We start from the raw sequence: 56,080 nt of genomic DNA on the forward strand, positions 1-56,080 counted from the left end.
TTCTTCAGCCCGGGCACCATGCGCAGCGCCTTGGTCTTCGTCAGCTGCTTGTGGCGCGGGACGGAGCGGGCGCCGCCCATCGAGTCGTAGAGGGTGAGGCCGGCGGTGACGTAGGGCCGCTCCCACACGCGGTGCTTGAGCGGGTAGAGGAACGACACCGGCTTCACGAGGTGTGGGCAGATGCGGGTGAGCATGAGCTCGCGCTCCTTGAGCGCCTCGCGCACCAGCGTGAAGTTCATCTGCTCGAGGTAGCGCAGACCGCCGTGGAACAGCTTGGAGCTGCGCGAGGACGTGCCGGAGGCGTAGTCGCGCTGCTCCACCAGGAGCACGCTGAGGCCGCGCGTCGCGGCGTCGAGCGCCACGCCGGCACCGGTCACCCCGCCGCCGATCACCAGCACGTCCACCGGCTGGTCGGCCAGGGACTCCCAGGTCTGCTCGCGTCGGTCCAGGTCGAGCCGTGCCGGTGCCACCATCGCGCCGTCTCCTTCACGAGAGGGATCACGTCGCCGCGCGGTCCGCGGCCTCGCTGCGCCCAACCTATGCCCCGAGGCCAGCCGGGTGAACCTCCCAGGATTTCCCAGGGGCAACCCTGGCGCTCCGCCCACACATGTCTCTACGGTGAGTCCCGCGGAGTGACTCCGCTCACACGTCCCCTGTCCCACGGGGGAGGACGAAAGGACAGCATGTTCACCGACATCTTCCTGCCCGAGGTCCTGGGCACCGCGACGCTGCTGCTCCTCGGCTGCGGAGTCGTGGCCAACGCCGTGCTGCCGAAGACCAACGGCTTCGGCGGCGGCTTCCTGATGATCAACTTCGGCTGGGGCATCGCGGTGTTCTCCGGCGTCTACGTCGCCGTCAAGTCCGGTGCGCACCTCAACCCGGCCGTGACGCTGGGGCTGTGGGCCGCCGGCGACTCGGGGCTCTCGGTGGGCGACATCCTCGTCTACATCCTGGCCCAGGTCATCGGAGCGTTCATCGGCGCCGTGCTGGCGTGGGCGGCGTACAAGAAGCACTTCGACGACCCCGAGGCCGACGAGGGCTCCAAGCTCGGCGTCTTCTCCACCGGTCCGGGCATCGCCGCACCCGCGTGGAACGTCGTCACCGAGGTCATCGGCACCTTCGTGCTGGTCTACGTGATCATCGCCTTCGGGTCGACCCCGAGTGGCCTCGGGCCGTTGCCCGTGGCCCTGCTGGTCGTCGGCATCGGCGCCAGCCTCGGCGGGCCGACCGGCTACGCGATCAACCCGGCTCGTGACCTCGGACCCCGCATCGCCCACGCGATCCTCCCGATCCCGGGCAAGGGCTCGAGCAACTGGGGCTACCAGTGGGTGCCGATCGTCGGCCCCATCGTCGGCGGCATGCTCGGCGGGTTCGTCGCGGCCGCCGTCGGCTACCCGGCCGCCTGAGGACCGGACCACCGCCCCGGCAAGGACTCACCGCACGCACCGCTCGTCCGACCGCACACCAACCGACCTCATCGGAGGCTTCACCGCATGGCTGACAAGACATACATCCTCGCGATCGACCAGGGAACGACCAGCACCCGCGCCATGGTGTTCGACCACAGCGGAAGCGTGGTGAGCGTCGACCAGGTGGAGCACGAGCAGATCTTCCCCAAGGCCGGCTGGGTCGAGCACAACGGCATCGAGATCTGGGAGAACACCCGCAAGGTCATCGGCGGCGCGCTCTCGAAGGCGAACCTCAACAGCAAGAACATCGCGGCGGTGGGCATCACCAACCAGCGCGAGACCGCGATGGTCTGGGACAAGAACACCGGGGAGCCCGTCTACAACGCCATCGTCTGGCAGGACACCCGCACCCAGAAGATCGTCGACAAGCTCGCCGGCGACGCGGGCCCGGACAAGTACAAGGAGACCGTCGGCCTGCCGCTGGCGACGTACTTCTCGGGCCCGAAGGTGATGTGGATCCTCGAGAACGTCGAGGGCGCGCGTGAGAAGGCCGAGGCCGGCGACCTGCTCTTCGGCAACACCGACACCTGGGTGCTGTGGAACCTGACCGGCGGCGCGGAGAACGACGGCGTGCACGTCACCGACGTCACCAACGCCAGCCGCACCATGCTCATGGACCTCGAGACGCTGTCGTGGGACGAGTCGATCGCGAGCGACATGGGCATCCCGATGTCGATGCTGCCCGAGATCAAGTCCTCCTCCGAGGTGTACGGCGAGTGCAAGCCCGGCGTGCTCAACGGCACCCCCGTCGCCGGCATCCTCGGCGACCAGCAGGCCGCGACCTTCGGGCAGGCCTGCCTGGAGAAGGGCACCGCCAAGAACACCTACGGCACCGGCAATTTCATGCTGCTCAACACCGGCGAGGAGAAGGTCCCGAGCGAGAACGGCCTGCTGACGACCGTCTGCTACAAGATCGGCGACCAGAAGCCGGTCTACGCGCTCGAGGGCTCCATCGCGGTCACCGGCTCGCTGGTGCAGTGGGTGCGCGACAACCTCAAAATGATCAAGGACGCCTCGGAGATCGAGGAGCTCGCGGCCAGCGTCGACGACAACGGCGGCGCCTACTTCGTGCCGGCGTTCTCCGGTCTGTTCGCCCCGCACTGGCGCTCCGACGCCCGCGGCGCGCTGGTCGGTCTGACCCGCTACGTCAACCGCGGCCACATCGCCCGGGCGGTGCTGGAGGCCACGGCCTTCCAGACCCGCGAGGTGCTCGACGCCATGAACGCCGACTCCGGGGTGCCGCTGACCGAGCTCAAGGTCGACGGCGGCATGGTGGTCAACGAGACCCTCATGCAGTTCCAGGCGGACATCCTCGGCGTCGACGTGGTCCGGCCGAAGGTGGCCGAGACGACGGCCCTGGGCGCGGCGTACGCGGCCGGTCTGGCCGTGGGCTACTGGGAGAACGACGAGGACATCACCAACAACTGGGGCGAGGACAAGCGCTGGACCCCGAACATGGACGACGACGAGCGCGAGCGGCTCTACCGCAACTGGAAGAAGGCGGTCACCAAGACGCTCGACTGGGTCGACGACGACGTCGACTCCGACTGACCGCTCCCCCGGGCACCAGACCCCGACACGGCCCCGCGTCGGCGCGCAGAGAACGGCGCACCACTCTCGAGGTGGTGCGCCGTTCGCGTGTCCCGGGCTGCCCGGTCGCGCGACGGATCAGTCGGAGCCGAACTCGAACGCGGCGGCGTCCAGGGCGGCCTGCTCCTCGTCGGTGGCGGCGGCCGGGTTCACCGCGATCAGCTCCGCGCCACCCCGCTCGAGGCCCTTGAGCAGGGTGCCGTGCTCGACGAGCACGTTGCCCTGGTCGAGCGGCTGCGCGGCGTACTGCTCGAGCTTGGCGCGGGAGTCGGCGATGTCGAGGTTGCGCATCGTCAGCTGGCCGATCCGGTCCGTCGGGCCGAAGGCGGCGTTGTCGGTGCGCTCCATCGACAGCTTGTCGGGGTGGTAGGAGAACGACGGGCCGTCGGTGGCGATCACCGAGTAGTCCTCGCCGCGCCGCAGCCGCAGCGTGACGTCGCCGGAGACGAGCGAGGCGATCCAGCGCTGCACGGCCTCGCGCAGCATCATCGCCTGCGGCTCGAGCCAGCGGCCCTCGTAGAGCAGCCGCCCGAGACGACGGCCCTCGAGGTGGTAGCTCTCGATGGTGTCCTCGTTGTGGATGGCGTTGAGCAGGCGCTCGTAGGTGATCCACAGCAGCGCCATGCCGGGTGCCTCGTAGATGCCGCGCGACTTCGCCTCGATGACGCGGTTCTCGATCTGGTCGGACATGCCGAGCCCGTGGCGGCCGCCGATGGCGTTGACCTCGCGCACCAGCGCCACCGGGTCGTCGTACGACGTGCCGTTGACGGCGACCGGGCGTCCACCCTCCCACCGGATCGTGACGTCCTCGGTCTCGATGGCCACCGAGGGGTCCCAGAACTTCACACCCATGATCGGCTCGATGCTCTCCAGGGAGACGTCGAGGTGCTCGAGGGTCTTGGCCTCGTGGGTGGCGCCCCAGATGTTGGCGTCGGTGGAGTAGGCCTTCTCCTGGCTGTCGCGGTAGGGCAGGCCGCGCTCGGTGAGCCACTGGCTCATCTCGGCGCGGCCGCCGAGCTCGCTGACGAAGTCGGCGTCGAGCCACGGCTTGTAGATCCGCAGCGCGGGGTTGGCCAGCAGGCCGTAGCGGTAGAACCGCTCGATGTCGTTGCCCTTGAACGTCGAGCCGTCGCCCCAGATGTCGACGCCGTCCTCGTGCATGGCCTGCACCAGCATGGTGCCGGTGACGGCGCGGCCGAGCGGGGTGGTGTTGAAGTACGTGCGGCCCCCGGAGCGCAGGTGGAAGGCCCCGCACGCGATCGCGGCGAGCCCCTCCTCGACGAGCGGGCGGCGGCAGTCCACCGCGCGCGAGATCTCGGCGCCGTAGGCCTTCGCGCGTGCCGGCACGCCGGAGACGTCCGGCTCGTCGTGCTGGCCCAGGTCCGCGGTGTAGGTGCACGGCACCGCGCCCTTCTCGCGCATCCAGGCCACGGCGACGGAGGTGTCCAGCCCGCCGGAGAAGGCGATGCCGACGCGCTCGCCGACGGGGAGGGAGGTGAGGACCTTGCTCATGGGGTGGGGGTCTCCAGACTGTCGGTGGTGAGCTCGGGGGGTGTCTCGGGGGTGGCCAGCTGCACGAAGCGGCGGGCCAGGGCGTCGCCGCCGGCGGGGTCGCGGCCGATGACGAGCACGGTGTCGTCGCCGGCGATGCTGCCCAGCACGTCGGACCACTCGACCCGGTCGATGGCCGAGGCCAGGAACTGCGCCGCGCCCGGCGGGGTGCGCAGCACGACGAGGTTGGCCGAGGAGTCGGCGGTGGCCAGCAGCTCGCCCAGCAGTCGGCCCAGCCGGGCCTCGGCGGCGCCGGTCTCACCGGCCGCCCGCGGGGTGCGGTCGCCGCCCTCGGCGGGCACGGCGTACACCAGCGAGCCGGAGGCGGTGCGAACCTTGACGGCGTCGAGGTCGAGCAGGTCGCGCGACAGGGTGGCCTGGGTGACGTGGAGGCCGTCGCCGGACAGCAGCTCTCCGAGCTCGCCCTGGCTGCGGACCTCGTGGCGGGTCAGCAGCTCGACGATCTTCTGCTGGCGCGCGTTCTTGGTCGTCGGGACCAGCGCGGGGGTGGTCACGAGGCGCCTCCCGCGGCTGCGGCCCGCAGCAGCCAGACCAGCACCGCCTTCTGGGCGTGGAGCCGGTTCTCGGCCTCGTCCCAGACGACGCTCTGCGGTCCGTCGATGACGTCGGCGGCGATCTCCTGGCCACGGTAGGCGGGCAGGCAGTGCAGCACGATCGCGTCGGGCTTCGCGTGGGCCAGCAGGGCGGCGTCGAGGGCGTAGGGGAGGAACGGCGCGCTGCGCTCGGCCGCCTCGTCCTCCTTGCCCATCGACACCCAGGTGTCGGTGGCGACGACGTCGGCGCCGGTCACGGCGGCGACCGGGTCGGGCTCGACGGCCACCGAGCCGCCGGTCGTCGCGGCGATCTCCTGGGCGCGGCCCACGATCGCGGGGACCGGCCGGAAGCCGTCGGGGCCGGAGACGGTGACGTGCATGCCGGCGGTGGCGCCGGCGAGCAGGTAGGAGTGGCCCATGTTGCAGGCCGCGTCGCCGAGGAAGGTCAGGCGCTGGCCGGCCAGGTCGCCGCGGTGCTCGCGGACGGTCAGCAGGTCGGCCAGCAGCTGGCACGGGTGGAACTCGTCGGTGAGCGCGTTGACGACCGGCACCCCGGCGTACGCCGCCATGGCGTCGATGCGCTCCTGGCCGTAGGTCCGCCACACGACCGCGGCGACCTGACGACCCAGCACGCGCGCCACGTCCGGCACGGACTCGCGGGTGCCGATCTGGGCCAGCGAGCCGTCGACGAGCATCGCCGAGCCGCCGAGCTCGGCCACCCCGGCGCTGAAGGAGACCTGGGTGCGCAGCGTCGGCTTGTCGAAGATCAGCGCGACGGCCCTGCGTGCTCCGAACGGGGACTCCGGGACACGGTCGGCCAGACGCGCGGCCTTCAGCTCGAGCGCGAGGTCGAGCACCTCGGCCTGCTCGGCAGGGCTCAGGTCGTCGTCACGCAGGAAGTGCCTCATGCGGTCTCCTCCTCGTACGCAGCGGCGAGGATGCCGGGCCAGGCGGCCAGCAGCTCCTGGCCCTGCTCGTCGGTCAGCACCAGCGGCGGGGCCATGCGGATCCGGTCCGGGGCGCAGTCGTTGACGATGAAGCCGGCGTCCATCGCGGCGCGGGCGACAGCGGTGGCACGGGGCTCGGACAGCGACAGCCCGATGAACAGCCCCGCGCCCCGGACCTCGGTCACGTGCGCGTGGGCCAGCCCGCGACGCAGGGTCTCCCCCAGCTCGGTGGCGTGCGCGAGCAGCCCCTCCTTCTCGACGGTGTCGAGCACGGCGAGGGCGGCGGCGCAGGCGACCGGGTTGCCGCCGAAGGTGGTGCCGTGGTTGCCGGGGCCGAGCAGCCGCCCGGCCTCGCCGAGCCCGATGCAGGCGCCGATCGGGAAGCCGCCGCCCAGCCCCTTGGCCAGGGTCACCACGTCGGGCGTCACGCCGCTGGCGGTGTGGGCCAGCCAGGCGCCGGTGCGACCCATGCCGCTCTGGATCTCGTCGAACCACAGCAGCGCGCCGTGCGCAGAGGTGATGCGGCGCGCGGCGGCCAGGTAGCCGTCGGGCGGCGAGACCACGCCGGCCTCGCCCTGGATCGGCTCGAGCACCACGGCCGCCGTCTCCTCGGTGACCGCCGCCTCGAGGGCCGCCTCGTCGCCGTACGGCACGAAGGTGACGTGTCCGGGCAGCGGCTCGAAGGGCTCGCGATAGGCCGCCTTCGACGTCAGCGCCAGCGCGCCCATGGTGCGCCCGTGGAAGGCGCCCGCGGCCGCCACCAGGTGGGTGCGACCGGTCCGCCGGGAGAGCTTGATGGCGGCCTCGTTGGCCTCGGTGCCGGAGTTGGTGAGGAAGACCCGGCCTCCGTCCGGGGCGTCGAGGAGCGCGAGCAGGCGCTCGGCGAGCTCGACCTGCGGACCGGAGGTGAAGAAGTTCGAGATGTGCCCGAGGGTGCCGAGCTGCTCGGTGACCGCGGCGAGCAGCGCCGGGTGGGCGTGGCCCAGGGCGTTGACGGCGATGCCGCCGAGAAGGTCGACGTAGCGGCACCCGTCCTCGTCCCAGACCTCCGCGCCGCGGCCGCGTGCCAGCACGAGCCGGGGCGTGCCGAAGGTGTTCATGACGCTCTCGGAGTAGCGCTCGAGGGTGGTGCTCATGCCGAGACCTCCTTGGTCGGGGCGGGGGCCGGTGCCGGGTCGGGGGCGACGCTGGTGGCGTACTTCGCGCTGCGGATCTTCGTCGGTACGCCGGGCAGCACCTGGGTGCCCACGCCCTCGTCGGTGAAGATCTCCAGCAGCACGGCGTGGGGCTCGCGGCCGTCGATGACGGTGGCCCGCGGGACGCCGGCGGTGACGGCCTGGAGCAGGGCCTTCATCTTCGGCACCATGCCCGACGACAGCGACGGCAGCAGCTCGCCCAGCGCCTCGGGGCTGATCTCCCCCACCACGTCGGTCGAGCTCGGCCAGTCCTGGTAGAGCCCCTCCACATCGGTGAGGACGAGCAGCTTCTCGGCCCCCAGCGCGGCGGCCAGCGCGGCCGCGGCGGTGTCGGCGTTGACGTTGTGGACGACCCCGTCGACGTCGGGCGCGACCGACGAGATGACCGGGATGCGTCCGGCCTCGACCAGGTCGAGCACCGCCTCGGGGCGGACGTCGCTGACCTCGCCGACGAGGCCGAGGTCGACCTCCTCGCCGTCGACCACGGTGTTGGTGCGGGTGGCGGTGAAGAGGCCGGCGTCCTCGCCGGAGAGGCCGACGGCCAGCGGGCCGTGCTCGTTGATGAGCCCGACCAGCTCGCGCTGCACCTTGCCGACGAGCACCATGCGGACGACGTCCATGGCCTCCTCGGTGGTCACCCGCAGGCCGCCCTTGAACTCCGAGGCGATCCCGAGCCGGTCCAACATCGAGGAGATCTGGGGGCCGCCGCCGTGCACGACGACCGGCCGGAAGCCGGCGTACCGCAGGAAGGCGACGTCCTCGGCGAAGGCGCGCTTGAGGGTCTCGTCGGTCATGGCGTTGCCGCCGTACTTCACCACGATCGTCTTGCCGTGGTAGGTCTTCAGCCACGGCAGCGCGCCGGCCAGCACGGCCGCCTGCGCCGTCGCGCGGCTCCAGCTCTCGCTCTGCTGCTCGTCCATCTCGGTGCTCCTCCGCTCGGCCCTCGGGCCGGCTCCTGCTCGGTCAGCTGCTGTAGGCGCTGTTCTCGTGGACGTAGGCGTGGGTCAGGTCGTTGGTCCAGACGGTCGCGCGCTCGGTGCCCGCCTTCAGGTCCACGGTCACCGTCACCTCGCGACCGGACAGGTCGACCGCGTCCGGCGGCTCGTGGGGCGTGGACTGCCTGCACACCCAGACGCCGTTCATGGCGACGTCGAGGTCGGCGGGGTCGAACGCCGCCTGCGTCGTGCCGACGCTGGCCAGCACCCGGCCCCAGTTGGGGTCCTTGCCGAAGACCGCCGCCTTGAAGAGGTTGCTGCGCGCGATGCTGCGGCCCACCTCGAGGGCGTCGGCCTCGCTCGCGGCGTGCAGCACCGTGATGGCGATCTCGTGGTCGGCGCCCTCGGCGTCGGCCAGCAGCTGCATGGCCAGGTCGGTGCAGGCCCGGGTCACCGCGGCGGTGAAGTCCTCCGGCGAGGGCGTGATGCCCGAGGCGCCGCTGGCCATCAGCGTGACGGTGTCGTTGGTCGACATGCAGCCGTCGGAGTCGAGGCGGTCGAAGGACACGCGCGTGGCGGCCCGCAGCGCCGCGTCGGCTTCCGCGGCCGGCACGACGGCGTCGGTCGTGAGCACGACCAGCATGGTCGCCAGCTGAGGGGCCAGCATCCCGGCACCCTTGGCCATGCCGCCGACCGACCAGCCCGCGCCCTCGACGACGACCTGCTTGGCGACCGAGTCGGTGGTCATGATCGCCTCGGCGGCCGCGAGACCGGCGTCGGCGTCCAGCGCCGCGGTGGCCGCGTCCACCCCGGCGAGCAGCAGCTCACGCGGGTTGGCCAGCCCGATGAGGCCGGTGGAGCAGACGACCACGTCACCCGCCCCGATGCCGAGGACGTCGGCGACGCGCTCGGCGACGGCGTGCGTGGTCTGGAAGCCCTCCGGCCCGGTGTAGCAGTTGGCTCCCCCGGAGTTGAGGACGACGGCGCGCACGACGCCGTCCTTGACCACCTCCTGGCTCCACAGGACAGGGTTGGCCTTGCAGCGGTTGGCGGTGAAGACGCTGGCGGAGTCGTGGGTGGGGCCGTCGTTGACGACGAGGGCGAGGTCCTTGGCGCCGGTGCTCTTGAGGCCGGCGGGCACGCCGGCGGCGCGGAACCCCTGCGGGTGGGTGATGCTCATGGTGGTGTCGTTCGCTCTCGGGTGGGGTGGTGCTCGTGGCTGGTCAGGACCGGAGGTCGAGGGGCGCGTCGCGCACCTCGACGCCGGATCGTCGCCACGCCTCGACCGCCCGGTCCGCGGCGTCGACCGGCACCAGGAGCCAGTCGGTGTCGTACGTCGACTGGGTGAAGACGCTGATGCCGTCCTCGGCGAGCGGCCCGAGCAGACGGTGCAGGATGCCGGTCAACGCGAAGTCGAGCGTGCCCTCGACGGCGAAGGCCAGGAACGGCCCGGCCTGGGTGGCCTTGCGGGGCACCGCCCGCCGGGCACACACGATCGAGGTCTCGCTCGCCGTCGCAGTGATGCTGTAGACCGTCGCCGAGGTGGCCCAGGCCGGTACGTCGGTCCCGGGCCCGAGCCGGACCACGGCCAGGTGCTCGGGGTAGCGGAGCAGGACCGTCCCGGGCTGGGGCGGGGTCACGGCGCCGTCGGTGCCGTCGGTGTCCGGGGAGCCGGTCGGCTCGGTCGGCTCGGTCACGGCGCCATCCCCACGCTCGAGAGGCCGGCGGTCTCGGGGAGACCCAGGGCCAGGTTCATGCACTGCACGGCGGCGCCGGCGGTGCCCTTGGCGAGGTTGTCGACCGCGCCGACCACGACGGCCCGACCGTGCGGACCGGCTGCCTCGTCGACGGTCACCTGCAGGTGCACGGCGTTGGAGCCGAGCACGGCCTGGGTCTGGGGCCAGGTGCCCTCGGGCAGCAGGTGCACGAACGGCTCCTTCTCGTAGGCCGCGACGTACGCGCTGCGCAGGGACGCGGTCGTCGTACCGGGGGCGACGGGGGCCGAGCAGGTGGCGAGGATGCCGCGGCTGGTGGGCACGAGGACCGGGGTGAAGCTGACGCGGACGTCGGCGTCGGTCAGGGAGCGGAGGTTCTGGACGATCTCGGGGGTGTGGCGGTGGACGCCGCCCACGCCGTAGGCGCTGACGTTGCCCATGACCTCGCTGCCGAGGAGGTTCGCCTTGAGGGCCTTGCCGGCGCCCGAGGTGCCGCTGGCGGCGACCACGACGACGTCGCTGGCGTCGACGAGACCGGCGGCGACGGCCGGGGCGAGGGCGAGGGTGGAGACGGTCGGGTAGCAGCCGGGGACGGCGACGCGGCGCGCGCCCTCGAGGGCGGCGCGCTGGTCCCCGAGCTCGGGCAGGCCGTAGGGCCAGGAGCCGGCGTGCTCGCCGCCGTAGAACCGCTGCCAGACGTCGGCGTCGGTGAGCCGGAAGTCGGCGCCGCAGTCGACCACCAGGGCGTCGTCGCCCAGCTCGGCCGCCAGCGCCGCGGACTGCCCGTGCGGCAGGGCCAGGAACACGACGTCGTGCCCGGCGAGGGTGGCGGCGTCGGTGGCGCCGAGCACCCGGTCGGCCAGCGGCAGCAGGTGCGGCTGCAGGGAGCCCAGCGTGGCGCCGGCGTTGGAGCCGGCGGTCAGCGCGCCGATCTCCACCTCGGGGTGGGACAGCAGCAGCCGGAGGAGCTCTCCCCCGGCGTACCCGCTCGCGCCGGCCACGGCGACCCTGATCGTCATGTCGCATGACTATACAGAGATCCGCAACTTCATGCATCTCGCACGCCGCTGGGCTGCCCGGAGTCGACAACACCCCAGTGGCTCGCGTGGCCGACCAGTGGCAGGGTCGGGACCGTGACCCTCCCCTTCCTGGACCACCTCCGTCGCGAGTCGGACCGCTTCCTCGACCTCCTCGCCGAGGCCGACCCCTCGGCGCGCGTGCCCTCCTGCCCCGAGTGGTCCGCGGCCGACCTGCTGTGGCACCTGGCCGAGGTGCAGTGGTTCTGGGCCACGATCGTCGAGGAGCGACGCAGCAGCCCCGACGGCCTCGAGCACCCGCCGCGGCCCACCGACCGCGACGCGCTGCTGACCTTCGCGGCCCAGCAGACCGACCGGTTGCTCCGGGTCCTGACCGAGACCTCGCCGGACACGGAGGTCTTCATGTGGGCCGAGGACAAGACCGTCGGCTACATCCGCCGGCGCCAGGCCCACGAGGCGCTCATCCACCGCCTCGACGCCGAGCTGACCGTCGGCGACGTCACCCCGCTCGACGCCGACCTGGCCGCCGACGGGGTCGACGAGTGCCTGGCGATCATGTACGGCGGGATCCCGGAGGGCTGGGGAACCTTCACGCCGGCCGTGGCACCGGTGCGGTTCCACCTGACCGACCGGCCGGACGCCGACCGGGTCGTGCGGTCCGGCCGCTTCGTCGGCACCGACCCCGACAGCGGCACGTCGTACGACGAGGACGCGCTGGACCTGGTCGGCAGCGAGGGCTCTGGGGGCTCCGGGGGCTCCGAGGCCGCCGCGACGATCACCGGCACCGCCGACGACGTCGACGCGTGGATCTGGCACCGCCGCGGCAACGACGTCCTGACGTTCGACGGCGACACGGCGGCGCTCGACGCCGTGCGGGCCGTCCTGCGCCGCCCGCTCACCTGACGCCGTGGACGTCTCACGACTCGACCTCGAGGTCGACACCTCCGTGCCACAACGGCCCGAGGTGCGGGTGCTCATCGGCGGCGACGAGCTCCTGCGGACGGACGGGGAGGAACGCAACGGCCCTGCGGGCCTGCTCGACAACGGCGCCCTGGTGCCGCAGGACCCGCCACGGCGCATCGCGCTCTACGGCTGTGGGTGTGGCGAGTTCGGGTGCTTCGTGGTGGCTCCGCTCGTCGAGCGCGACGGCGCACTCGTCGTCTGGCGGGACTTCCGCACGGTCACCGGCGAGTACCACGACGCCCTGCCCTCGCCGGACTCAGGACCCGACCCTGTGCAGGTCGACGACGTCTCCTCGCACGCCCTGCCGGTGCCGGACCTGGTCTTCGACGCTGAGCAGTACGACGCCGAGGTCGCCCGGGCGAGCGCCGACCGTTCGTGGGAGACCCGCGAGCATGCCGTCCGCAGGATGTCCGGCGGCCGACTCGACGGCTGGGCGCTGCTCTGGCCCGTGCGCGAGGGCGTCGTGGCGATGTCACGTGACTTCCACGGCGCCACGGTGGAGCTCGGCCTGCCCGACGGCGAGCCGACGGACCTCGTGGCCGCGCTGGCCGGTGTGCTGCGGACCCCCGAGGTGGAGGCGATGCTGGCCGCGACGCGCTGGACGCCCGAGACCGGGCGTCGCGGGCACGAGCGACGCGTCGAGGGCGCGTCCCGGGTCCTCACCCGGCTGTGGGCAGACGCGGCCGTCCACCGGCACGTCTGACGCCCCGGACCGTGGTCGCCGGAGGTGACCCGGTCCCGAAGGCTGCCCGACGGCCGTCCGCTAGGCGCGCTGGGTGGCGCCGTGCCGCTCGGCGGCCAGGGCGACCGCGGCGTCGCGGGCAGCCTTGACCTCCTCGTCGGTCAGCGTCCGGTCGGGCGCACGCAGGCGCAGGGCGAAGGCCAGCGACCGCCTGCCCTCACCAACCTGCTCGCCGGTGTAGACGTCGAAGAGCCGCACCGACTCCAGCAGCTCGCCCGCGCCCTCGCGCAGCGTGGCCGTCAGCGCCGCCACGCTCACCTCGTCGGGCACGACCAGGGCGATGTCGACCTTCGCCACCGGGAAGGAGGAGAAGACCGGCCCGCGGGGTGCGGTCGCGTGCTGGAGCAGCACGTCGAGGTCGATCTCGGCCGCCACGGCCCGGTCCGGCAGCCCGAAGGCCTTGCAGACGTTGGGGTGCAGCTCACCGGCGTGGCCCACGACGTGCTCACCGAGCACGATCTCCGCACAACGGCCCGGGTGCCACGGTGCCCGTGCGGCCGCGCGGACGTCGACGTCGAGGCCGAGGGCACGCGCCACCGACCGCACCGCGGCGACGGCGTCGCTCCACTGCGCGGGACGCCCTGCGCCCCACCACCCGCCGCGCTCCCGCTCACCCGTCGCCACCACGGCGAGGTGGAGCGGCTGCTCGGGCAGCGCCTTCTGCAGGTCGTCCCACTCCCCCTCGGTGGGTCGGCGGTCGACGCTGAGGATCGGTGCCGCGACGGCACCGCGCGGCAGCGTGACGGTCGCGGCCTCGAACAGCGCCAGGTCGGACTGGCCGCGCCCGACGTTGCGGGCCGCGGCCTCCAGCAGACCCGGAAGCAGCGTGGTGGTCATGAACGGCTGCTCGCTGCTGATGGGGTTGGCGATCCGCATGCTCGCGCGTCGCGGGTCGTCGGCGTCCAGCCCCAGCCGGTCGAGCTCGGCCGTGCCCACGAACGGGAACGAGACGACCTCGACGTACCCCTCACCCGCGAGGGTGCGACCCACCCGCCGGCGCAGGGACTGGCTCGGGGTGAGGCCGCGCCCTGACGGCGGGGTCGGCAGCACCGACGGCACGCGGTCGTAGCCGACGATGCGCGCGACCTCCTCGACGAGGTCGAAGGGGTCGGCCAGGTCGGGGCGCCACGGCGGCACGACGGCGGACAGCGTCGGCCCGTCCTCCGTCACCTCGCAGCCCACGGCCCGCAGGTGCGCGACCGTGGTCGCGGCGTCGATCGGCATGCCGGTGATGCGGGCGGGGAGGTCGGCGGGCAGGGTGACGGTCGGTCGCGCGGGCGGCGTGCCCACGACGGTCACGCCCGGCTCGGCCGTGCCGCCGCCGTACGTCGTCAGCAGCTCGACCACGCGGTCGGCCGCGGCCTCGCAGATCGTCGGGTCGACACCGCGCTCGTTGCGCTTGCCGGCCTCGGAGGTCAGCTTGTGACGGCGACCGGTGCGGAACATCGTGGTGGCGTCCCAGTGCGCGGCCTCGACCAGCACCCGGGTGGTGGTCGCCGACATCTCGGTCGTCTCGCCACCCATGACGCCACCGAGGCCGATGAGGCCGGAGTCGTCGGTGACGACGAGGTCCTCGGTCGACAGGGTGCGCTTGGTGCCGTCGAGCGTGGTGAGGCGCTCACCCGCGCGGGCACGGCGTACGACGAGCGGGCCCTGGAGCCTGTCGAGGTCGTAGCCGTGGATCGGGCGGCCGGTCTCGAGCATCACGTAGTTGGTGACGTCCACGGCCAACGAGATCGGGCGCATGCCGGCCAGGCGGATGCGGCTGGCCATCCACGACGGCGTCGGCGCAGCGGGGTCGAAGCCCGAGACCGTCCGCGCGACGAAGACCGGGCAGCCCTCGGGGTCCTCGACCCGCACGGGGTAGCCGGCGTCGTCGGCCGCCGGCACGTCGCGGTCGGTCGGGTCGGTGAAGGAGCCACCGAAGCCGAGCGCGACCTCGCGGGCCACGCCGCGCAGCGACAGCGCGTAGGCCCGGTCGGGGTTGATCTCCATCTCGATGACGTCCTCGCGCAGGTGCAGCACGTCGAAGGCGTCGTCGCCGGGCTCTCCGGCGTCGGCGGGCAGCACGATGATTCCGTCGTGGTCGTCGCCCAGGCCGAGCTCGGCCGCGCTGCAGATCATGCCGGCGGAGACGTGGCCGTAGGTCTTGCGGGCGCTGATGGCGAAGTCGCCGGGCAGCACCGCTCCGGGCAGCACCACGACGACGAGGTCGCCCGGGGCGAAGTTGTGCGCGCCGCAGACGATGCCCTGGGGCTCCCCGGTGCCGTTGGCGTCGCCGACGTCGACCGTGCACCAGTTGATCGTCTTGCCGTTCTTCTGCGGCTCGGGCTCCATCGTCAGCACGCGGCCGACGACCAGCGGGCCGGTGATGTCGGCCCCGCCCTGCTCGAGGGCCTCGAGCTTGAGGCCGAGCATCGTCAGGCGCGCGGCCATCTGCTCGGTGCTGACGGGCTCGGGCAGCTCGACGAGCTCCCGGATCCAGGACACGGGGGCGCGCATCAGATCTCCGTCCCGAACGCAGCGGTCATCCGGACGTCGCCCTCGAAGAGGTCCCGCAGGTCCTCCACGCCGTGGCGGAACATCAGGGTGCGGTCGATGCCCATGCCGAAGGCGAAGCCGGTGTAGCGCTGGCTGTCGACGCCGCAGGCGGTCAGCACGCGCGGGTTGACCACGCCGCAGCCGCCCCACTCGATCCAGCCCTCACCGCGGCAGGTGCGGCAGGTGGCTCCGTCGGCGTCGACGGCGGCGCCGCGGCAGACGAAGCAGACGAGGTCGACCTCGGCGCTGGGCTCGGTGAAGGGGAAGTACGACGGGCGGAACCGGGTCGTGATGCCCTCGCCGAACATCGCCGTGGCGAAGTGGTCGAGCGTGCCCTTGAGGTGCGCCATCGTCAGCCCCTCGTCGATCGCCAGCCCCTCGACCTGGTGGAAGACCGGGCTGTGGGTCGCGTCGTACTCGTCGGTGCGGAACACCCGCCCGGGGCACACGACGTAGATCGGCGGCGTGCGCGTCAGCATGGTGCGCGCCTGGACCGGGGAGGTGTGGGTGCGCAGCACGATCGCGTTCTCGGCCGGCTCCATCCAGAACGTGTCCTGCATGGTGCGCGCCGGGTGGTCGGGCCCGAGGTTGAGGGCGTCGAAGTTCAGCCACTCCGCCTCGACGACGGGGCCCTCCGCGACCTCCCAGCCCATGGCGACGAAGACGTCGGCGATGCGCTCGCTCAGGGTGGTGATCGGGTGGCGGGCGCCGACCGGCTCGCGGTCCCACGGGAGGGTGACGTCGACGGCCTCCTCGACGAGGATGCGCGCCTCGCGCTCCTCCTCCAGCGTGACCTGGCGGGCGGCGAGCGCCTGGTTGACCCGGCCGCGGGCCTTGCCGATGCGCTGCCCGGCCTCCTTGCGCGCCTGCGGGGGCAGCGCGCCGATCTCCCGGTTGGCCAGCGCGAGCGCGGACCGGTCACCGGCGTGGGCGAGCCGGGCCTCCTTCAGCTCCTCCAGCGTCGTGGCCGCCTCGATGGCGGCCAGCGCCTCGGTCACCGCGGCGTCGACCTGCTCGGCCTTGAGCGGGGTCACCTCGACCGGGTCGTACTCGGTGTTCGGGCCGGACATCGGTGCCTTTCGACAGGGGCGGTGCCGCCGCGCCGCGGCAGGCAGGACCGTCGGCGGCCCGGACGGGGCCGTGAGCGACGGTGACCGGGCCAGTGTAGGAACTCGGGCGCCCGGGTCGCACCTCGGTTCCGCCGCTGGACCCCGGGGCGCCCCCTCTCCGCGGGCGCAGCGCCCCTCTGTCCGGTCGTCGTCCGGGGGTCAGCTGTCGACGCGCACCACGGTGAAGCTGCGGTCGAGCTCGACGGTGACGTCGTCGTCGTTGCCCCGGTCGATCTCCACCTCGTAGACGTGGCGGTCGTCGCGGTCGGCGTAGGTGGCCTCGGTGACGGTCCCGTCGACCTCGGCGAGCGCGGCGCTCTCCGCACGCTCGCGGACCTCACCCGCCAGCGGGGTGTCGTCGTCGGCGTCGTCGATCCGGTCGTCGCGGAAGTCGTCGCGGTCGTCACGGTCGTCACGGTCGTCACGGTCGTCGTCGTACCGGTCGTCGTCGCGGTCGTCGCGGTCGTCGTCGTACCGATCGTCGTCGGTGGTGCCGGACGGGGACGGGGTGCTGCTGTCGGAGGCCGCGCTCCCGCTCGTCGTCGCGGTGTCGGCGGTGTCGTCGGAGCCGCAGGCGCTCAGCGCGAGGACTGCGGCGAGGGAGGCAGCGGCAAGGGCGTGGGTGCGGATCAGCTTCATGACCCCATCGTCACCATCGGTGATGAGTCGTCGGTGAGGCCACGATGAGCGAATCCTCATGCATGAGGATGGCTCGTCGGGGCAGGCGAGCGCGAGCCGCCCGGGGTCGGGGTGGGCCGGGCGCCCGCCGACGAGCGTGGTTCAGCTCAGGTCGCGTGCGCGCGGCCAGACGACCTCGACACGCGCTCCCCCGCTCGCGGCGTCGGTCACGTCGATGTCGCCGCCGTGGGCGCGCACCAGGCCGTGCGCGATGAACATGCCCAGTCCCGTGCCTGCCCGGTCCCCGTGCCTCCAGTGCTTGGTGAACACGCGCCGCCGCAGGTCGGCGGCGATGCCGTCACCGTCGTCCTCGACGGCCAGCAGCACGGCGTCGTCGTCGTACGACGACAGCAGGAACCGCACCTGCCCCTGCCCGTGGCGGACCGCGTTCTCCGCGAGGTTGGTGAGCACCTGGGCCAGCCGGTCCGGATCGGCGTGCACGCGCAGGTCCGAGCCCGGCTCGGTCCGGACCTCGACCGCACGGCCGGACCCCGCTGCGACGGACCGCGCCACCGCCTCGGCCGTCACGACCGGGTCGATGGTGCTCGCGGCCAGCGGGAGGCGCCCGGCGCTGATCCGAGCCACCTCCAGCAGGTCGCCGATGAGGCGCGAAAGCCGGTCGGTGTCGTGGTGCACCGACTCCATGATCAGTCGCTTCTGGGCGTCGTCGAAGGCGTCCCAGCGCTCCAGCAGGGTCGCGGTGAAGCCGCGTACCCCCGTCAGCGGGGAGCGGAGCTCGTGGGCCATCGTGGTGACGAGGTTGGCGCGCTCCTGCTCGAGCCGGGCCCGCGCCCGCGCCGGGCGCAGCGACACCGCGACCCCGCGGACCGGCGCCAGCGGAGCGTCCCGGTCGAGCCGGGCGGTCACCAGCAGCTCGGTGCCGTCGGGAAGCAGCCACGCCGACTCCGACAGCGCGGTCCGCGTCGCGAGGCCGTCGTACGGCTTCAGGGTCTCCCACCAGCCGCAGCTGTCGAGGTCCTGCAGCGGGAGCGCCTCGCGCAGCGGCACGCCCACCGCTGCCGCGGGGCCGAGCAGCCGGCGGGCCGCCACGCTGACGTGGGTGACACTGCCGTCGGCGCCGGCCAGCACGATCCCGTCGGGCAGCGCGTCGATCACGGACTGGACGTCGAGGGGCCCGCCGTCGGAGGCGTTGCCTGCCCCGGGGTCCGTTGACATGCAGCCAACCTAGGGCGTGGTGGACGCGCGGGCCACGCCCCGCGCGGCGTACGCGTGGCAGGCTGGGCGCCATGTCCGTCGAGCCCGGCACCCGGCCCACCCGGCGCGGCCGCCCCGGCTACGACCGCGAGACGGTGGTGCGGCACGCGGTGGAGGTCTTCAACCGCCGCGGGTACGACGCCACGAGCATGGACGACGTGGCCCGCGAGCTCGGGCTGTCGAAGTCGACGATCTACCACCACGTGCCCACCAAGGAGCACCTGCTGCGCGCCGCCCTCGAGGAGGGCCTGGGAGCGCTGGAGCAGCTGCTCGACACCGCCGAGGATCGGGCCGGAGGCGCCGGCGAGCGGTTGCGCTGGACCGTGGGACGCAGCGTCGAGGTGCTTGCCGCCCACTTGCCCGCCGTACGCCTGGTGCTCCGCGTGCGCGGCAACAGCGACGCCGAGCAGGAGGCGCTCGAGCGCCGGCGCGGCATCGACGCGCGGCTCACCCGGTTGGTGGCGGCGGCCGTCGCGGAGGGCAGCGTGCGCGCCGACGTGGCGCCCGAGGTCGCCTCGCGGCTCGTGTTCGGGATGGTGAACTCGTTGACCGAGTGGTACGACCCCGCCGGTGGCACCGACCCTGCCGCCATGGGTCGCATCGTCGCCGACGCCGCCTGGGAGGGGCTCGCCGAGCGCTGAGCGGGCACGGGTCGACGTCGCGCGCGTGCACGACCGACGTCTCGCGCGTACACGACCGACGCTTCGCGCGTACACACCTGACGCTTCGGCAGGGTCAGGGGCGGGGGGCGCGCTGGACGCGGGCGCTTGTGTAGAGGCAGACCGCGGCCGCGGTGGCCAGGTTGAGGCTCTCGGCGCCGCCGAAGATGGGGATGCGCACCCGGTGGTCCGCGAGTGCGGCGACCTCCTCGGGGAGGCCCCATGCCTCGTTGCCGAACAGCCACGCCGTGGGTGCTGCCAGCAGCCCGGAGGCCTCGGCCTCGAACAGGTCGAGCTCCCCCGCGCCGTCAGCGGCGAGCACCGTCAGCCCGGCGCGGCGCACCTCGTCGACGGTGGCGGCCGGCGACGCCCCGGCGGCGACCGGGAGGTGGAACAGCGAGCCAACCGAGGCCCGCACCGTCTTGGGGTTGTAGAGGTCGACGCTGTGGCCGGCGAGCACCACGGCCTCCGCACCGGCGGCGTCGGCGCAGCGCAGCACGGTGCCGGCGTTGCCGGGGTCGCGCACGTCCGCCAGGACCGCCGCGAGCCGCACACCGGGGCGCACCGCCTCGCCCACCGGTACGTCGAGCACGCGGCAGACCGCGACCACACCCTGGGGGTGGACGGTGTCCGTCAGCTCGGCCAGCACGGCCTCGTCGACGTCGTACCAGGGCAGGCCCGTCTGCCCGGCCACCGAGCGCAGCTCGGGCTGGGCGTCGGGGCGCGCGAAGACCTCCCGCACGTGTCCGCCGGCCAACGCCTCCCGGACCGCCTGGGGTCCCTCGGCCAGGAACAGACCGGCCTCACGACGCCCGGCGCGGCGCAGCAGCTTGCGGGCGGTGCGGACCCGACCGCTGCGCACCGTCAAGCCCGTCGGCCCGGTCGCGCCCGTGGGCCCGGTGCCGCCCGTGGGTCCGGAGAAACCGGTCGGCTCGGCCTGCTCGCTCATCGGACCTCCTGGGAGACAGCGACGGGGCCGCCCCGAGGGGGCGGCCCCGACACCTGGGTGCGAGACGCGGGCCAGGTCGTGGTGAGGACCCGACGAGTCGCGATCAGGACGCGATCAGGACGCAGCGGCCTCGGCGCGCGGCGCGTTGACGTCCTCGGGCAGGTTGGCCTTGGCCAGCTCCACCAGCGCGCCGAAGGCGGCGGCGTCGTTGACGGCGAGGTCGGCGAGGATCTTGCGGTCGACCTCGACCTCGGCGGCCTTGAGGCCCTGGATGAAGCGGTTGTAGGTCATGCCGTGCTGGCGGGCCGCAGCGTTGATGCGCTGGATCCACAGCTTGCGGAAGTCACCCTTGCGAGCCTTGCGGTCGCGGTAGTTGTAGGTGAGCGAGTGGGTGACCTGCTCCTTGGCCTTGCGGTACAGGCGCGAGCGCTGCCCGCGGTAGCCGGAGGCGCGCTCGAGGGTTACCCGACGCTTCTTCTGGGCGTTGACCGCCCGCTTGACGCGTGCCACGTGGTTCTCCTAGGTAGTTCGGGAAGCTGAGGGGGAAGACGGTGCTTCCGTGCTTCGGTGCTGGTGCGCTCCGGGGTGCCCCGGTGGGCGCGGTGTGCTGGGGTGGACGCGCTCAGCGACCGAGCAGCTTGCGGACGGTCTTGGTGTCGTTCTTGGAGACCTCGGTGGTGCCGGACATGCGCCGCGTCATCTTGGAGGGCTTCTTCTCCAGGTTGTGGCGCAGGCCCGCCTTCTCGCGGCGGAGCTTGCCGGACCCGGTCACCCGGAAGCGCTTGGAGGCACCCGAGTGGGTCTTGTTCTTCGGCATGTCAGATCGTCCTTACTTCATCTGGTGCGGCCCGCGCGGTGGCGCGGGCCGGTTCGGGTGCGGGGGTCCGGCGGTGCCGGCTCCCCCGGGGGTCACACCTCGTCGAGGTTCTCCGGCGTACGGGCCGGGCGCTCGGGCTTGGGGGTGGCGTGCGCGGCGGCGGCGCGCTCCTTGTACTCGATGCGCTCCGCCTCGGCCTCGGCGGCACGCTCGGCGGCGCGCTCGGCCTTGGCCGCCTTGACCTCGGCCTTCGCCTCGGCCTTCTTCTTCACCGGTCCGAGGACCATGATCATGTTGCGGCCGTCCTGCTTGGGCGACGACTCGACGAAGCCCAGCTCGGTGACGTCGTCGGCCAGGCGCTCCAGCAGCCGCAGACCCAGCTCGGGGCGGTGCTGCTCGCGGCCACGGAACATGATCGTGATCTTGACCTTGTCGCCCTGCTTGAGGAACCGCACGACGTGACCCTTCTTGGTCTCGTAGTCGTGCGCGTCGATCTTCGGTCGGAGCTTCATCTCCTTGATCACGACGTTGGTCTGGTTCCGTCGTGCCTCACGGGCCTTCTGGGCGTTCTCGTACTTGAACTTCCCGTAGTCCATGAGCTTGCAGACCGGCGGCCTGGCCATGGGCGCGACCTCGACGAGATCGAGGTCGGCCTCGGAGGCCAGCCTCAGGGCGTCGTCGATACGGACGATGCCCACGGTCTCTCCGTTGGGACCGACGAGTCGGACCTCGGGAACCCGGATCCGGTCGTTGATGCGCAGCTCGGTGGTGATTGAGTCCTCCTGGGTTGGTCTGGTGATGGACCCCGACCCGGGAACCCGCATGAAAAAGGCTTCCGCGTCTGCGACAGCGGAAGCCAGCCCAGCGCCGGTGCTGCGGACGGGTGGTTCCCCGCCTCACTGCCTCACTGGCACTGCAGGAGCAGCACCCCGGTCTCCCGTGGCGCTCTCCGTGACCGGACCCGACGACCTGGTGCGGCCGGTGCGGGTGGGAGACGAGCTCCGCTTGTCGGATCCTCCCCGTGGCTCGCGCCACCAGAAGGATCGGTCCCGACAAGAGTACCAACCCTCGGCGCGGGACGCACATTCCCGACGTCCGGCCGGCTCACCGTCCCGCTGGCCCCGTTCAGGCGTCGACCTTCACCCAACCGAAGCGGTCCGCGTCGGCCGTCCCCGTGCCGGTCCGCAACCGGGTCAGCACGAGCCCCTCGGCCAGGCTCACGAGCGAGTCGCCCTCGACCGCGAACGGCACGGGTCCGGCGACGTCGACCACGAGCGCGTCGGCCGACTCCTGCCGTGCCGCCTGGGCCGCGAGCCGCGCAGCGACCGGGACCGGTCGCGCGGCTGGGTCCCAGCGCGCCATGGCCGCGCCGCTGGTGAAGGCCAGCAGGCCGCGTCGTCCGTCCGGGGCGGTCATCAGCACGGTCGCCATGTCGGAGGACTTGTCGTGGGCCAGCCCGGCCTCGTCCACCTCGACCTCGCCGAGCACCGCCACGACCGGCACCAGCAGGCGGGCGTGCTGCAGCACCTGCAGCGCCGCGAGGCGGCTGCCGCCCGGCTGGGCGTACGCCGCCAGGGCCGCCTCGACGTCCGAGGAGGCGGAGCCGTCGTCGCCGGAGAAGCCGGGGTCGGGGATCGAGCGCACGGCCCCATCGTGGCACGCGGTCCTCCGGCCCCGGCCCGTAGGCTGGCGAGCATGAGCGGGCTCGACACGGCGACCTGGCAGGCCCTCGGCCTGGTGCTGACCCTGCTCGGCCTCGGCGCCTCGACGTACGTCTGGTCGCGTCGCGGTCCTGCCCGCGGCCTGCGCGCCGTCGCCTGGAGCCTGATCCCGCTGGCGGCCGCCCTCACCGGCACCCTGCGCCTGGTCGGCGACGTCGTCGGCGCGTTCGGCCGCTGGTCCTCCCGCCTGGTGCTGGACCCCCTGACGTGGACCGGCATCGCCGTGGCCGGCGTCTCGGCCGTGCTGTTCCTCCTCAGCGGTCGCCTGATCGGACGCGACCCGCGCCCCGCGAGGCGCGGGCGAGCGGCGCGGCGGCAGGCCGACGCTGCCGGCGCCCCCGCCGGCGCCGGACCCGGTGCCGCGACCCCGGCGCCGGACGCGCTCGGGAGCCGGGCGACCGCGCCTGCTGCCTCTCCCCCGCCGGCCCGCGGCGCGGCCGGCTCGGCACCGGGGCCGACGCCCGCAGGCGCCGGGACCGGCGATCCCGACCTGGACGAGATCGAGGCGATCCTGCGGCGCCGCGGCATCACGTGAGCCGGCCCGCGGCGGCCGACGTGCTGCTCGAGGTGGCCCTCGCCACGCCGCGCCGGCTGGGCTCCGCCGGCGGCCGGTCGGGGCGGCTGGTCGCGATCGACGGGCCAGCGGGCTCCGGCAAGACCACCTTGGCGGCCGCGCTGGCGGGGGTCGCCCACGACGCCGGCCTGGGCGTGACGGTCGTCGCGACCGACGACGTCCTTCAGGGCTGGGACGGGCTCGACGAGCTCGGTCCCCGGCTGCGGACCGAGGTCGTCGACCCGTTGCGTGCCGGGCGCGACGGGGCCTACCGGCGCTACGACTGGCACGCCCGGCGGGCGGCGGAGACGGTCGTCGTCCCGCTCGTCGACCTCGTGGTCCTGGAGGGCGTCGGCTCCGGACACCTCGGGTACGACGACGCGCTGTCGGCCCTTGCCTGGGTCGAGGCCCCGCCCGACCTGCGGCGTGCCCGCGGCCTGGCGCGCGACGGCGAGGAGCTGGCGGCGTCCTGGGACGCGTTCGTGCCCGACGAGGACGCGCTGCACGAGCGCGAGCGCACGCGGGAGCGGGCCGACCTGATCGTCGACGGCGTCAGCGGGGCTGTGCAGGTCCCGGACGGGGTGGCTCGTCGGCCGCGTGGGCCTCGATCAGCGCCCTGAGCCGGCGCACCTGCGCCTTGGCGCGCGCGCCGTCGGATCCCTGGATGCCCATCGCGGCCTGCGACGTGCCGTCGCTGAGGTCCAGCACCGTCCACGGGTTGCCGGGGCGCAGCGTCACCGCCACCACCTCGGGCCAGGTGTAGTCGTGGGTGCGGTAGCCGTTGACCACGTGCAGCCCGCCTGCCGTGGCGTCGATGCGGCAGCGTGAGAGCCCGTGCTCGATGACGAGCACCATCAGCCCGAGGACCAGCACCGTCAGCCGCTGGAAGGTGGTGAAGGAGGCGCGGACGTCGTCGGGGAACGACAGCCAGAGAACGACCACGGTCGCGAGCAGCAGGCCGCCGAAGACGAGGGCGGCGACCCGGACCCCGCGGGGTCGGAAGGTCACCGGCAGGTCGGTCGGCTCGACGACGGGCTCCCCCGCCCGCTCAGAGCCGGCAGGCATGGATGTCGGTGGTGAGGATGCCGCGGGCACCGATCTCGAACAGCTCGTCCATGATCCGCTGGGCTGCCTCGCGCGGCACCATCGACCGCACCGCGACCCAGCCCTCGCGGTGCAGCGGCGAGACGGTGGGGCTCTCGATGCCGGGCGTCAGCGCGACCGCGCGCTCCACGTGCACCGAGGGGATGTCGTAGTCCATCATCACGTAGGAGCGGGCCACCAGCACGCCCTGCACCCGCCTGAGGAAGATCTCGAGCGCGGGTGACTCCTGGGCACCGACGCGGCCGACGAGCACCGCCTCGGACTCGAGGACGACCTCACCGACGATCTCCAGACCCGCTTGGCGCAGCGTGCTGCCGGTCTCCACGACGTCGGCGATCGCGTCGGCCACACCGAGCTGCACGCTGGTCTCGACCGCCCCGTCGAGACGGATCACGGTCGCCTCGATGCCCTTCTCCTCCAGCCAGCGCTCGACCACGCCGTCGTACGACGTCGCGATGCGCTTGCCGGCCAGGTCGTCGAGGGACGACAGCACGCCGGGGGGCGCGGCGAAGTGGAAGGTCGAGCGCCCGAACCCGAGCCGCACCGACTCCTCGGCCTTGGCGCCGGAGTCGAGCAGCAGGTCGCGGCCGGTGATGCCGAGGTCGAGGGTGCCCTCCCCCACGTAGACCGCGATGTCGCGCGGGCGCAGGTAGAAGAACTCGACGCCGTTGGCGACGTCGGTCAGCGTCAGCTGCTTGGAGTCCTGGCGCTGCTTGTAGCCGGCCTCGCGCAGCATGTCGGAGGCGCTCTGGCTCAGCGAGCCCTTGTTGGGCACGGCGACGCGCAGCAGCGGACGGCGCTCGTCGGCGGGGGTGGAGCCGGTGCCGGTGAGGGGGGTGGTGCTGGTCATGGGGTGGTCCCTTTACAGGTGCGCGTAGACGTCGTCGAGGGTCAGGCCGGAGGCGAGCATGAGCACCTGGGCGTGGTAGAGCAGCTGGCTGATCTCCTCGGCGGCGCGCTCGGGCGTCTCGTGCTCGGCGGCCATCCAGGACTCGGCGGCCTCCTCGACGAGCTTCTTGCCGATGCTGTGGACGCCGGCGTCCAGCGCCTGCACGGTGCCCGACCCCTCGGGACGGTCACGGGCCTTGTCGTTGAGCTCGGTCCACAGCTCCTCGAAGGTCTTCATCTCCACGCTCTCTCTCGGGCCCGGTCAGGGCGCCCACCAGGGTACGGCCCCGCGGGTGGGGTCACGCGCCCCGCTGCCGGCCGCGGATGGCCTGCAGCGACCGTGCGGTGACCAGGGCGGCCGAGGTCGCCTCGTAGCCCTTGTCCTCCACCGACCCCTCGAGACCGGCGCGGTCCAGCGCCTGCTGCTCGGTGTCGCAGGTGAGCAGCCCGAACCCGACCGGTACGCCGTGGTCGAGCGCCACCCGGGTCAGCCCGTCGGTGGCGGCCGAGCAGACGTAGTCGAAGTGGGGCGTGCCGCCGCGGATCACGACGCCGAGCGCCACCAGGGCGTCGTACCCCTGCGCGGCGAGCGCGCCGGCGACCACGGGCAGCTCGAAGGAGCCGGGCGCGCGGACGACCTCGCGCGAGGTGACGCCGAAGTCGTCGAGGGCGCGGTGGGTGCCGGCCAGGAGGCCGTCCATCACCTGGTCGTGCCAGCTGGCCGCGACCACCGCGACCCGGAGGTCGCTGCCGTCGAACGGCTCGGCCTGGTACTGCGCGGTCGGGGATCCTTCGCCGCTCATCGGGCAGCTCCTTCGGGGGTGACGGTGGTGGTGGGTGCGGTGGTGGTGGCCGGTGTCCCGGTCGGGTCGGCCAGGTCGGGCAGGTCGTGCCCCATCCGGTCGCGCTTGGTCTGCAGGTAGGTCAGGTTGTGGTCGTTGGGGTGCGGGGTCAGGGCGACCCGCTCGGCGACCCGGATGCCGTAGGCCTCGAGGCCCTCGGTCTTGGCCGGGTTGTTGGTCATCAGCCGCACCGCGTCGACGCCGAGGTCCTTGAGGATCTGGGTGGCGGCCCCGTAGTGGCGGGCGTCGGCGGGCAGCCCGAGCTCGAGGTTGGCGTCGACGGTGTCGCTGCCGCCGTCCTGGAGCTGGTAGGCCTGCAGCTTGGCGAGCAGGCCGATGCCGCGACCCTCGTGGCCGCGCAGGTAGATGACGACGCCTCGGCCCTCGGCCACGATGCGCTCCATGGCCTCGTCGAGCTGAGGTCCGCAGTCGCAGCGGCTGCTGGCGAAGACGTCGCCGGTCAGGCACTCCGAGTGGACCCGGGTCAGCACCGGCTCGCCGCTGCGGAGGTCGGCCGGGTCGCCGTACACCAGCGCGACGTGCTCGGAGCCGTCGATGGAGATCCGGTAGCCGACCGCGGTGAAGTCGCCGGCGCGGGTCGGCAGCAGGGTGGTCGCGACCCGGTCGACGTGGGACTCCACGCGACGGCGGTGGTGGACCATCTGCTCGATCGAGATCATCTTCAGGCCGTGCTCGTCGGCGAAGGCGCGCAGCTCGGGCCCGCGCTTCATGGTGCCGTCGTCGTTGACGACCTCGACGAGCACGCCGACCGGGGTGAGCCCGGCCATCCGGGCCAGGTCGACGGCGGCCTCCGTGTGGCCGCGCCGCACCAGCACGCCGCCCTCGCGGTAGCGCAGCGGGAAGACGTGTCCGGGGCGGGTGAGCTCCCACGGCTCGGTGGCGGAGTCGGCCAGCGTGCGCACCGTGTGCGAGCGGTCGGCGGCGCTGATGCCGGTGCTGACGCCGTCGCGGGCGTCGACCGAGATCGTGTACGCCGTGCGCATCTTGTCGCGGTTGTGCGGCGTCATCAGCGGGATCTCGAGCCGCTCCAGCATCTCGCCGGGCATGGGGGCGCAGATGACGCCGGAGCTGTGACGGATCGTGAAGGCCATCAGCTCGGGGGTGGACTTGCTGGCGGCGAAGATGATGTCGCCCTCGTTCTCGCGGTCCTCGTCGTCGACGACGATGACCGGACGGCCTGCGGCGATGTCGGCCACGGCGTCCTCGACGTCGTCGAGGCGGATGCCCTCGTGCCCTGTCATGACTGTCCTTCCGGGGTGCTGGTCGTGCCGGTGGTGGTGCTCGTGGGGGTGGTCTCGGGAGTGGTGGGGGTGCCGGGGGCGGCACCGTGGGCGAGCAGGCGCTCGACGTACTTCGCCATCACGTCGACCTCGAGGTTGACGACCGTGCCGACCGCGGCCGCGCCGAGCGTGGTCCGCGCCAGCGTCTCGGGGATGAGCGAGACGGTGAAGGTGCCGGCGGCGTCGTCGAGGGCGGCCACGGTGAGGCTGACGCCGTCGACGGTGATGGAGCCCTGCGCCACGACGTAGCGCGCGAGCCCGGCCGGCAGCGAGACCTCGACCAGCTCCCAGTGCTCGCTGGGCGTGCGGGCGACGACCTCGCCGGTGGCGTCGACGTGGCCCTGGACGACGTGGCCGCCGAGGCGGGTGGTGGGGGTGACCGCACGCTCGAGGTTGACCCGGCTCCCGGGCCGCAGGGCACCGAGGCCGGTCAGCCGCAGCGTCTGGGTCATGACGTCGGCGGTGAAGCCGTCCTCCTGCAGCTCGGCCACGGTCAGGCAGCAGCCGTTGACCGCGATCGAGTCACCCAGGGCAGTGCCCTCGGTGACGGCGTTGCCGCGCACGGTGAGGCGCACCGCGTCGCCCTGGACGGTCAGGTCGACGACGGCGCCGAGCTCCTCGACGATGCCGGTGAACATGGCCTCAGTCCTCCTGGTTGCTGGTCGTGCTGGTCACGTCGGTCGTGGTCGTGGTCGTGGTCGTGCTGGTCGGTGGGGGCGAAGCGTCACGTGTGTCGCACCGAAACGTCACGTGCGCCGCGTCGAGGCGTCACGTACGTCGCTCCGGGACGTCGGCTCCGTCGCCTGGCCGCTCCCGGGGCCGCGGTCGCATGCGCAGGCGTACGTCGCGGTCGGGACCGTCCCCGAGCACGGCGACGTCGACGACGTCGAGCCGGTGGGCGGCGGTGAGGGTGGGCACGTCGAGCCCCTCGACGGTGTGCGTACCTCCGCCGAGGAGCACCGGGGCGACGTACGCGACGACCTCGTCGACGAGGCCGGCCTCGAGGAAGGCGCCGGCCAGCTGCGGCCCGCCCTCGAGGAAGACGTGGTGGCGCCCCCGCGCGTGGAGGTCGGCCAGCGCCGCGTGGGGGTCGCGGGTGCGGAGGTGCACGGTCTCGGCCGCGTCGTCGAGCACGCGACGCTCGCCCGGCAGCTCGCGCAGCCCCATGACCGCCCGCAGCGGCTGACGCTCCCGGGGCAGGTCGGTGTCGTGCTCGTCGCGCACGGTGAGCCGCGGGTCGTCGACCAGCACCGTCCCGGTGCCCGCGAGCACGACGTCGGCCTCGCCGCGCCGGGCGTGGACGTCGCGGCGCGAGTCGGCGTTGCTGATCCAGCGCGAGGTGCCGTCGGCCGCGGCGCTGCGGCCGTCGAGCGAGGCGGCCGTCTTCCAGGTCACGAAAGGCCGCCCCTGCTCGACCGAGAAGGTCCACACCGGGTTCAGCGCCCGGGCCTCGTCGAGCAGCAGCCCGCCGACCACCTCGACCCCGGCATCGGTCAGCCGCGCCGCTCCCCCGGTCGACACCGGGCCGGCGTCGGACTGGGCGTGGACGACCCGGCGGACGCCGGCGGCCAGCAGCGCCTCGGAGCACGGGCCGGTGCGGCCGGTGTGGTTGCAGGGCTCGAGCGTGACCACCGCGGTCAGGCCGGTCGCCGACGTGCCCCGCGCGGCCAGGTCGGCGAGCGCGTCGACCTCCGCGTGCGGCGTACCGGCACCGCGGTGGTGGCCCTCGGCGACGACGGCGCCGGCGGCGTCGAGCAGCACGCAGCCCACGCGCGGGTTGGGACCGAGCGGGGCGTCCGGGGAGGCCGCGACCGCCAGGGCACGCCGCATCGCCGCCGTCTCGGCGGGCGCGAAGCGCTCGTGCGTCGCGCCGGTCGTGTGCCCGGTCATGAGAACTGCCCTCTCGGTCCGCTCACGGGCACCGGGCAGGGAGGGGACGCGGGCGCTCGTCGACACGCGAGGCGTCGGCGAGGGCACTGCGTGCGCTTCCCATCCGGACTCTCACCGTCGGTCCAGGACTTTCACCTGGTCAACCGGCCACTGGCTGTGGCCGGGTCGCGGACTGTCACCGCCGGCTCGGAATTTCACCGACCCCAGAGCACGCGAGCACTGGCTCGTCGAGGACAAGCCTGCCACACGGCCCGAGACGACGTCAGCGGGAGTGGTGGGTGTCGCCGGTCACGCCTGCGCGGTTCTGCCTGTCGCCCGCTCGGCCTGTCCACGCAGGCGGTCGACCATCGCGGCGGGGTCGTCGGCGCCGAAGACGGCCGAGCCGGCCACGAACATGTCGGCGCCCGCCTCGGCGCAGCGCTCGATGGTCTCCGCGGAGACGCCCCCGTCCACCTGCAGCCACAGGTCGAGCCCGTGACGGTCGATCAGCTGTCGGGCCCGACGGATCTTCGGCAGGCACAGGTCGAGGAACTTCTGCCCGCCGAACCCGGGCTCCACCGTCATGATCAGCAGCATGTCGAGCTCGCCGAGCAGGTCCTCGTAGGGCTCGACCGGCGTCGCGGGGCGCAGTGCCATCCCGGCGCGGGCCCCCTGGTGGCGCAGCTCGCGGGCCAGGCGCACGGGGGCGGTCGCCGCCTCGACGTGGAAGGTCACCGAGCCCGCCCCGGCCTCGACGTACGCCGGCGCCCACCGGTCGGGGTCCTCGATCATCAGGTGCAGGTCGAGCGGCGTCTCCGCCGCGGCCCGCAGGGACTCCACCACGGGCAGCCCCAGGGTCAGGTTGGGCACGAAGTGGTTGTCCATCACGTCGACGTGGAGCCAGTCGGCGTTGCGGATCCGGGCCACCTCGTCGGCGAGGTGGGCGAAGTCGCAGGACAGGATGCTGGGCGAGATCTGGGCAGCCATGGTGGCTCCGAGCCTAGTGGCCGTCGCGGCGGAGGATTGGCCCGGGCTGAGCGGGGTACGGCCTACCGAAGGCCTCCTGCCCATCTGGGCGGGCGGAACCGAACTCGGGAGGTCCCATGGAAACCAGCACCATCGTCATCATCGTGGTCGTCGCACTGCTCGTGCTCGCCGCACTCGCCGCCCTGGCGGCGGTCGCCAAGCGCAAGAAGGCCGAGCGCCACCGCGAGGAGACCGAGCGCAAGCGCGTCGAGGCCGAGCGCCTGCGTCACGAGGCCAGCCAGCACTCCACGGGTGCGGCTCACGCCCAGGTCGAGGCCAAGGAGGCCGAGGCCCGCGCCGCACGCGCCAAGCTCGAGGCCGAGCGCGCGGAGCGCGACGCCGCCCAGGCCCAGCAGGGCGCCCACGTCGAGCAGGCCCGGCACGAGGACGTCATCCGCGAGGCGGACCGGCTCGACCCCGACGTCGACCACCGCTCCGACGGCTACCGTCCGCAGCCCTCCGGCCACACCCACGAGACGCCCATGACGACGCCCCACGAGACGCACCCGGGCACCGGGACGACCCAGACTCCCGGCACCGGCACCGGCACCACGCAGACGCCCGGCACGACGCAGACGCCCGGCACGACGCCCGGCACGACGCCTGGCACGGGCGGCGCCCCCCAGGAGCCGACCCAGCCGCGTCCCTGACGCGACGAGCGCGCCCGGCACGACCGGCGCACCCCAGCACGACCCACGAGCGGCACCCGGGAGACCGGGTGCCGTTCGTCATCTCCGGCGAAGCAGCGCCAGGAACATCGCGTCCGTGCCGTGCCGGTGCGGCCAGAGCTGCACCGTGCCCGGCAGCGGGCCGGCGGCGTCCGGCACCTGAGGCAGGACGGCACCGGCGTCGAGCAGCTCGAGGTCGTCGCGCTCCGGGAGCACGGCGCTGACGGCGGCCGCGGTCTCGGCCAGCACCGGCGAGCAGGTCACGTAGGCGACCACGCCTCCGGGGCGCACGGAGTCGATCGCGCTGCCCAGCAGGGCCTGTTGGAGCGGCACCAGGCCGTCGAGGTCCTCCGGGACGCGTCGCCACCGCGCCTCGGGACGCCGACGGAGGGCGCCCAGGCCGGTGCAGGGCGCGTCGACGAGCACCCGGTCGAAGCTGCCCCGGGGCCAGTCCGGCTCGCGCCCGTCCCCCACGACGGTCCGCACCGTGCCCTCGGGCAGAGCCGCGGTGGCTCGTCGTACGAGGTCGGCACGGTGGGGCTGCGGCTCCACCGCCTGCACCGTCGCCCCGCGCTGCGCGGCGATCGCGCCGAGCAGCGCTGCCTTGCCGCCCGGGCCGGCGCACAGGTCGAGCCACCGCGCGTCGGTCCCCTCGAGGGGGGCGTCGGCCAGCGCCAGCGCGACCAGCTGGGAGCCCTCGTCCTGCACGCCGGCACGACCGGACCGCACCGCGGCGAGCGCGCCCGGGTCACCCTGGGCCAGGCGCACCCCGAGCGGTGAGTACGGCGTGCGCGTCGCGCCCTGTGCCTCCGCCTCGCCGAGCAGCTCGTCGGGGTCGACCAGGCCCGGCCGGGCCACGAGGGTCACCGCCGGGGACTCGTTGTCGGCGGCCAGCAGGTCGTCGAGCTCCGCGGACCGGCCGGTCGAGGCCAGGGCCTCGGCCAGCGCGTCGACGACCCACCGCGGGTGGGCGTGCGCGAGCACGGCGTGTCCGTGCCGGTCCCGCTTGGGGTCGGGAGCGAGCCGGCCGACCCAGGTGTCGAGGTCGTGCTCGCCCACGCGACGCAGGACCGCGTTGACGAAGCCCGTGACCTTGCGGCCGCCGACCTCGCGGGCCAGGTCGACCGACGTGGCGACCGCGGCGTGCGGCGGCACCCGGGTCGACAGCAGCTGGTGGGCGCCCAGGCGCAGCACGGCGAGCACGGGCGCGTCGATCCGCTCCAGGGGGCGCCCGGCGCAGGCGGCCACCACGGCGTCGTACGTGCCTTGGCGCCGCAGCGACCCGGCCGCCAGCTCCGTGGCCAGCGCGGCGTCGCGACCCGACAGCCCCCGCTCACGCAGCACGGCGGTCAGCGCGAGGTTGGCGTAGGCACCGTCCTCGGAGACCGCGCGCAGCACCGCGAGCGCCGCCGAGCGCGCGGGGTCGGCCATCAGGCGCCGAACCGGGCGCCGGGGTCCAGCCGGACGCCGCGGGCCCAGTCGGCGGCCGCCATCTGCTTCTTGCCGAACGCCTTCAGCTCCCCGAGGCGTACGGCGTGACTGCCCGTGCCGATGTGCACGGCGTTCTTGGACACCACCAGCTCGCCGGGGGCGGCCGAGACCTCGGGGTCGGGCTGCACCGGACCGAGCTTGACGCGCTCGCCGGCGAGCGTGGTCCACGCCCCAGGAGCAGGCGTGCAGGCGCGCACCCGTCGGTCCACGGCCTGGGCGGGCTCGGTCCAGTCGACCTGCGCCTCCTCGACCGAGATCTTCGGGGCGAGCGACAGCCCGTCCCCGGGCTGCGGACGGGCCTCGACCTCGCCGCTCTCGATGCCGTCGAGGGTCGCCACCAGCAGGGGGGCGCCGGCCTCGGCCAGACGCCCGAGCAGGTCGCCGGAGGTGTCCGTGGGCCGGACCCGCTCGGTCACCACCCCGAAGGTCGGGCCGGCGTCGAGCGCCTTGACGATGCGGAAGGTCGTGGCCCCGGTGATCTCGTCGCCGGCCCACACCGCCCGTTGCACCGGGGCGGCACCCCGCCAGGCGGGCAGCAGGGAGAAGTGCAGGTTGATCCACCCGTGAGCGGGGATGTCGAGCGCCGGCTGCGGCAGGAGCGCGCCGTACGCCACGACGGGGCAGGCGTCGGGCGCGAGGTCGCGCAGCGCGGCCTGGAAGTCGGCGTCGCGCGGGTGCTCGGGCTTGAGCACGGGCACGCCGAGCTCCTCGGCGGCCTGCGCCACCGGGGAGGCGACGAGGCGCCGGCCGCGACCCGCCGGGGCGTCGGGGCGGGTGACGACCCCGACCAGCTCGTGGTCGCTGGCGGCGAGGGCCGCCAACGAGGGCAGGGCGACCTCGGGGGTGCCGGCGAAGACGATGCGCACGCCGCCCTCAGAGCCCCAGGCCGGGGGCGGTCGGGTGCGGGCTGACCTTGATCGTCGGGGGCGCCCCGAACCAGTCGGACTCGCGGATCGCCTTCATCGCGGCCTTGCGGGTCTCGGCGTCGAGACGCTGCACGAACAGCACCCCGTCGAGGTGGTCGGTCTCGTGCTGGATGGCGCGGGCCAGCAGGTCGGAGCCCTGGATCGTCACGGGCTCGCCGTGCATCGAGAAGCCGCGGGCCACGACGCTGAGGGCGCGGGTGCAGTCGAAGGCCAGGTCGGGGATCGACAGGCAACCCTCCTCGCCGTGCTGGGTCTCCTCCGACAGCGTCAGCTCGGGGTTGACGAGGTGGCCGACCTCGCCGTCGACGTTCCAGGTGAAGACCCGCAGGCCGACGCCGATCTGCGGCGCAGCCAGCCCGGCTCCCGGGGCGTCCAGCATCGTCTCGGTGAGGTCCTTGACGAGGCGGCGGAGCTCGGCGTCGAAGTTGACGACGGGGCTGGCCGGGGTGCGCAGCACCGGGTCGCCGAAGAGTCGGATGGGCTGGACGGTCACAAGGGCCTCTCGGGTCGGGAGCGGCGCACAGTCTACGGCCCGCGGACGTCCCGGCCGGTCCTCGACGGCCCGCGACCGCGCGCGACGGCCCGCGACCGCGCGCGACGGCCCGCGACGGCCCGCGAACGGCTCGCGACGGCTCGCGACGGCTCGCGACGGCTCGCGAGGGATTGCGAGGGGTTGCGAGGGCTCAGCCCAGGGCCCACGGATCGACCTGGACCCGGACCGTCGGGAGCTTGCGGGCCGCGCGCACGCCCTGGACCTCCAGCAGGCTGCGCGACAGGGCCGCCCCGGACGCGCGCGGCACCCGGACGACGACGCGTGCCTCGGGGTCGCGGCCCGCCGGCGGAACCGCCCCGCCGGGGTCGACGGCCACGGGCCCGAGCACCTCGGCGCCGTCGGGCAGCTCCAGCACGGTCAGCACGTCCTCCACCGCCTGCGGGTCCCCGGTCAGCACGGCCAGCCGGGAGGCCGGCGGCAGGTGGGCGGCGGAGCGGTCCTCCGCCTCGCGGACGGCCAAGCTCGCCGGGTCCCAGCGCACCAGCGCCTGCAGCGCGGGCTCGGACGGCTCCCCCACCGCCACCACCCGGCCCCCGCGCTCGGCGGGTCGGGCCAGCGCGGCGGCGTTGAACCAGCGGCGGGCCGCCTCCTCGCCGGCGCGCAGGTCGACGCGTGCCAGCAGCAGCCAGGTGTCGAGCAGCACGACGGCGGCGTACCCGTCCTCGGCCTCCGGCTCGGCGCCCGGGGTGGCGATCACCAGGGCCGGCTCCGGTCCGACACGGTCCAGGACGTGGTCGCCGCTGGAGCGCCGCACCGGGACCCGCGGGAAGGCCCGGCCGAGCTCCTCGGCGGTCCGTCGGTCGCCCACCACGGGGACCCGCACGGCCTGGTCGCCGCACACCCGGCAGGCGTGGCCGGGGTCGGCCTGGCCGCACCAGCGGCACGTCGGGGCCTCCCCGGCCCGCGGGAGCACCAGCGGGCCCTGGCAGCGCCGGCAGCGCGCCGGCGTGCGGCAGGTGCGGCAGGTGAGGGCGGCGGCGTACCCGAGCCGGGGCGTCTGCACCAGCACCGGCCCGACCTGGAGCCCGTCACGGATGGCGGCGTGGGCCGTGCTGGGGATGCGGGCGGCGCGGGCGTGGGGGTCGCGCTCGATCTCGACGTCGCGGTCGCCCGTGACGCTGACGCGTGGCGCCCGGCGTCGTACCTCGGCCCGGTCGGCGACGACCTCCCGGGCCCAGCCTGACGTGACGAGCGCGCCGGCCTCGACGCTGCGGGCCCGGGCCGCGAGGAGGACCGCGGCACCGGTGTCGTGGGCGCGCAGCAGCAGGACCTCCCGGGTGTGGGGGTACGGCGCGCGCGGCTCGGCGTAGAGGTCGTCGCCGTCGTCCCACTGGCCCACCAGGCCGAGGTCGTGGACCGGGGCGAACGCGGCCGCACGGGTGCCGGCGACCACCCTGACGTCACCGCGGGCGACCGCCAGGAAGGCCCGGTAACGGGGTGCCGGGCCCAGGTCGGCGCTCAGCGTGACGTGCCGGTCCGGACCGAGGACAGCAGTAAGGGCCGCGTCGAGCCGGGCCAGGTCGCGGGTGTCGGGCACGCAGAGCACCGAGCCCTTGCCCGCCGACAGCGTGGCCGCGGCGGCGTGGGCCAGCCCCGTTGCCCAGTCGTCCCCGGGCGCCACGGTCCACACCGCGCGGGCCATCTCGGCCGGTGCCTCCGGACGGCGTCCCGCTGTGGACGGGACAGCCGGACCGGCCCACGCCGCGGCGAGCGACTCCCCGCCGGGGTAGCGCCGCCACCAGGCAGCGGGCCCGTCGGGCTGGACCTCCGTGGTGCCGCCGCCCTGGGACGCGCCCGCTGAAGCGCCCGTGGAAGAGCCGGCCGTGGGAGCGTCCGGGGAAGCGCCCGTGGAGGCGCCGGCCGTGGGAGCGCCCGTGGAGGCGCCGGCCGTGGGAGCGCCCGGGGAAGCGCCAGTGGAGGCGCCGGCCGTGGGAGCGCCCGTGGAGGCGCCGGCCGTGGGAGCGCTCGGGGAAGCGCCGTCGGTCTCAGCGTCGCCGGTCGAGGAGCCGCCGGAGCGGGGGCCGCCTGCGGGGGTGTCTTCGGCGCGAGCGCCGTCCGGCACCGAGCCGGCGCGAGGCCGACGGGCTTCCTTCTCCACCGTGGCGTGACGGGGCGGGACGGCCAGACGCAGCACGTCGGAGCGGGTGCCGGCGTACCGCGCCGCCACGAGACCGGTCAGCCGGGCGACCTCGGGGGTGAGGACCGGCTCGGCGCTGACGGCCCGTCGCAGCGGGGCGAGCCGCCCGGGGTGGTCGCTCTCGGCGACCCGCTCGAGGACGAAGCCGTCGACGTCCTGGCCGGCGAAGCGGACCTTGACCCGCGAGCCCGACACCACCCGGTCGGACATCGTCTCCGGCACCAGGTAGTCGAACGGCCGGTCCAGGTGGGCCAACGGCACGTCGACGAGCACGCGCGCGACCGGCAGGTGCGTGGCGGGCTCGACCGGCGCCCGGGCCTCGCGGCGGCGTACCTCCGCGGTGGCGGACGCTGCCTTCCGGCGCGCACCGGCGAGGGCCGGGAGCAGGGCTCCCTGGCCGTCGTCAGCGTCGTCGGGTGGCGTCATGGCCGCGATTCAACCAGCCCCGCCCGACGCATCCGACCCGGCCGACGTCCCCCCGTGACCGACCACGGGTTGTGGACGCCTCGCCAGGGTCAGGACCCGTGGGAGGCGTCCATAACCCCGCGTTACATGCCGCCGGACCGGAGGTGGCGCGCCTGAGGTGAGTGAGCCGGGGCGTCAGAGGCCGGCCGCGGCCTTGAGGGCGTCGGCGCGGTCGGTGCGCTCCCAGGTGAAGTCCGGCAGCTCGCGGCCGAAGTGGCCGTAGGCGGCGGTCTGGGCGTAGATCGGCCGCAGCAGGTCGAGGTCGCGGATGATCGCGGCGGGACGCAGGTCGAAGACCTCGAGCACGGCCTTCTGGATCGAGGCGGTCGGGACGGCCTCGGTGCCGAAGGTGTTCACGAACAGACCGACGGGCTGCGCCTTGCCGATCGCGTAGGCGACCTGGACCTCGCAGCGGCGCGCGAGACCGGCGGCCACGACGTTCTTGGCCACCCAGCGCATCGCGTACGCCGCCGAGCGGTCGACCTTCGAGGGGTCCTTGCCGGAGAACGCGCCGCCGCCGTGGCGCGCCATGCCGCCGTAGGTGTCGATGATGATCTTGCGCCCGGTCAGGCCGGCGTCGCCCATCGGGCCGCCGATCTCGAAGACGCCGGTCGGGTTGACCAGCAGCCGGTAGTCGTCGGACGGCACGTCGTAGGCCGCCAGCACGGGGTCGACCACGTACTTCTTGATGTCCGGGGTCAGCATGTTGTCGAGGTCGATGCCCCGGGCGTGCTGGGTGGACACCACGACGGTGTCGACCCGCAACGGACGGTCCTCGTCGTCGTACTCGATGGTGACCTGGGTCTTGCCGTCGGGACGCAGGTAGGGCATGTCGCCGCTGCGGCGGGCCTCCGAGAGCCGCTCCGCCAGGCCGTGGGCGATCGTGATGGGCAGCGGCATCAGCTGCGGGGTGTCGTCGCAGGCGTAGCCGAACATGATCCCCTGGTCGCCCGCGCCCTGCTTGTCGAGCTCGTCGACGGAGCCGCCGGTGCGCTCCTCGTGGCCGCTGTCGACGCCCTGGGCGATGTCGGCGGACTGCTGGCCGATGGCGATCTGGACGCCGCAGGACGCGCCGTCGAAGCCCTTGTCGCTGCTGTCGTAGCCGATGGCGAGGATCCGGTCGCGGGCGAGCTGGGCGATCGGCACGTAGGCCTCGGTGGTCACCTCACCGGCGACGACGACGAGGCCGGTGGTCACCAGCGTCTCGACCGCCACGCGGCTGCGCGGGTCCTCGGCGAGCATCGCGTCGAGGACGCTGTCGCTGATCTGGTCCGCGATCTTGTCCGGGTGCCCCTCGGTCACTGACTCCGAGGTGAAAAGTCGTCCCGCCACGTGTGCTGCCTCTTCTCCGTACGACGTCTGCTGTGTCAGTTGTGCCTGGTGAACTCTGCGCCAGACTAGTCACACCGGACCAGCGGCCCTCAGGGCGTCTGGTTGGTGGACGAGGACGCGGCCCAGCGCGACGCGACCTGGTCCCACACCACGTGGGCCAGCGCCGACTTGGAGCCGAGCGGCACCGTCGCCGAGCCGCCGTCGCGGTCGAGCACGACGGCCTCGTTGTCCTCGCTGCCGAAGACCTTGCCGCCGCTGACGTCGTTGACCACGAGCAGGTCGCAGCCCTTGCGGGCGAGCTTGGCGCGGGCGTGCTCGAGGACCGAGCCGCGCTCGTCGCCGGTCTCGGCGGCGAAGCCGACCACGACCAGCCCCGGGTGCGGCCGTTCGGCGGCCAGCTCGGCGAGGATGTCGGGGTTCTGCACCAGGTGCACCTCGGCTCCCCCGCCGTCGTCGTCCTTCTTGATCTTGGTCGCGCTCGTGCTCGCGGGCCGGAAGTCCGCCGGCGCGGCGGCCATCACGACGGCGTCGGCGTCGGCGGAGGCCGCCAGGACGGCCTCGCGGAGCTCGGCGGTGGTCTCGACGCGTACGACGCTGACGCCGGCCGGGTCCGCCAGCTCGACGTTGGCCGCGACCAGCGTGACGCGGGCGCCCCGGGCGGCGGCGGTGCGGGCCAGGGCCACGCCCTGGCGCCCGGAGGAGCGGTTGCCGAGGAAGCGCACCGGGTCGAGGTACTCGCGGGTGCCGCCGGCCGAGACCACCACGTGGCGTCCGGCCAGGTCGTCGCCCTCGGCTCCCCCGGCGGCGCCGCCGCGGCCCAGCACGTCGAGCGCCGCGGCCACGATCTCCGCCGGCTCGGGCAGACGGCCCTTGCCGGTGTCGGCACCGGTCAGGCGACCCTCGGCGGGCTCGAGGACGACGATGCCGCGCGAGCGCAGCGTGGCCACGTTGGCCCGGGTGGCGGCGTTCTCCCACATCTCGGTGTGCATGGCCGGAGCCATGACCACCGGGCAGCGGGCCGTGAGCAGGGTGTTGGTCAGCAGGTCGTCGGCCAGCCCGTGGGCGGCTTTGGCCAGCACGTCGGCGGTCGCCGGGGCGACGACGACGAGGTCGGCCTCCTGGCCGATCCGCACGTGCGGCACCCGGTGGACGTCGGTCCACACGTCGTCACCGACCGGCTTGCCCGACAGCGCCGCCCAGGTGGGCGCGCCCACGAACCGCAGCGCTGCCGCGGTCGGGACGACGGTGACGTCGTGGCCGGACTCGGTGAAGCGGCGGAGCACCTCGCAGGCCTTGTAGGCCGCGATGCCGCCGCTGACCCCGAGGACCACGCGGGGGCCCGACGCGGGAGCCCCGGGCTCGGTCACGGGTGCGACCTCAGAGCTCGAGGTCGTCCGCGGTGCCGGTGGCCGGGACGGTGCCCGCGGCGGTGACCTCGGGCTCGGCCTCGGGGTCGTACTCCTCGCAGGTCAGGAGGTCGTCGTTGATCTCGCGCAGCGCGATCGACAGCGGCTTCTCCTGCACGTGGGTGTCGACCAGCGGGCCGACGTACTCCAGCAGGCCCTCGCCCAGCTGGGCGTAGTAGGCGTTGATCTGGCGCGCTCGCTTGGCTCCGTAGAGCACCAGGCGGTACTTCGAGTCGGTCTTGGTCAGGAGCTCGTCGATGGAGGGGTTGGTGATGCCTTCAGCGACAGGGGTGCCAGACACGTGGGTGAGCCTCACAGATTCGGGTGCAGATGGATGACGAGCGGCGTCCGGGCCGACCTGGAGTGGTCAGCGCACCGGCGACGACGGCGTCAGGCGGATGGATCCACCATCAAGCCTACCAACTCCTCGGCTGCCTCGGCGACGTCGGTGTTGACGACCGTCACGTCGAACTCCTCCTCGGCGGCCAGCTCGGCCACCGCAGTCTCGAGGCGGCGGGTCCGCTCCTCCTCCGACTCCGTGCCCCGGCCGACGAGCCGGTTGACCAGCTCCTGCCACGACGGGGGCTTGAGGAAGACGAAGCGCGCCTGCGGCATCGAGGCGCGCACCTGCCGGGCGCCCTGCAGGTCGATCTCCAGCAGCGCCGGCCGTCCCTGCGCCAGCACCTCCTCGACCGGGCCGCGCGGCGTGCCGTAGCGGTGGCGGCCGTGCACGACCGCCCACTCGAGCAGGTCGCCGCGCTGCGCCATCGCCTCGAAGGTCTCGGGGGCGACGAAGTGGTAGTGCACCCCGTCGACCTCGCCGGGACGTGCGGGACGGGTCGTGGCCGACACCGAGATCCAGACCTCCGGGTGGTGGGCGCGCACGTACGCCGCCACCGTGCCCTTGCCGACCGCCGTGGGGCCGGCGAGCACCGTGAGCCGACCGCTCACCCCTGGCTCGTGCCCTGCTCCCGGCGCGCGAACTCCTCCCGGAGCGCCGCCAGCTGGTTGCTGCCCAGACCTCGGACGCGCCGGCTCTCGGAGATCGCCAGCCGCTCCATCATCTGCTTGGCCCGGACCTTGCCCAGACCGGGCATCGACTGGAGCAGGTCGATCACGCGCATCTTCCCGATGACCTCGTTGGAGCGACCCTGCTCGAGCACCTCGAAGATCGACGCGCCCGAGTGCTTCAGCCGGTTCTTCACCTCGGCCCGCTCACGTCGCGACGCGGCCGCCTTGTCGAGGTTCGCCTGACGCTGTTCGGGGCTGAGCCGGGGCAGAGCCACAGGGGGCACCTCGTTGTCGGTCGAGGGCGGGCAGGGACAGGGGCAATCTAGCCACGGCCTCGCGCGCCCCGCAAACGCGACGCGACGCAGCGGGGATCGGGCGGGGATCGGGAGGGGATCGGGAGGGGATCGGCCGGCGATCGGGCCGAGGATCGAGCTGGGGATCCGGCCGGGATGAGGCCGGGATCGAGCCGAGGATGGGGCCGCGGATGGGGCCGGCGGTCGTGACGAAGATCGAGACGCGGATCGAGACGCGGATCGAGACGCGGATCGAGCCGGGGATCGAGCCGGGGCGGTCCCGGCTCAGGGCTCCTCGGTCGGCGCGTCCTCGACGGCGCCGTCCTCCCCACCCTCGTCCCCGCCCTGGTCCTCGCCCCCGTCCTCGCAGACCTGGGCGGAGTAGCCCTCGATCCCGCTGGCCGCCTCGACCACCCGAGGAGCCCCGAGCTTGCTGGCGACCCGGGACAGCGTCTTGCGGTCGGCCGGGTCCAGCCCCTCGGGCACCTCCCCCACCTGGAACTCGACCGGGTCGAGGCCGCTGCTCTCGACCGCCTCGGCCAGGTCGCGGTAGGCGAACACCAGGGTGTCCCACTCGTCGCGCAGCTCGGTCGGGGCCTGGTCGCGCAGGTCCTCGAACGCCGCCAGCGTCGGCGACAGCACGTCGACGCCCTCGCCGTCCTTGGCGGCCTCGCTCTGGCGGGCGGCGAGGTCGGAGAGCTCCTGACGCCGGTCGAGGAAGCTGGCGCAGTAGTCCTCCTGCTCGCCGTCGCCGCCGCAGGCCGCCGTCGCGGCCAGCAGCAGCACCGCCACCACGACCGCCGGGCCGCGTCGCCGCAGTGAGCGAAGCGGCCGGGCCGGGCGGAACGGGTGGGCGGGGCGGGCCGGACGAGCCGGGCAGGCCGGACGAGCTGGACCCGTCGACCGGTCAGCCACGGAGCGCTGCCCGGAACGTATCGTTGAGGCTCGCAGCCGCCTCGCGCAGCGCCTGCGGGTCCGGTCCGGCGCCGAGCAGCTCGCGGCTGACCGACGGCACCACCCGTTGCCGCGCCTGCCCCGCGAGCTCGCGCACGGCCGCCACGGTGCCGCCCTGGGCTCCGACGCCCGGCATGAGGACGGGTCCCCCGAAGTCGAGCGCGGCCGTCAGCTCCTCGCTCGGCGCGACGGTGGCCCCGACCACGGCCCCGAACGACCCCAGGGGCGCGTTCGCGGCGCCGCCCGAGGCGCCGGAGGGCGTCGCACCGTTCAGCTCGGCCAGCGCTGCCAGCACGGTCGTCGCGACCGTGCGCCCGGCGTCCGGCCCCACGGTGGTGCGGGCCAGCTGCACCTGCGGCGCCTCGGGGTTGGAGGTCAGGGCGAGCACGAAGAGCCCTGCGCCGTGGGCCCGGGCCAGGTCGACCATCGGGGTGAGCGAACCGACACCGAGGAAGGGGCTGGCGGTGATGGCGTCGACCGCCAGCGGGGCGGCCGGGTCGAGGTACGCCTCGGCGTACGCCTGCGCGGTGGAGCCGATGTCGCCCCGCTTGACGTCGAGCAGCACCAGGGTGCCGGCGGCGCGGAAGGCGGCGACGGTCTCCTCGAGCACGGCGATCCCGGCGGAGCCGTGGCGCTCGTAGAACGCCGACTGCGGCTTGACCAGGGCAACCCGGCCGGCCCACGCCTCCACGCACGCCTGCGAGAAGCGGCGGACGCCGTCGGCGTCGTCGTCGAGGCCCCACGCCGACAGCAGCGAGGCGTGCGGGTCGAGCCCGGCGCACACCGGTCCGTGCTGGTCGAGGGCGGCCTCGAGCCGTGTGCCGAAGGGGTCCATCAGGCGTCTCCGCTCGTCGATCCGGCCGCGCCGGATGGGGTTCCGGCCCCTCGTAGGTCCTGGTCGAGGGCGCGCTGGACCCGGGCGGGCCAGGTCGGTCCGCCGTAGACGAAGCCAGTGTAGGTCTGCACCAGGGTCGCGCCGGCCCGCACGCGGCGTACGGCGTCCTCGGGCGTGCTGATGCCTCCGACGCCGATCAGGGTGAGCTCGGGCCCGACCCGGTCGCGCAGCAGCCGGGTGACGTGGTCGGCGCGCTCGGTCAGTGGCGCCCCGCTCACCCCGCCCGCACCGAGCCGGGCCACCTCGTCCGCGGGGGTGACGAGTGTGTCGCGCGCGATGGTCGTGTTGGTGGCGACGATGCCGTCGAGCCCCTCGGCCAGCGCGAGGTCGGCGACCGCCAGCACGTCGTCGTCGGCGAGGTCGGGCGCGATCTTGACCAGCAGCGGCACCCGCCGGCTCGTCACGTCGTCGGCCGCAGCCCGTGTCGCGGCCAGCAGCGGCTGCAGCTTGTCCACCGCCTGGAGGTCACGCAGGCCGGGCGTGTTCGGCGAGGACACGTTGACCACCAGGTAGTCGGCGTACGGCGCCAGCAGACGCGCGCTGCGCTCGTGGTCGGCGGCGGCCTGGTCCTCGCTGACGACCTTGGTCTTGCCGATGTTCACCCCGAGCACGAGGTCGCCGGTGCGGTGGCGACCCGGTCGGGTCGCGTGGCTGCCGGCCCGGAGCTTCAGCCGGGCCGCGACGGCCTCTGCTCCCTCGTTGTTGAAGCCCATCCGGTTGAGGATCGCGCCGTCCGCGGGGAGGCGGAACAGCCGCGGCCGGTCGTTGCCGGGCTGGGCACGGCCGGTGACGGTGCCGATCTCCACGAAGGAGAAGCCCAGCCCCCCGAGCGCGTCGACGCCGGCGGCGTTCTTGTCGAAGCCGGCGGCCAGGCCGAGCCGGCCGTGGAAGGTGAGGCCCATCGCGCTCACGGGCGTCAGGTCGCGCCGCAGCCGGCGTCCCTGCGGCTCCAGCGCGGGACGGGCGGCGCGGATGGCGGCGAAGCCGGCGTGGTGCGCCTTCTCGGCGTCGACCCGGACGGCAGCGTGGCGGAAGGCCCAGTCGTACGCCGTCACGGCCGGTGCTCCCTGGTGGCCAGGCGTGCGGCGTGGGTCATGGAGTCCTCGGTCTGCCCTTCGTGAGCGGTGTCGGTGGGGGTGTCCCGGGGGCCGAACCTACCAGCGGGCACGCTCCGCACGGCCCGCTCGTCCGGGGACCGAGCGCGTCGAAGGGATCGGTGCCCGCCTCACGCGGCGGGCCGACGTTCTCGCTCCCCCGGCGGGTCGCACCCGCGCTCGCGCACCCACGTGGTGCTGCCGGGGACCAGGAACTCGGGCCGGGCGTCGGAGGTGCTGATCCGGACCCGCCAGGGCGTGCTGTGGACGATGCGGTGGTGGGTGCCGCACAGCAGCACCAGGTTGGCCAGGCTCGTCGGGCCGCCGTCCGCCCAGTGCACGACGTGGTGGGCGTGGCACATGACCGGCGGACGGCGACAGCCCGGGAAGGCGCAGTGCTGGTCGCGCACGACCAGGGCCAGCCAGATCGCCGCCGTGACCAGTCGCTGGCTGCGCCCCACGTCGAGCACGCTCCCGTCGCCGCCCAGCACGGCCGGGACCAGGTCGGCGTCGCACGCAAGACGACGGGCCGTCGCCGGGTCGAGGTCCACCCCGGCGGTGGTGGTCGCCCGTCCGACGGCGTCACGGAGGTCGTCGTGGTCCATCGTCACCACGACCTGCGGGACGCCTCCGTGGCCCTGCGGGAGCGCGCCGCTCGACTGGGCCGTGCGGGCGAGCTGCACGAGGGCGTCGAACATGCGGGCGCCGTGGTCGCGCAGGTCGCGTCCGGAGTGGCCGAGCGTCCGGCACTGCAGGTCGGCGCAGACGCCGTCACCGCCGCACGAGCCCGGCTCGGCCGGCTGCGGCGCGGCGAGCGACAGCAGCACGGTCGAGACCAGCAGGAGGTCCTCCTTCGAGCCGTTGAAGCGGCCCGCTCCTCCGCCCAGCCCGTCGAAGCCGATGCGCAGGGACCGGTTGAGGTGCGCCGAGCGCTCGGTCCGCTCGAGCTCGCGCTCGCGGCGGGCGGTGTCTCCGGTCGGGTCGAGGGTCTCGACGAGGCGGTGGCCGACGGTCTCGAGGTCGTCGGCGCACAGCCGCGTGGCCTCGTCGAGCATCAGGGCGACGGCGCGGTCGCGCAGCGAGACGTCCTGCGGCAGCCGCTCGATCGCCTCCGCGACGATGCGCGCCTGGGTGCGCGACAGCCAGCCGTCGGCGAGCGCCTCGGCCACGCTGGGCAGGCCCTGGACCCGCCGGGCGAGCCGTGCCGTGGCGGGACCGCTGCGCCGGCGACCGCCGGCGGCGTGCGTCAGGAAGTCCCTCGCCGACGCCCAGCCGTCGTCCTTCAGTGCCTGCTGCCCCGCCGGGCTGACCTCCAGCTCGGCTGCGACCGCGAGCTCCAGCCCGTCGAGCTTCGCGCGGAGGTGGGCCACTGCCTCGACCGTGGCGACCAGCTCAGCACCGGACCGTGCGGCCCACATCGTCGCCGCCGCTTCGTCGACCGCAGTCGCGGCCCTCCCCAGCGCGGCCAGCGGCCCACCTCGCGGCGCGCCCCCGTCCGGGCGGGACTCACGCCATCCCGGCACATCGGGGTGCTGCGCACCGGGAGGCGTCGAAGTCGTCATGTATCCAGGGTCCCCGGGCCCACCGACAGGATCGGCCCCACATCTCACGATCCGAGACCTTATTCGAAAGTTTCTTCGCTTTTCATAAGTCAGGTGCGCGCGGCTCCCTGCATCCGCTCCGCGCTGAACGAACGCGTAAGCGTCATGCCCAGTGGCCTGCACGGTGGTGCGCGCCGTCGTCCTGTTCCTGCCCTCGGCGGTGAGCGTGGACGACCTGCCGCCGACCACACTCGGGGCTCCCCTGGAGGTATCCGATCGAGCTCGAGGAGGTAGCGGCGTCAGGGCTTGGGGCGCTCGCCCGCCAGAGTGCTGCTCACAGGCAGACCCTCGGATGCCAGGTGATCTCCAACGCGCGGTCGACGCGTCACGGCCAGCCGGGGGACTCCCCTGTCGCCCGGTCGATGCGGCCCAGCCGCCACGCGGCCAGGCCGCCGCCGATCGCACCGAAGAGGTGTCCCTGCCACGAGATGCCGGGCTGTCCGGGCAGGACGCCCCAGAGCACCCCGCCGTACAGCACCAGCAGCAGGACCCCGAGACCGATCTGCCCGGCCTGGCGCGAGAAGATCCCGCGCAGCAACAGGTAGCTCAACCAGCCGAAGACCAGGATCGACGCCCCGACGTGGAGCGTCCCGGTGCCTCCGGTGAGCCAGACGCCCGCACCGCCGACCAGCCACACCGCCGCCGTCACGACCAGCCAGCGGCGCACGCCGGAGAGCAGCAGCAGGAAGCCGAAGATCAGCAGCGGCACGGTGTTGGCCATCAGGTGGTCCCAGGGCCCGTGCAGCGCCGGGGCGAACAGCACCCCGTCCAGGCCCTCGGCCTGACGTGGCTCGATGCCGCCGTTGTCCTGCAACCAGCTCCCGGACAGCTGGTCGATCAGCTCCACGACGTAGAGCGCGCCGACGAAGACCAGGATCACCTGGAACGCCGCGCCCGCCGTCGGGCGTCGCCGCGTCGGGGTGGGTGCCTGCTGCCAGCTCATGACTCGACGGTAGCCGGGCCGCGCCAGCCGCCCCCGGTACGTCGTACGCGGCGGCGACGCGCCGACCCGCGCCGACGCACGGCGACGCACGGCGAGGCACGGCGACCAGGGCCGCTCGGTCAGCGGGTGGCGCGCGCCCAGTCCTGCAACGAGCGCACGCCGATGTCGCCGCGCCGCAGCGCCTCGATCCCCTGCACCGCCGCAGCGAGGCCCTGCACCGTGGTGATGCACGGGACGCCCGCCAGGATCGCCGCCGTGCGGATCTCGTAGCCGTCGACGCGCGCCGAGGACCCGGCCGTCGCCCCGTGCGGGGTGTTGACGATCAGGTGGATCTCGCCGTCGGTGATGAGGTCGACGGTGGTCGGCTCGCCGTTCGGACCGCGACCCTCGAAGTGCTTGCGCACGACGCGGGCGTCGATGCCGTTGCGGCGCAGCACCTCCGCCGTGCCCTGGGTGGCGAGGATCTCGAAGCCGTGGTCGGCCAGCACCTTGATCGGGAAGATCATGGTCCGCTTGTCGCGGTTGGCCATCGAGACGAAGATCCGGCCCTCGGTGGGCAGCGAGCCGTACGCCGCGGCCTGCGACTTCGCGAAGGCGGCACCGAAGTCGGAGTCGAAGCCCATGACCTCGCCGGTCGACTTCATCTCCGGGCCGAGCACGGTGTCGACGTTGGTGCCGTCGGCGGTCTTGAACCGGTTGAACGGCATCACCGCCTCCTTCACCGCGATCGGGAAGTCACCGGGCAGCTGGCCGCCGTCACGCTCGGGCAGCACCCCGGCCTCGCGCAGCGACGCGATGGACTCGCCGAGCATCACGCGCGCGGCCGCCTTGGCCAGCGAGACCGAGGTCGCCTTCGACACGAAGGGCACGGTGCGGCTGGCGCGCGGGTTGGCCTCGAGCACGTAGAGGACGTCGGAGCCCAGCGCGTACTGGATGTTGAGCAGCCCGCGCACCCCGATCCCCTCGGCGATGGCGCGCGTCGCCTCCCGGATGCGGAGGATCTCGGCCGCGCCCAGGGTGATCGGCGGCAGCGCGCACGCCGAGTCTCCGGAGTGGATGCCGGCCTCCTCGATGTGCTCCATGACCCCACCGAGGAACAGGTCCTCGCCGTCGAACAGCGCGTCGACGTCGATCTCGACCGCGTCGTCGATGAAGCGGTCGACCAGCACCGGCCGGTCCGGGCTGATCTCGGTGGCGGCCTCGATGTAGGAGCGGAGAGCGTCGTCGCCGTACACGATCTGCATGCCGCGACCGCCCAGGACGTAGGAGGGCCGCACCAGCACCGGGTAGCCGATCTCGGCGGCGATCCCGCGCGCCTCGACGTACGACGTCGCCATGCCGTGCTTGGGCGCGACCAGCCCGGCGGCGGCCAGCAGGTGACCGAAGGCCCCGCGCTCCTCGGCCAGGTTGATGGCCTCCGGCGAGGTGCCCACGATCGGGACGCCTGCGTCGGAGAGGCCCTGCGCGAGGCCGAGCGGGGTCTGGCCTCCGAGCTGGCAGATGACGCCCGCGATCGGGCCGGCGGCCTTCTCGGCGTGGTAGATCTCGAGCACGTCCTCCAGCGTGAGCGGCTCGAAGTAGAGCCGGTCGCTGGTGTCGTAGTCGGTCGAGACGGTCTCGGGGTTGCAGTTGACCATCACCGTCTCGTAGCCGGCGCCGCCCGGGGCGTGCGGTGAGGACGACAGCGCCAGCGCGGCGTGCACGCAGGAGTAGTCGAACTCGATGCCCTGCCCGATGCGGTTGGGCCCGCTGCCGAGGATGAGGACCGCGGGCCGCTCGCGCGGCACGACCTCGGTCTCCTCGTCGTACGACGAGTAGTGGTACGGCGTGCGCGCGGCGAACTCGGCGGCGCAGGTGTCGACCGTCTTGTAGACCGGCCGGATGCCGAGGGCGTGGCGGACGCCGCGGACGACGTCCTCGGAGAGGTTGCGGATGCGACCGATCTGCGGGTCGGAGAAGCCGTGGCGCTTGGCGCGACGCAGCAGCGGCGCGGTCATCTCGGGGGCGTCGACAAGCTCCTGGGCGACCTCGTTGAGCAGCATCAGCTGGTCGACGAACCACGGGTCGATGCCCGTGACGTCGTGGACCTCCTCGGGCGTCGCGCCCGCCCGGATGGCGTCCATGACCTTGCGGAGGCGACCGTCGTGCGGCACGCGGATCTCGTCCAGCAGCGAATTCTTGTCAAGATCCACGAAACGGTGCGACCAGTCGAACGGCGCGGACTTGCTCTCGAGGCTGCGCAGCGCCTTCTGCAGCGCCTCGGTGAAGTTGCGACCGATCGCCATCGCCTCGCCGACCGACTTCATGTGCGTGGTCAGCGTCGGGTCGGCGCCGGGGAACTTCTCGAAGGCGAAGCGCGGTACCTTCACCACGACGTAGTCCAGGGTCGGCTCGAAGGACGCCGGCGTCTCCTGGGTGACGTCGTTGGGGATCTCGTCGAGCGTGTAGCCGATGGCGACCTTGGCGGCGATCTTGGCGATCGGGAAGCCGGTGGCCTTGGACGCCAGCGCCGAGGAGCGCGACACGCGCGGGTTCATCTCGATGACGACGACGCGGCCGTCGGCCGGGTTGACGGCGAACTGGATGTTGCAGCCGCCGGTGTCGACGCCGACCGAGCGGATGATGCCGATCGAGAGGTCGCGCAGGTGCTGGTACTCGCGGTCGGTGAGCGTCATGGCGGGGGCGACCGTGATCGAGTCGCCGGTGTGCACGCCCATGGGGTCGAGGTTCTCGATCGAGCAGACGATGACGACGTTGTCAGCGGTGTCGCGCATCACCTCCAGCTCGTACTCCTTCCAGCCGATGATCGACTCCTCGAGGAGCACCTCGGTGGTCGGGCTCGCGGCCAGACCGGCGCCGGCGATGCGACGCAGGTCCTTCTCGTCGTACGCCATGCCGGAGCCGGTGCCGCCCATGGTGAAGCTGGGACGCACCACCATCGGCCAGCCGAGGTCCGCCGAGGCCGCGAAACACTCCTCGAGGGTGTGGCAGACCGCGCTGCGGGCCACCTCTCCGCCGAGCTCCTCGACGATCTTCTTGAAGGACTCGCGGTTCTCTCCGCGGTTGATCGCCTCGATGCTGGCGCCGATCAGCTCGACGCCGTACTTCTCCAGCACGCCGGCGGCGTCGAGCGCCATGGCGGTGTTGAGGGCGGTCTGGCCGCCGAGGGTCGCCAGCAGCGCGTCGGGGCGCTCGTGGGCGATGACCTTCTCGACGAACTCGGGCGTGATCGGCTCGACGTACGTCGCGTCGGCGAACTCGGGGTCGGTCATGATCGTGGCCGGGTTGGAGTTCACCAGCACGACGCGGATGCCCTCCTCGCGCAGCACGCGGCAGGCCTGGGTGCCGGAGTAGTCGAACTCGCACGCCTGGCCGATGACGATCGGGCCGGAGCCGATCACCATCACCGAGCGGATGTCGTCGCGCTTGGGCATCAGTTGCTGCCTTCCTGGGTCTCGACGACGCTCGCTTGCGCTCGCTGCTCGACCTCCGTCGGAGTCTCGACGACGCTCGCTTGCGCTCGCTGCTCGACCTCCGTCGGAGTCTCGACGACGCTCGCTTGCGCTCGCTGCTCGACCTCCGTCATGAGGTCCACGAACCGGTCGAAGAGGTACGCCGCGTCGTGCGGGCCGGCTGCCGCCTCGGGGTGGTACTGCACGGAGAAGGCCGTCAGCGTGCCGTCGGCGTCACGCAGCTCGAGCCCCTCCACGACGTCGTCGTTGAGGCACACGTGGCTCACGCTCGCCTCGCCGTACGGCGTGGTGGTGGGCCGGTCCAGCGGCACGCCGTCGGGCCACGCGACCGCGAACCCGTGGTTGTGGGCGGTGACCTCGACCTTGCCGGTGGTGCGGTCCATCACTGGCTGGTTGATGCCGCGGTGGCCGTACTTCAGCTTGAAGGTGCCCAGGCCCAGGGCCCGGCCGAAGAGCTGGTTGCCGAAGCAGATGCCGAAGTAGGGCACACCCGCCTCGAGCACCGCCCGGATGGTGGCCACGGTGTGGTCGGCGGTGGCGGGGTCACCGGGGCCGTTGCTGGCGAACACCCCGTCGGGGGCGAACGCGAGCACCTCCTCGACGGTGGCGGTGCTGGGCAGCACGTGCACCTCGATGCCGCGCTCGGCCATCATCCGCGGGGTGTTGGTCTTGATGCCGAGGTCGAGGGCCGCGACCCGCAGGGGACGCCCCGAGGTGCCGGCGGAGGTCGGCGCGACCACGTAGGCCTCGGGCGCCGTGACCTCCTCGGCCAGGGAGGCGCCGGTCATCTCGGCGGACGCCTGCACGCGCTCGAGCAGCCGGGCGGGGTCGGTCTCGGTGGTGGAGATGCCGACCCGCATCGCCCCGCGCTCACGCAGGTGGCGGGTCAGCGCACGGGTGTCGACCCCGCTGATGCCGACCACGCCCTGCTCGCGCAGGTCCTCGTCGAGGGTGCGCACCGAGCGCCAGTTGCTCGGCACCCGGGCCGGGTCGCGCACGACGTACCCGCTGACCCAGATGCGGCGCGACTCGGGGTCGTCGTCGTTCATGCCGGTGTTGCCGACGTGCGGAGCCGTCATCACGACCACCTGGCGGTGGTACGACGGGTCGGTGAGCGTCTCCTGGTAGCCGGTCATGCCGGTGTTGAAGACCGCCTCGCCGAAGGTCTCCCCCTCGGCGCCGTAGACCTCCCCGTGGAAGGTCCGGCCGTCCTCGAGGACGAGCATCGCGGGCGCGCGCAGATTCACGCGTCGTACCTCCTTCTCCGCCTCACAGGACGGATCGTTAAAGGATGTTCGAGCACCCCGGACCCTACCAGCGACCGCGGTCGCACGGTCCTAGGGTGAGCGTCATGGCCAAGGGCACGCACGACCACGCGGGTGACCCCCGCAACGACGACATCCTCATCTGGGTCAACGGCGAGCTGAAGCCGCGGGCGGAGGCGGTCGTGTCCGTCTTCGACTCGGGGTTCGTGCTCGGTGACGGGGTGTGGGAGGGCCTCCGGGTCCACGACGGGCACCCGGCGTTCCTCGAGAAGCACCTCGACCGGCTGTTCCAGGGCGCGCAGGCGATCCTCATGGACCTCGGGATGACGCGCGAGGAGATCACGCGGGCGATCTACGACACGATCGCGGCCAACGACATGCGCGACGGGGTGCACATCCGGCTGATGAGTACCCGGGGCGTGAAGTCCACGCCCTACCAGGACCCGCGGGTGACCGTCGGGCCCGCCACCGTGGTGGTCATCGCCGAGCACAAGGAGCCGATGCCGGCCACCGTGACCGACGGCATCACGCTGTTCACCACCCACGTCCGCCGTGCGACGCCGGACACCCTCGACCCCAAGCTCAACGCGCACAGCAAGCTCAACGACATCCAGGCCTGCATCCAGGCCTACACCGCCGGTGCCGACGAGGCGCTGATGCTCGACCCGCACGGCTTCGTCGCCACCTGCAACTCCACGCACTTCTTCGTGGTGCTCGGGACGCCGGACGAGCCGGAGGTGTGGACCTCCGACGGCCGCTTCTGCCTCGGCGGCATCACCCGCGGCAACGTGCTCGACGTGTGCCGGGCCGCGGGCATCACCGCGCGGGAGACGACGTTCAGCCTCACCGACGTCTACTCCGCGCAGGAGGCGTTCGTGACCGGCACCTTCGCCGGGCTGGTGCCGGTGCGCACCATCGACGGCCGCACCATCGGCTCGGGCACCCGCGGCCCGGTGGTCGAGCGCCTCCAGGGCCTGTACGCCGACCACGTCCGGGCCGACGTGGCGGGACGGGTGGCGCCCGGGGCGGCGTCGTGAGCACGCCGGGGCCCGGGCCCGACGGGGTGGTCCGGGTCGCGATGTGGTCGGGCCCGCGCAACATCTCCACGGCGATGATGCGGGCCTGGGAGAACCGGCGCGACACCGTGGTGGTCGACGAGCCGCTCTACGCGGCGTACCTGCACCGCACGGGCATCGACCACCCGGCCCGCGAGGAGGTCGTCGCCTCGCAGCCCACCGACCTCGCTGACGCGGTCGAGGCGCTGCGGGCGCCGCTGCCCGACGGCGTGGGTGTCCACTACGCCAAGCACATGGCCCACCACCTGCTGCCCGACGACGACCTCGCGTGGGTCCACGACTTCGCCACGGTGCTGCTCGTGCGCGACCCGCGCGAGGTGGTCGCGTCGTACGTGAAGTCGCGCGAGGCGTGCGAGCCCGACGACATCGGCCTGCTCCAGCAGGGCCGGCTGCTCGACGAGCTGACCGCCGACGGATCGGCGCCGCCGCCGGTGATCGACGCGGCCGACTTCCTGCGTGACCCGGAGAGCCACCTGCGCTGGGTCTGCGACTGGCTCGGCATCGACTTCTCCGAGCGCATGCTGGCGTGGCCGGCCGGGCCGCGCGACTCCGACGGCGTGTGGGCCCCGCACTGGTACGACGCGGTGTGGGCCTCGACCGGCTTCGCGCCGTACCGCCCCCGCGAGGTGGACCTCGACGCCCACGACGCCGCGGTCGCCGAGGCCTGCCGCCCGGTCTACGAGCGGCTGCACGCCCTCCGCGTCCGACTCTGACGCCGTCGGTCCCCGGACGTGCGTCGGGCCGCGGACATCGTCGGGCCCGGCCGCTGCGGCGACCGGGCCCGACCGCGGTGTGCGTGACCGTCAGAAGGTGATGCCTCGCGCGGCGAAGCGGTCCTTGACGAGCGCCGCCGCCCGCTTGCCGTCACGCGCCAGCGCGGCGCGGTAGGTGTCGGCGGCCGCCGCCGAGAACGACGTGTCCGCGGCGTAGTCGAACTGCGAGAGGACGAGCGTGGTGTCCCAGGCGCGGCTGGTCAGGCCGAGGGCGGCGTAGCCCTTGCGGATCTCCCACAGCGCCTGGCTCCAGATCTGGCCGTCGTAGTGGACCTGGTTGCGGCGCTCGGCCAGCGTCAGGTTGCGGTCGAAGCGCCGGATGCAGTGGGGCGCCGCGGTGTAGGACGACGCGTCCCAGTCCATCGGGCACGCCTCCTCGGCCCGCACCGGCCAGCCGTACTGCTTCGCCGCGGCCAGCCCCACGGTCACCGCGAGGTAGTCGCCGAAGGACTCGCCGATGGCACCGGCGTCGAGGCTCTGGCCGTAGCCGGGCACCTGGTCGGCGTGCACGGCGTGGCCGTACTCGTGGACGATGACCTCCGCGTCCTCGGCGTCATCGACCCCGCCCTTGCCGAGCCGGATCCGGTAGGGCTTGTCGGTCTGGTAGCTGTTGTCGCCGCCGTACTGGTTGATCTTCACGGTGAACTGCTCGTCGAGGACGCCCGGCAGGGTGGAGCCGAAGCCCAGCGACTGCAGGTACTCCTGGGTCTGGTTCACCCAGAAGTAGCCCATGACCTGCTCGAACTGGTCCTGGTGGCGGTCGTAGGCGTAGCGACCCGTCGCCGAGTAGGCGGGGGTTCCCGTGGCGGACTCGACGGTGACCCACCGGCCGCGCAGGTAGCCCGAGCCGTCGAGGTTGCGCAGCGGCGCCATCGCGTACGCCGAGGCGGGGACGGCCGACGCGGCGTCGTCGGAGTCGGTGAGGGTCTGGTCGCCGCTCGACTGCACCGGGTTGACCATGAAGACCCGACCGGTGCCCGTCCTCGTGCCGGGGGCCGGCTTCGCCTCGGCCGGACCGACCGCGGCGAGGCCGGCGGCGAGCAGGCCGGCGACGGACGCGGCAGCCAGACCGGCGGCCACGGGACGACGCGAGGCCCGGGTGGACGGGCGAGCAGGACGGGACAGCGTGGTGGTCACGCAGGACCTCTTTCGGTCGAGAACGGGATGAGGCGGACGAACGTGCGCCGCCCGGCACGCTAACCCGCGATCCTGCCTGCGGGGAACCCCTGCGTGCCCCGTCTCCCGACCCGGACCGGTGCGGTCTGCGGGCGTCTCAGGCGAGCTTGCCGTCGAGGACCGTCGGCACGCCGCGCAGGAACGTCGCGACCACCCGACCGGGCAGCTCGCGCCCGGCGTAGGGGTTGTTGCGCGAGAGGCTGGCGGTGTCGGCGGCGGTGACCACCCGGGTGGCGGTCGGGTCGAAGACGGTCAGGTTGGCCGGCTCCCCCACCGCGATCGGACGGCCGTGGTCGGCCACCCGGCCGATGCGCGCCGGGGCGGTCGACATCCGCTCGGCGACCTGCTCCCAGGTCATCGCCCCGGTGTCGACCATCGTGTGCTGCACGACCGACAGCGCGGTCTCGAGGCCGAGCATGCCGAAGGCGGCCGCCGCCCACTCGCAGTCCTTGTCCTCGTGCGGGTGCGGCGCGTGGTCGGTGGCGACGATGTCGAGGGTGCCGTCGGCCAGGCCGGCGCGGACCGCTGCCACGTCGACGTCCGAGCGCAAGGGCGGGTTCACCTTGTAGATCGGGTCGTAGGTCTCGGCCAGGGCGTCGGTCAGCAGCAGGTGGTGCGGGGTGACCTCGGCGGTCACGTTCCAGCCCTTGCTCTTGGCCCAGCGCACGATCTCCACCGACCCGGCCGTCGAGACGTGACAGATGTGCAGCCGGCTCCCGACGTGGGCGGCGAGCAGGCAGTCGCGCGCGATGATCGCCTCCTCGGCGACCGCGGGCCAGCCGCGCAGGCCGAGCCGACCGGAGAGCTCGCTCTCGTTCATCTGCGCGTCCTCGGTCAGCCGCGGCTCCTGCGCGTGCTGGGCGATCACGCCGTCGAAGGCCTTGACGTACTCCAGCGCCCGGCGCATCAGCACCGCGTCGCTGACGCACTTGCCGTCGTCGGAGAACACCCGGACCCGCGCCGCACTGTCGGCCATCGCACCGAGCTCGGCCAGCCGCTCGCCGCCGAGCCCCACGGTGACCGCGCCGACCGGGAAGACGTCGCAGTGACCGGCCTCGCGACCGAGCCGCCAAACCTGCTCGACGACGCCGGCGGTGTCGGCCACCGGGTCGGTGTTGGCCATCGCGTGCACGGCGGTGAAGCCGCCGAGCGCGGCGGCCTGGGTGCCGGTGTCGACGGTCTCGGCGTCCTCGCGGCCCGGCTCGCGCAGGTGGGTGTGGAGGTCGACGAGACCCGGCAGGAGCACGGCGCCGCCGCCGTCGACGGTGGTCTTCTCGGTGACGCCGCTCGTCCCGGCCTCGGTGGTCGAGCCCGCGGTGGTCGAGCTGCCCTCGGTGGTCGAGCCCGTCGAGACCCGGATCTCGGCGATCGTCCCGTCGGCGACCAGGACGTCGACGGCCTCGCCGCCGTACGGACGGACGTCGCGGATCAGGTAGGTGCTCACAGGTCGGCTCCGTCGATCGTGGGGGTGGGGGCGCTCGGCGTACCGGCGGGTCCGTTGCCGCCGAGCAGGAGGTAGAGCACGGCCATGCGCACCGCGACACCGTTGGTGACCTGCTCGACAATGACCGAGCGCGGGGAGTCGGCGACGTCGGCGGTGATCTCCATGCCGCGGACCATCGGCCCCGGGTGCATGACCAGCGTGTGGTCCTGCAGGAGCCCCATGCGGCGGGAGTCCAGGCCGTAGCGGCGCGAGTACTCCCGCACCGTGGGGAAGAACGCGGCGTTCATGCGCTCGCGCTGCACGCGCAGCATCATCACCGCGTCGGTCTTCGGCAGCACCGCGTCGATGTCGTACGACGTCTCGACGTCCCAGCCCTCCACGCCGACCGGCAGCAGCGTCGGGGGCGCCACCAGCGTGACCTCCGCGCCGAGCGTGCGCAGCAGCAGCGCGTTGGAGCGCGCGACCCGGCTGTGCAGGACGTCGCCGACCAGTGCGACCCGGCGGCCGTCGAGGGAGCCGAGGTGGCGCCACATGGTGAAGGCGTCGAGCAGCGCCTGGGTGGGGTGCTCGTGGGTGCCGTCGCCGGCGTTGACCACGCTGGAGCGGGTCCAGCCCGTGTGGGCCAGCCGGTGGGGCGCGCCGCTGGCGCCGTGGCGGATGACGATGGCGTCGGCACCCATCGCCTCGAGCGTCAGCGCGGTGTCCTTGAGGCTCTCGCCCTTGCTGACGCTGGAGCCCTTGGCGGCGAAGTTGATGACGTCGGCCGACAGCCGCTTCGCCGCGGCCTCGAACGAGATCCGCGTGCGGGTGCTGTCCTCGAAGAACAGGTTGACGACCGTGCGTCCGCGCAGCGCGGGCAGCTTCTTGATCGGTCGGTCGGCCAGGCTGCGCAGCTCCTCGGCCGTGGTCAGGACGAGCTCGGCGTCGTCGCGGGTCAGGTCGCCGGCACTCAGCAGGTGCTTCATCATCGCGGTCCCTCCGTCCCACCGGTGATGACCACGGCGTCGCGACCGTCGAACTCGTCGAGGCGGACCTCGACGTTCTCGGCCAGCGAGGTGGGCAGGTTCTTGCCGACGAAGTCGGCGCGGATCGGCAGCTCGCGGTGGCCGCGGTCGACCAGGACGGCCAGCCGG

The 56,080-nt window shown here is 73.6% G+C and carries 56 protein-coding genes and 1 riboswitch (2 of these 57 running past the window's edge); of the genes, 10 read left to right on the forward strand and 46 right to left on the reverse strand.

From position 1 onward, the window contains the following. Window positions 1-473: the beginning of a glycerol-3-phosphate dehydrogenase gene (gene glpD, locus G7072_RS09615; RefSeq protein WP_166085788.1), read on the reverse strand. 1,246 nt of this gene lie to the left of the window's left edge; only the first 473 of its 1,719 coding nucleotides appear in the window; the start codon lies at window positions 471-473; the stop codon falls past the left edge of the window. Between the two features lie 210 nt (window positions 474-683). Here glpD and G7072_RS09620 point away from each other — a divergent pair, with 210 nt between their 5' ends. Together G7072_RS09620 and glpK are read left to right on the forward strand one after the other, a co-directional pair. Further along, window positions 684-1,406 (forward strand): MIP/aquaporin family protein, encoded by a 723-nt coding sequence (locus G7072_RS09620; RefSeq protein ID WP_166085791.1) that lies wholly within the window; start codon window positions 684-686, stop codon window positions 1,404-1,406. 87 nt (window positions 1,407-1,493) lie between these two features. Next, complete coding sequence (gene glpK / locus G7072_RS09625) at window positions 1,494-3,020, forward strand: glycerol kinase GlpK (RefSeq protein ID WP_166085793.1); 1,527 nt, start codon at window positions 1,494-1,496, stop codon at window positions 3,018-3,020. A 117-nt stretch (window positions 3,021-3,137) separates the two neighbouring features. Here glpK and argG read toward each other — a convergent pair whose 3' ends face one another. From argG to argC, 8 genes are read right to left on the reverse strand one after another with little or no spacing between them, the layout of a single operon-like run. Beyond that, a complete protein-coding gene (gene argG, locus G7072_RS09630) occupies window positions 3,138-4,571 on the reverse strand; it encodes an argininosuccinate synthase (RefSeq protein WP_166085795.1) in 1,434 nt (477 codons plus the stop codon). After that, window positions 4,568-5,125: an arginine repressor gene (locus G7072_RS09635; RefSeq protein WP_166085797.1), complete on the reverse strand. Its 558-nt coding sequence runs from the start codon at window positions 5,123-5,125 to the stop codon at window positions 4,568-4,570. Before G7072_RS09635 ends, argG begins: the two co-directional genes overlap by 4 nt. Further along, a complete protein-coding gene (gene argF, locus G7072_RS09640; RefSeq protein WP_166085799.1) occupies window positions 5,122-6,072 on the reverse strand; it encodes an ornithine carbamoyltransferase in 951 nt (316 codons plus the stop codon). The genes G7072_RS09635 and argF overlap by 4 nt, the downstream gene beginning before the upstream one ends. Further along, window positions 6,069-7,247 carry an acetylornithine transaminase gene (locus G7072_RS09645; RefSeq protein WP_166085801.1) on the reverse strand — a complete coding sequence of 393 codons (1,179 nt, stop codon included), beginning with the start codon at window positions 7,245-7,247 and terminating at the stop codon, window positions 6,069-6,071. The genes argF and G7072_RS09645 overlap by 4 nt, the downstream gene beginning before the upstream one ends. After that, window positions 7,244-8,227 carry an acetylglutamate kinase gene (gene argB, locus G7072_RS09650; protein ID WP_166085803.1) on the reverse strand — a complete coding sequence of 328 codons (984 nt, stop codon included), beginning with the start codon at window positions 8,225-8,227 and terminating at the stop codon, window positions 7,244-7,246. Before argB ends, G7072_RS09645 begins: the two co-directional genes overlap by 4 nt. A 43-nt stretch (window positions 8,228-8,270) precedes the next feature. Next, the gene (argJ, locus tag G7072_RS09655; RefSeq protein ID WP_166085805.1) at window positions 8,271-9,422 is read right to left on the reverse strand and encodes a bifunctional glutamate N-acetyltransferase/amino-acid acetyltransferase ArgJ; all 1,152 of its coding nucleotides are present in this window, start codon (window positions 9,420-9,422) and stop codon (window positions 8,271-8,273) included. A gap of 43 nt (window positions 9,423-9,465) precedes the next feature. After that, window positions 9,466-9,939, reverse strand: a complete 474-nt coding sequence (locus G7072_RS09660; RefSeq protein ID WP_166085806.1) for an ACT domain-containing protein — start codon at window positions 9,937-9,939, stop codon at window positions 9,466-9,468. Further along, complete coding sequence (gene argC, locus G7072_RS09665) at window positions 9,936-10,976, reverse strand: N-acetyl-gamma-glutamyl-phosphate reductase (protein ID WP_166085808.1); 1,041 nt, start codon at window positions 10,974-10,976, stop codon at window positions 9,936-9,938. The genes G7072_RS09660 and argC overlap by 4 nt, the downstream gene beginning before the upstream one ends. 114 nt (window positions 10,977-11,090) lie before the next feature. Here argC and G7072_RS09670 point away from each other — a divergent pair, with 114 nt between their 5' ends. After that, entirely contained in the window at window positions 11,091-11,897 is an 807-nt protein-coding gene (locus G7072_RS09670) for a maleylpyruvate isomerase family mycothiol-dependent enzyme (protein ID WP_166085810.1), read from the forward strand. Between the two features lie 4 nt (window positions 11,898-11,901). Further along, window positions 11,902-12,660: a hypothetical protein gene (locus tag G7072_RS09675; protein ID WP_166085812.1), complete on the forward strand. Its 759-nt coding sequence runs from the start codon at window positions 11,902-11,904 to the stop codon at window positions 12,658-12,660. 60 nt (window positions 12,661-12,720) lie between these two features. On the opposite strand, the gene pheT is transcribed toward G7072_RS09675, so the two are convergent. The 4 genes from pheT to G7072_RS09695 all read right to left on the reverse strand — a co-directional run bounded on the left by pheT (window position 12,721) and on the right by G7072_RS09695 (window position 18,203). Continuing rightward, window positions 12,721-15,201 carry a phenylalanine--tRNA ligase subunit beta gene (pheT, locus tag G7072_RS09680; protein ID WP_166085814.1) on the reverse strand — a complete coding sequence of 827 codons (2,481 nt, stop codon included), beginning with the start codon at window positions 15,199-15,201 and terminating at the stop codon, window positions 12,721-12,723. Continuing rightward, window positions 15,201-16,310: a phenylalanine--tRNA ligase subunit alpha gene (gene pheS, locus G7072_RS09685; protein ID WP_166085816.1), complete on the reverse strand. Its 1,110-nt coding sequence runs from the start codon at window positions 16,308-16,310 to the stop codon at window positions 15,201-15,203. The genes pheT and pheS overlap by 1 nt, the downstream gene beginning before the upstream one ends. A gap of 198 nt (window positions 16,311-16,508) precedes the next feature. After that, window positions 16,509-16,988 carry a PepSY domain-containing protein gene (locus tag G7072_RS09690; RefSeq protein WP_166085846.1) on the reverse strand — a complete coding sequence of 160 codons (480 nt, stop codon included), beginning with the start codon at window positions 16,986-16,988 and terminating at the stop codon, window positions 16,509-16,511. Window positions 16,989-17,129: 141 nt separating this feature from the next. Beyond that, the gene (locus G7072_RS09695) at window positions 17,130-18,203 is read right to left on the reverse strand and encodes a PAS domain-containing sensor histidine kinase (protein WP_166085848.1); all 1,074 of its coding nucleotides are present in this window, start codon (window positions 18,201-18,203) and stop codon (window positions 17,130-17,132) included. A 71-nt stretch (window positions 18,204-18,274) separates the two neighbouring features. On the opposite strand from G7072_RS09695, the gene G7072_RS09700 reads away from it, so the two are divergent. Beyond that, a complete protein-coding gene (locus tag G7072_RS09700; protein WP_166085851.1) occupies window positions 18,275-18,883 on the forward strand; it encodes a TetR/AcrR family transcriptional regulator in 609 nt (202 codons plus the stop codon). 94 nt (window positions 18,884-18,977) lie between these two features. On the opposite strand, the gene G7072_RS09705 is transcribed toward G7072_RS09700, so the two are convergent. The 5 genes from G7072_RS09705 to G7072_RS09725 all read right to left on the reverse strand — a co-directional run bounded on the left by G7072_RS09705 (window position 18,978) and on the right by G7072_RS09725 (window position 22,311). After that, a complete protein-coding gene (locus G7072_RS09705; protein ID WP_166085853.1) occupies window positions 18,978-19,850 on the reverse strand; it encodes an RNA methyltransferase in 873 nt (290 codons plus the stop codon). A gap of 114 nt (window positions 19,851-19,964) precedes the next feature. Then, window positions 19,965-20,360: a 50S ribosomal protein L20 gene (gene rplT / locus G7072_RS09710; protein WP_166085855.1), complete on the reverse strand. Its 396-nt coding sequence runs from the start codon at window positions 20,358-20,360 to the stop codon at window positions 19,965-19,967. A 112-nt stretch (window positions 20,361-20,472) separates the two neighbouring features. Next, window positions 20,473-20,667, reverse strand: a complete 195-nt coding sequence (gene rpmI / locus G7072_RS09715; RefSeq protein WP_166085857.1) for a 50S ribosomal protein L35 — start codon at window positions 20,665-20,667, stop codon at window positions 20,473-20,475. A 92-nt stretch (window positions 20,668-20,759) separates the two neighbouring features. After that, window positions 20,760-21,491 (reverse strand): translation initiation factor IF-3, encoded by a 732-nt coding sequence (infC, locus tag G7072_RS09720; RefSeq protein ID WP_166085859.1) that lies wholly within the window; start codon window positions 21,489-21,491, stop codon window positions 20,760-20,762. Between the two features lie 301 nt (window positions 21,492-21,792). After that, window positions 21,793-22,311: an SseB family protein gene (locus G7072_RS09725; protein ID WP_240917235.1), complete on the reverse strand. Its 519-nt coding sequence runs from the start codon at window positions 22,309-22,311 to the stop codon at window positions 21,793-21,795. 51 nt (window positions 22,312-22,362) lie between these two features. On the opposite strand from G7072_RS09725, the gene G7072_RS09730 reads away from it, so the two are divergent. Beyond that, on the forward strand, window positions 22,363-22,923 hold the full coding sequence (locus G7072_RS09730) for a cellulose synthase (protein ID WP_166085860.1): 561 nt from the start codon (window positions 22,363-22,365) through the stop codon (window positions 22,921-22,923). After that, entirely contained in the window at window positions 22,920-23,561 is a 642-nt protein-coding gene (locus G7072_RS09735; protein WP_206063339.1) for a 4-amino-4-deoxy-L-arabinose transferase, read from the forward strand. The genes G7072_RS09730 and G7072_RS09735 overlap by 4 nt, the downstream gene beginning before the upstream one ends. On the opposite strand, the gene G7072_RS09740 is transcribed toward G7072_RS09735, so the two are convergent. From G7072_RS09740 to rpe, 8 genes are all read right to left on the reverse strand, one after another. Next, the gene (locus G7072_RS09740; RefSeq protein WP_166085862.1) at window positions 23,494-24,006 is read right to left on the reverse strand and encodes a PH domain-containing protein; all 513 of its coding nucleotides are present in this window, start codon (window positions 24,004-24,006) and stop codon (window positions 23,494-23,496) included. The two genes, G7072_RS09735 and G7072_RS09740, sit on opposite strands and share 68 nt — an antisense overlap. Next, window positions 23,990-24,895 carry an ATP phosphoribosyltransferase gene (hisG, locus tag G7072_RS09745; RefSeq protein WP_240917236.1) on the reverse strand — a complete coding sequence of 302 codons (906 nt, stop codon included), beginning with the start codon at window positions 24,893-24,895 and terminating at the stop codon, window positions 23,990-23,992. Before hisG ends, G7072_RS09740 begins: the two co-directional genes overlap by 17 nt. A gap of 12 nt (window positions 24,896-24,907) precedes the next feature. Next, entirely contained in the window at window positions 24,908-25,171 is a 264-nt protein-coding gene (locus tag G7072_RS09750; protein WP_166085864.1) for a phosphoribosyl-ATP diphosphatase, read from the reverse strand. Window positions 25,172-25,232: 61 nt separating this feature from the next. After that, entirely contained in the window at window positions 25,233-25,736 is a 504-nt protein-coding gene (gene ribH / locus G7072_RS09755) for a 6,7-dimethyl-8-ribityllumazine synthase (RefSeq protein ID WP_166085866.1), read from the reverse strand. Beyond that, window positions 25,733-27,037 (reverse strand): bifunctional 3,4-dihydroxy-2-butanone-4-phosphate synthase/GTP cyclohydrolase II, encoded by a 1,305-nt coding sequence (locus G7072_RS09760; protein ID WP_166085868.1) that lies wholly within the window; start codon window positions 27,035-27,037, stop codon window positions 25,733-25,735. The genes ribH and G7072_RS09760 overlap by 4 nt, the downstream gene beginning before the upstream one ends. Further along, window positions 27,034-27,714 (reverse strand): riboflavin synthase, encoded by a 681-nt coding sequence (locus G7072_RS09765; RefSeq protein ID WP_166085870.1) that lies wholly within the window; start codon window positions 27,712-27,714, stop codon window positions 27,034-27,036. Before G7072_RS09765 ends, G7072_RS09760 begins: the two co-directional genes overlap by 4 nt. A 130-nt stretch (window positions 27,715-27,844) precedes the next feature. Further along, complete coding sequence (gene ribD / locus G7072_RS09770; protein ID WP_240917237.1) at window positions 27,845-28,966, reverse strand: bifunctional diaminohydroxyphosphoribosylaminopyrimidine deaminase/5-amino-6-(5-phosphoribosylamino)uracil reductase RibD; 1,122 nt, start codon at window positions 28,964-28,966, stop codon at window positions 27,845-27,847. Between the two features lie 86 nt (window positions 28,967-29,052). Beyond that, a riboswitch (FMN riboswitch) is annotated at window positions 29,053-29,182 on the reverse strand. Window positions 29,183-29,254: 72 nt separating this feature from the next. Further along, window positions 29,255-29,932 (reverse strand): ribulose-phosphate 3-epimerase, encoded by a 678-nt coding sequence (gene rpe, locus G7072_RS09775; protein ID WP_166085872.1) that lies wholly within the window; start codon window positions 29,930-29,932, stop codon window positions 29,255-29,257. Between the two features lie 116 nt (window positions 29,933-30,048). On the opposite strand from rpe, the gene G7072_RS09780 reads away from it, so the two are divergent. After that, entirely contained in the window at window positions 30,049-30,621 is a 573-nt protein-coding gene (locus G7072_RS09780) for a hypothetical protein (RefSeq protein ID WP_166083599.1), read from the forward strand. Between the two features lie 78 nt (window positions 30,622-30,699). On the opposite strand, the gene G7072_RS09785 is transcribed toward G7072_RS09780, so the two are convergent. The 16 genes from G7072_RS09785 to carA form a co-directional block, all read right to left on the reverse strand. Continuing rightward, on the reverse strand, window positions 30,700-32,070 hold the full coding sequence (locus G7072_RS09785) for a transcription antitermination factor NusB (protein WP_166085874.1): 1,371 nt from the start codon (window positions 32,068-32,070) through the stop codon (window positions 30,700-30,702). After that, window positions 32,070-32,996: a methionyl-tRNA formyltransferase gene (fmt, locus tag G7072_RS09790; RefSeq protein WP_166085876.1), complete on the reverse strand. Its 927-nt coding sequence runs from the start codon at window positions 32,994-32,996 to the stop codon at window positions 32,070-32,072. The genes G7072_RS09785 and fmt overlap by 1 nt, the downstream gene beginning before the upstream one ends. A 7-nt stretch (window positions 32,997-33,003) precedes the next feature. Beyond that, window positions 33,004-33,549 carry a peptide deformylase gene (def, locus tag G7072_RS09795; RefSeq protein ID WP_166085878.1) on the reverse strand — a complete coding sequence of 182 codons (546 nt, stop codon included), beginning with the start codon at window positions 33,547-33,549 and terminating at the stop codon, window positions 33,004-33,006. Window positions 33,550-33,739: 190 nt separating this feature from the next. After that, window positions 33,740-36,172 (reverse strand): primosomal protein N', encoded by a 2,433-nt coding sequence (locus G7072_RS20030; protein ID WP_166085880.1) that lies wholly within the window; start codon window positions 36,170-36,172, stop codon window positions 33,740-33,742. Between the two features lie 174 nt (window positions 36,173-36,346). After that, on the reverse strand, window positions 36,347-37,543 hold the full coding sequence (gene metK / locus G7072_RS09805) for a methionine adenosyltransferase (protein WP_166085882.1): 1,197 nt from the start codon (window positions 37,541-37,543) through the stop codon (window positions 36,347-36,349). Window positions 37,544-37,632: 89 nt separating this feature from the next. After that, on the reverse strand, window positions 37,633-38,910 hold the full coding sequence (gene coaBC / locus G7072_RS09810; protein WP_240917238.1) for a bifunctional phosphopantothenoylcysteine decarboxylase/phosphopantothenate--cysteine ligase CoaBC: 1,278 nt from the start codon (window positions 38,908-38,910) through the stop codon (window positions 37,633-37,635). A gap of 10 nt (window positions 38,911-38,920) precedes the next feature. Next, a complete protein-coding gene (rpoZ, locus tag G7072_RS09815) occupies window positions 38,921-39,250 on the reverse strand; it encodes a DNA-directed RNA polymerase subunit omega (RefSeq protein ID WP_166085884.1) in 330 nt (109 codons plus the stop codon). Between the two features lie 89 nt (window positions 39,251-39,339). Beyond that, entirely contained in the window at window positions 39,340-39,900 is a 561-nt protein-coding gene (gene gmk, locus G7072_RS09820) for a guanylate kinase (protein ID WP_166085886.1), read from the reverse strand. After that, window positions 39,897-40,235: an integration host factor, actinobacterial type gene (gene mihF / locus G7072_RS09825; protein WP_166085888.1), complete on the reverse strand. Its 339-nt coding sequence runs from the start codon at window positions 40,233-40,235 to the stop codon at window positions 39,897-39,899. The genes gmk and mihF overlap by 4 nt, the downstream gene beginning before the upstream one ends. 303 nt (window positions 40,236-40,538) lie before the next feature. Next, window positions 40,539-41,045, reverse strand: coding sequence for a hypothetical protein (locus tag G7072_RS09830; RefSeq protein ID WP_166085891.1), 507 nt, complete (start codon window positions 41,043-41,045; stop codon window positions 40,539-40,541). A gap of 115 nt (window positions 41,046-41,160) precedes the next feature. Beyond that, a complete protein-coding gene (gene pyrF, locus G7072_RS09835) occupies window positions 41,161-42,042 on the reverse strand; it encodes an orotidine-5'-phosphate decarboxylase (RefSeq protein ID WP_166085893.1) in 882 nt (293 codons plus the stop codon). Next, on the reverse strand, window positions 42,042-43,157 hold the full coding sequence (locus G7072_RS09840; protein ID WP_166085896.1) for a quinone-dependent dihydroorotate dehydrogenase: 1,116 nt from the start codon (window positions 43,155-43,157) through the stop codon (window positions 42,042-42,044). The genes pyrF and G7072_RS09840 overlap by 1 nt, the downstream gene beginning before the upstream one ends. Before the next feature lie 170 nt (window positions 43,158-43,327). After that, window positions 43,328-44,758: an HNH endonuclease signature motif containing protein gene (locus tag G7072_RS09845; RefSeq protein WP_166085898.1), complete on the reverse strand. Its 1,431-nt coding sequence runs from the start codon at window positions 44,756-44,758 to the stop codon at window positions 43,328-43,330. A gap of 364 nt (window positions 44,759-45,122) precedes the next feature. After that, a complete protein-coding gene (locus G7072_RS09850) occupies window positions 45,123-45,740 on the reverse strand; it encodes a rhomboid family intramembrane serine protease (protein ID WP_166085900.1) in 618 nt (205 codons plus the stop codon). A 119-nt stretch (window positions 45,741-45,859) separates the two neighbouring features. Continuing rightward, window positions 45,860-49,174: a carbamoyl-phosphate synthase large subunit gene (carB, locus tag G7072_RS09855; protein ID WP_166085902.1), complete on the reverse strand. Its 3,315-nt coding sequence runs from the start codon at window positions 49,172-49,174 to the stop codon at window positions 45,860-45,862. Further along, window positions 49,174-50,460: a glutamine-hydrolyzing carbamoyl-phosphate synthase small subunit gene (gene carA / locus G7072_RS09860; RefSeq protein ID WP_240916851.1), complete on the reverse strand. Its 1,287-nt coding sequence runs from the start codon at window positions 50,458-50,460 to the stop codon at window positions 49,174-49,176. Before carA ends, carB begins: the two co-directional genes overlap by 1 nt. A gap of 104 nt (window positions 50,461-50,564) precedes the next feature. Between carA and G7072_RS09865 the strand changes: the two genes are divergently transcribed. After that, entirely contained in the window at window positions 50,565-51,515 is a 951-nt protein-coding gene (locus G7072_RS09865) for an aminotransferase class IV (protein WP_166085904.1), read from the forward strand. Continuing rightward, entirely contained in the window at window positions 51,512-52,267 is a 756-nt protein-coding gene (locus G7072_RS09870; protein ID WP_240916852.1) for a sulfotransferase, read from the forward strand. Before G7072_RS09865 ends, G7072_RS09870 begins: the two co-directional genes overlap by 4 nt. 90 nt (window positions 52,268-52,357) lie before the next feature. Here G7072_RS09870 and G7072_RS09875 read toward each other — a convergent pair whose 3' ends face one another. From G7072_RS09875 to pyrR, 4 genes are all read right to left on the reverse strand, one after another. After that, on the reverse strand, window positions 52,358-53,464 hold the full coding sequence (locus tag G7072_RS09875; protein WP_240916853.1) for a M36 family metallopeptidase: 1,107 nt from the start codon (window positions 53,462-53,464) through the stop codon (window positions 52,358-52,360). A 136-nt stretch (window positions 53,465-53,600) separates the two neighbouring features. Beyond that, window positions 53,601-54,947, reverse strand: a complete 1,347-nt coding sequence (locus G7072_RS09880) for a dihydroorotase (RefSeq protein ID WP_166085906.1) — start codon at window positions 54,945-54,947, stop codon at window positions 53,601-53,603. Beyond that, window positions 54,944-55,912 (reverse strand): aspartate carbamoyltransferase catalytic subunit, encoded by a 969-nt coding sequence (locus G7072_RS09885; protein ID WP_206063432.1) that lies wholly within the window; start codon window positions 55,910-55,912, stop codon window positions 54,944-54,946. The genes G7072_RS09880 and G7072_RS09885 overlap by 4 nt, the downstream gene beginning before the upstream one ends. Then, window positions 55,912-56,080, reverse strand: partial view of a bifunctional pyr operon transcriptional regulator/uracil phosphoribosyltransferase PyrR gene (gene pyrR, locus G7072_RS09890; protein ID WP_166085910.1) — the end only. The gene runs 479 nt beyond the window's last position; the window shows 169 of its 648 coding nt (coding positions 480-648); its start codon lies beyond the right edge, outside the window — the gene reads right to left on this strand; the stop codon is at window positions 55,912-55,914. Before pyrR ends, G7072_RS09885 begins: the two co-directional genes overlap by 1 nt.

The organism is Nocardioides sp. HDW12B (genome assembly GCF_011299595.1).
In the GTDB taxonomy this organism is placed as follows: Bacteria; Actinomycetota; Actinomycetes; order Propionibacteriales; family Nocardioidaceae; genus Marmoricola_A.

Coding starts and splice junctions, on each gene's coding strand:
- G7072_RS09620 (WP_166085791.1), top strand. CDS start 684: ATGTTCACCGACATCTTCCTGCCCGAGGTCCTGGGCACCGCGACGCTG.
- glpK (WP_166085793.1), top strand. CDS start 1,494: ATGGCTGACAAGACATACATCCTCGCGATCGACCAGGGAACGACCAGC.
- argG (WP_166085795.1), bottom strand. CDS start 4,571: ATGAGCAAGGTCCTCACCTCCCTCCCCGTCGGCGAGCGCGTCGGCATC.
- argF (WP_166085799.1), bottom strand. CDS start 6,072: ATGAGGCACTTCCTGCGTGACGACGACCTGAGCCCTGCCGAGCAGGCC.
- G7072_RS09645 (WP_166085801.1), bottom strand. CDS start 7,247: ATGAGCACCACCCTCGAGCGCTACTCCGAGAGCGTCATGAACACCTTC.
- argB (WP_166085803.1), bottom strand. CDS start 8,227: ATGGACGAGCAGCAGAGCGAGAGCTGGAGCCGCGCGACGGCGCAGGCG.
- argJ (WP_166085805.1), bottom strand. CDS start 9,422: ATGAGCATCACCCACCCGCAGGGGTTCCGCGCCGCCGGCGTGCCCGCC.
- argC (WP_166085808.1), bottom strand. CDS start 10,976: ATGACGATCAGGGTCGCCGTGGCCGGCGCGAGCGGGTACGCCGGGGGA.
- pheT (WP_166085814.1), bottom strand. CDS start 15,201: ATGCGCGCCCCCGTGTCCTGGATCCGGGAGCTCGTCGAGCTGCCCGAG.
- pheS (WP_166085816.1), bottom strand. CDS start 16,310: ATGTCCGGCCCGAACACCGAGTACGACCCGGTCGAGGTGACCCCGCTC.
- G7072_RS09690 (WP_166085846.1), bottom strand. CDS start 16,988: ATGAAGCTGATCCGCACCCACGCCCTTGCCGCTGCCTCCCTCGCCGCA.
- G7072_RS09695 (WP_166085848.1), bottom strand. CDS start 18,203: ATGTCAACGGACCCCGGGGCAGGCAACGCCTCCGACGGCGGGCCCCTC.
- G7072_RS09700 (WP_166085851.1), top strand. CDS start 18,275: ATGTCCGTCGAGCCCGGCACCCGGCCCACCCGGCGCGGCCGCCCCGGC.
- G7072_RS09705 (WP_166085853.1), bottom strand. CDS start 19,850: ATGAGCGAGCAGGCCGAGCCGACCGGTTTCTCCGGACCCACGGGCGGC.
- rpmI (WP_166085857.1), bottom strand. CDS start 20,667: ATGCCGAAGAACAAGACCCACTCGGGTGCCTCCAAGCGCTTCCGGGTG.
- infC (WP_166085859.1), bottom strand. CDS start 21,491: ATGCGGGTTCCCGGGTCGGGGTCCATCACCAGACCAACCCAGGAGGAC.
- G7072_RS09730 (WP_166085860.1), top strand. CDS start 22,363: ATGAGCGGGCTCGACACGGCGACCTGGCAGGCCCTCGGCCTGGTGCTG.
- G7072_RS09740 (WP_166085862.1), bottom strand. CDS start 24,006: ATGCCTGCCGGCTCTGAGCGGGCGGGGGAGCCCGTCGTCGAGCCGACC.
- hisG (WP_240917236.1), bottom strand. CDS start 24,895: ATGACCAGCACCACCCCCCTCACCGGCACCGGCTCCACCCCCGCCGAC.
- G7072_RS09750 (WP_166085864.1), bottom strand. CDS start 25,171: ATGAAGACCTTCGAGGAGCTGTGGACCGAGCTCAACGACAAGGCCCGT.
- ribH (WP_166085866.1), bottom strand. CDS start 25,736: ATGAGCGGCGAAGGATCCCCGACCGCGCAGTACCAGGCCGAGCCGTTC.
- G7072_RS09760 (WP_166085868.1), bottom strand. CDS start 27,037: ATGACAGGGCACGAGGGCATCCGCCTCGACGACGTCGAGGACGCCGTG.
- G7072_RS09765 (WP_166085870.1), bottom strand. CDS start 27,714: ATGTTCACCGGCATCGTCGAGGAGCTCGGCGCCGTCGTCGACCTGACC.
- ribD (WP_240917237.1), bottom strand. CDS start 28,966: ATGACCGGGCACACGACCGGCGCGACGCACGAGCGCTTCGCGCCCGCC.
- rpe (WP_166085872.1), bottom strand. CDS start 29,932: ATGGCTGCCCAGATCTCGCCCAGCATCCTGTCCTGCGACTTCGCCCAC.
- G7072_RS09780 (WP_166083599.1), top strand. CDS start 30,049: ATGGAAACCAGCACCATCGTCATCATCGTGGTCGTCGCACTGCTCGTG.
- G7072_RS09785 (WP_166085874.1), bottom strand. CDS start 32,070: ATGGCCGACCCCGCGCGCTCGGCGGCGCTCGCGGTGCTGCGCGCGGTC.
- G7072_RS20030 (WP_166085880.1), bottom strand. CDS start 36,172: ATGACGCCACCCGACGACGCTGACGACGGCCAGGGAGCCCTGCTCCCG.
- pyrF (WP_166085893.1), bottom strand. CDS start 42,042: ATGGACCCCTTCGGCACACGGCTCGAGGCCGCCCTCGACCAGCACGGA.
- G7072_RS09845 (WP_166085898.1), bottom strand. CDS start 44,758: ATGACGACTTCGACGCCTCCCGGTGCGCAGCACCCCGATGTGCCGGGA.
- G7072_RS09850 (WP_166085900.1), bottom strand. CDS start 45,740: ATGAGCTGGCAGCAGGCACCCACCCCGACGCGGCGACGCCCGACGGCG.
- carB (WP_166085902.1), bottom strand. CDS start 49,174: ATGCCCAAGCGCGACGACATCCGCTCGGTGATGGTGATCGGCTCCGGC.
- G7072_RS09865 (WP_166085904.1), top strand. CDS start 50,565: ATGGCCAAGGGCACGCACGACCACGCGGGTGACCCCCGCAACGACGAC.
- G7072_RS09885 (WP_206063432.1), bottom strand. CDS start 55,912: ATGAAGCACCTGCTGAGTGCCGGCGACCTGACCCGCGACGACGCCGAG.